The organism is Catellatospora sp. NPDC049609 (genome assembly GCF_040675365.1).
In the GTDB taxonomy this organism is placed as follows: Bacteria; Actinomycetota; Actinomycetes; order Mycobacteriales; family Micromonosporaceae; genus Catellatospora.
Genome location: NZ_JBFAOU010000044.1, coordinates 1 through 50273 on the forward strand (window position 1 = coordinate 1; position 50273 = coordinate 50273).

Annotated in this window: 48 protein-coding genes and 1 pseudogene; 22 read left to right on the plus strand and 27 right to left on the minus strand. The window is 73.5% G+C overall.

The window, feature by feature from the left end:
- The 4 genes and pseudogenes from AB0J67_RS14990 to AB0J67_RS15005 form a co-directional block, all read left to right on the plus strand.
- A pseudogene (locus AB0J67_RS14990) lies at positions 1 to 91 on the plus strand (metallophosphoesterase); the annotation flags it as partial.
- 291 nt (positions 92 to 382) lie between these two features.
- Positions 383 to 826 (plus strand): peptidoglycan-binding domain-containing protein, encoded by a 444-nt coding sequence (locus tag AB0J67_RS14995; protein ID WP_363481826.1) that lies wholly within the window; start codon positions 383 to 385, stop codon positions 824 to 826.
- 257 nt (positions 827 to 1083) lie between these two features.
- On the plus strand, positions 1084 to 1494 hold the full coding sequence (locus tag AB0J67_RS15000) for a hypothetical protein (protein ID WP_363481829.1): 411 nt from the start codon (positions 1084 to 1086) through the stop codon (positions 1492 to 1494).
- A 242-nt stretch (positions 1495 to 1736) separates the two neighbouring features.
- Positions 1737 to 2000 carry a hypothetical protein gene (locus tag AB0J67_RS15005; RefSeq protein WP_363481832.1) on the plus strand — a complete coding sequence of 88 codons (264 nt, stop codon included), beginning with the start codon at positions 1737 to 1739 and terminating at the stop codon, positions 1998 to 2000.
- A gap of 19 nt (positions 2001 to 2019) precedes the next feature.
- Here AB0J67_RS15005 and metH read toward each other — a convergent pair whose 3' ends face one another.
- Positions 2020 to 5565 (minus strand): methionine synthase, encoded by a 3546-nt coding sequence (gene metH / locus AB0J67_RS15010; protein ID WP_363481835.1) that lies wholly within the window; start codon positions 5563 to 5565, stop codon positions 2020 to 2022.
- 126 nt (positions 5566 to 5691) lie between these two features.
- Between metH and AB0J67_RS15015 the strand changes: the two genes are divergently transcribed.
- The 4 genes from AB0J67_RS15015 (at position 5692) to AB0J67_RS15030 (ending at position 8702) form a co-directional block, all read left to right on the plus strand.
- Complete coding sequence (locus AB0J67_RS15015; protein ID WP_363481838.1) at positions 5692 to 6564, plus strand: PAC2 family protein; 873 nt, start codon at positions 5692 to 5694, stop codon at positions 6562 to 6564.
- A 180-nt stretch (positions 6565 to 6744) separates the two neighbouring features.
- Positions 6745 to 7566, plus strand: coding sequence for a GntR family transcriptional regulator (locus AB0J67_RS15020; protein WP_363481841.1), 822 nt, complete (start codon positions 6745 to 6747; stop codon positions 7564 to 7566).
- 69 nt (positions 7567 to 7635) lie between these two features.
- Positions 7636 to 7950 carry a hypothetical protein gene (locus AB0J67_RS15025; protein WP_363481844.1) on the plus strand — a complete coding sequence of 105 codons (315 nt, stop codon included), beginning with the start codon at positions 7636 to 7638 and terminating at the stop codon, positions 7948 to 7950.
- Positions 7951 to 8192: 242 nt separating this feature from the next.
- Complete coding sequence (locus AB0J67_RS15030; protein WP_363481847.1) at positions 8193 to 8702, plus strand: hypothetical protein; 510 nt, start codon at positions 8193 to 8195, stop codon at positions 8700 to 8702.
- A 103-nt stretch (positions 8703 to 8805) separates the two neighbouring features.
- Here AB0J67_RS15030 and mshC read toward each other — a convergent pair whose 3' ends face one another.
- On the minus strand, positions 8806 to 10047 hold the full coding sequence (mshC, locus tag AB0J67_RS15035; RefSeq protein WP_363481850.1) for a cysteine--1-D-myo-inosityl 2-amino-2-deoxy-alpha-D-glucopyranoside ligase: 1242 nt from the start codon (positions 10045 to 10047) through the stop codon (positions 8806 to 8808).
- 88 nt (positions 10048 to 10135) lie between these two features.
- Between mshC and AB0J67_RS15040 the strand changes: the two genes are divergently transcribed.
- The gene (locus tag AB0J67_RS15040) at positions 10136 to 10726 is read left to right on the plus strand and encodes a DUF3090 family protein (protein ID WP_363481853.1); all 591 of its coding nucleotides are present in this window, start codon (positions 10136 to 10138) and stop codon (positions 10724 to 10726) included.
- A gap of 2 nt (positions 10727 to 10728) precedes the next feature.
- Positions 10729 to 11523 (plus strand): SCO1664 family protein, encoded by a 795-nt coding sequence (locus AB0J67_RS15045; protein WP_363481856.1) that lies wholly within the window; start codon positions 10729 to 10731, stop codon positions 11521 to 11523.
- A gap of 142 nt (positions 11524 to 11665) precedes the next feature.
- Here AB0J67_RS15045 and AB0J67_RS15050 read toward each other — a convergent pair whose 3' ends face one another.
- From AB0J67_RS15050 to AB0J67_RS15060, 3 genes are read right to left on the minus strand one after another with little or no spacing between them, the layout of a single operon-like run.
- Positions 11666 to 12487, minus strand: a complete 822-nt coding sequence (locus AB0J67_RS15050) for an ABC transporter permease (protein WP_363481859.1) — start codon at positions 12485 to 12487, stop codon at positions 11666 to 11668.
- A complete protein-coding gene (locus AB0J67_RS15055; protein WP_363481862.1) occupies positions 12484 to 13500 on the minus strand; it encodes an ABC transporter ATP-binding protein in 1017 nt (338 codons plus the stop codon). Before AB0J67_RS15055 ends, AB0J67_RS15050 begins: the two co-directional genes overlap by 4 nt.
- Positions 13497 to 14306, minus strand: coding sequence for an ABC transporter permease (locus AB0J67_RS15060; RefSeq protein ID WP_363481865.1), 810 nt, complete (start codon positions 14304 to 14306; stop codon positions 13497 to 13499). The genes AB0J67_RS15055 and AB0J67_RS15060 overlap by 4 nt, the downstream gene beginning before the upstream one ends.
- Before the next feature lie 92 nt (positions 14307 to 14398).
- Here AB0J67_RS15060 and AB0J67_RS15065 point away from each other — a divergent pair, with 92 nt between their 5' ends.
- A complete protein-coding gene (locus AB0J67_RS15065; RefSeq protein WP_363481868.1) occupies positions 14399 to 15256 on the plus strand; it encodes a winged helix-turn-helix transcriptional regulator in 858 nt (285 codons plus the stop codon).
- A 53-nt stretch (positions 15257 to 15309) separates the two neighbouring features.
- Here AB0J67_RS15065 and AB0J67_RS15070 read toward each other — a convergent pair whose 3' ends face one another.
- Positions 15310 to 15615 carry a GNAT family N-acetyltransferase gene (locus AB0J67_RS15070; protein ID WP_363481871.1) on the minus strand — a complete coding sequence of 102 codons (306 nt, stop codon included), beginning with the start codon at positions 15613 to 15615 and terminating at the stop codon, positions 15310 to 15312.
- Between the two features lie 206 nt (positions 15616 to 15821).
- On the opposite strand from AB0J67_RS15070, the gene AB0J67_RS15075 reads away from it, so the two are divergent.
- Both AB0J67_RS15075 and AB0J67_RS15080 read left to right on the plus strand, forming a co-directional pair.
- A complete protein-coding gene (locus tag AB0J67_RS15075; RefSeq protein WP_363481874.1) occupies positions 15822 to 18947 on the plus strand; it encodes a DEAD/DEAH box helicase in 3126 nt (1041 codons plus the stop codon).
- Positions 18948 to 18957: 10 nt separating this feature from the next.
- The gene (locus tag AB0J67_RS15080) at positions 18958 to 20085 is read left to right on the plus strand and encodes an SWIM zinc finger family protein (RefSeq protein ID WP_363481877.1); all 1128 of its coding nucleotides are present in this window, start codon (positions 18958 to 18960) and stop codon (positions 20083 to 20085) included.
- A 185-nt stretch (positions 20086 to 20270) separates the two neighbouring features.
- Here AB0J67_RS15080 and AB0J67_RS15085 read toward each other — a convergent pair whose 3' ends face one another.
- From AB0J67_RS15085 to uraD, 13 genes are all read right to left on the minus strand, one after another.
- Positions 20271 to 21410, minus strand: a complete 1140-nt coding sequence (locus AB0J67_RS15085; RefSeq protein ID WP_363481880.1) for an XdhC/CoxI family protein — start codon at positions 21408 to 21410, stop codon at positions 20271 to 20273.
- A complete protein-coding gene (locus tag AB0J67_RS15090; RefSeq protein WP_363481883.1) occupies positions 21403 to 21969 on the minus strand; it encodes a nucleotidyltransferase family protein in 567 nt (188 codons plus the stop codon). The genes AB0J67_RS15085 and AB0J67_RS15090 overlap by 8 nt, the downstream gene beginning before the upstream one ends.
- Before the next feature lie 2 nt (positions 21970 to 21971).
- Entirely contained in the window at positions 21972 to 22958 is a 987-nt protein-coding gene (gene alc / locus AB0J67_RS15095; RefSeq protein ID WP_363481886.1) for an allantoicase, read from the minus strand.
- On the minus strand, positions 22955 to 24253 hold the full coding sequence (allB, locus tag AB0J67_RS15100; protein ID WP_363481889.1) for an allantoinase AllB: 1299 nt from the start codon (positions 24251 to 24253) through the stop codon (positions 22955 to 22957). The genes alc and allB overlap by 4 nt, the downstream gene beginning before the upstream one ends.
- Positions 24250 to 25482, minus strand: coding sequence for a hypothetical protein (locus AB0J67_RS15105; RefSeq protein WP_363481892.1), 1233 nt, complete (start codon positions 25480 to 25482; stop codon positions 24250 to 24252). Before AB0J67_RS15105 ends, allB begins: the two co-directional genes overlap by 4 nt.
- Positions 25482 to 26999 (minus strand): malate synthase A, encoded by a 1518-nt coding sequence (aceB, locus tag AB0J67_RS15110; RefSeq protein ID WP_363481895.1) that lies wholly within the window; start codon positions 26997 to 26999, stop codon positions 25482 to 25484. The genes AB0J67_RS15105 and aceB overlap by 1 nt, the downstream gene beginning before the upstream one ends.
- Positions 27000 to 29312: a xanthine dehydrogenase subunit D gene (pucD, locus tag AB0J67_RS15115; protein WP_363481898.1), complete on the minus strand. Its 2313-nt coding sequence runs from the start codon at positions 29310 to 29312 to the stop codon at positions 27000 to 27002.
- Between the two features lie 121 nt (positions 29313 to 29433).
- Complete coding sequence (locus tag AB0J67_RS15120; RefSeq protein ID WP_363481901.1) at positions 29434 to 30786, minus strand: 8-oxoguanine deaminase; 1353 nt, start codon at positions 30784 to 30786, stop codon at positions 29434 to 29436.
- Positions 30783 to 31337: a (2Fe-2S)-binding protein gene (locus AB0J67_RS15125; protein ID WP_363481903.1), complete on the minus strand. Its 555-nt coding sequence runs from the start codon at positions 31335 to 31337 to the stop codon at positions 30783 to 30785. The genes AB0J67_RS15120 and AB0J67_RS15125 overlap by 4 nt, the downstream gene beginning before the upstream one ends.
- Positions 31328 to 32179: an FAD binding domain-containing protein gene (locus AB0J67_RS15130; RefSeq protein WP_363481906.1), complete on the minus strand. Its 852-nt coding sequence runs from the start codon at positions 32177 to 32179 to the stop codon at positions 31328 to 31330. The genes AB0J67_RS15125 and AB0J67_RS15130 overlap by 10 nt, the downstream gene beginning before the upstream one ends.
- Positions 32179 to 33045 carry a factor-independent urate hydroxylase gene (gene pucL, locus AB0J67_RS15135; RefSeq protein ID WP_363481909.1) on the minus strand — a complete coding sequence of 289 codons (867 nt, stop codon included), beginning with the start codon at positions 33043 to 33045 and terminating at the stop codon, positions 32179 to 32181. The genes AB0J67_RS15130 and pucL overlap by 1 nt, the downstream gene beginning before the upstream one ends.
- Complete coding sequence (gene uraH / locus AB0J67_RS15140; RefSeq protein WP_363481912.1) at positions 33045 to 33371, minus strand: hydroxyisourate hydrolase; 327 nt, start codon at positions 33369 to 33371, stop codon at positions 33045 to 33047. Before uraH ends, pucL begins: the two co-directional genes overlap by 1 nt.
- A 28-nt stretch (positions 33372 to 33399) precedes the next feature.
- The gene (gene uraD, locus AB0J67_RS15145; RefSeq protein WP_363481915.1) at positions 33400 to 33897 is read right to left on the minus strand and encodes a 2-oxo-4-hydroxy-4-carboxy-5-ureidoimidazoline decarboxylase; all 498 of its coding nucleotides are present in this window, start codon (positions 33895 to 33897) and stop codon (positions 33400 to 33402) included.
- Between the two features lie 105 nt (positions 33898 to 34002).
- Between uraD and AB0J67_RS15150 the strand changes: the two genes are divergently transcribed.
- Positions 34003 to 35694 carry a PucR family transcriptional regulator ligand-binding domain-containing protein gene (locus tag AB0J67_RS15150; RefSeq protein ID WP_363481918.1) on the plus strand — a complete coding sequence of 564 codons (1692 nt, stop codon included), beginning with the start codon at positions 34003 to 34005 and terminating at the stop codon, positions 35692 to 35694.
- 86 nt (positions 35695 to 35780) lie between these two features.
- Here AB0J67_RS15150 and AB0J67_RS15155 read toward each other — a convergent pair whose 3' ends face one another.
- The 4 genes from AB0J67_RS15155 to AB0J67_RS15170 all read right to left on the minus strand — a co-directional run bounded on the left by AB0J67_RS15155 (position 35781) and on the right by AB0J67_RS15170 (position 39640).
- The gene (locus tag AB0J67_RS15155; RefSeq protein WP_363481960.1) at positions 35781 to 36473 is read right to left on the minus strand and encodes an MSMEG_4193 family putative phosphomutase; all 693 of its coding nucleotides are present in this window, start codon (positions 36471 to 36473) and stop codon (positions 35781 to 35783) included.
- Between the two features lies 1 nt (position 36474).
- Positions 36475 to 37305, minus strand: coding sequence for an undecaprenyl-diphosphate phosphatase (locus AB0J67_RS15160; protein ID WP_363481963.1), 831 nt, complete (start codon positions 37303 to 37305; stop codon positions 36475 to 36477).
- Positions 37306 to 37315: 10 nt separating this feature from the next.
- Positions 37316 to 38368 (minus strand): LLM class F420-dependent oxidoreductase, encoded by a 1053-nt coding sequence (locus AB0J67_RS15165; protein WP_363481921.1) that lies wholly within the window; start codon positions 38366 to 38368, stop codon positions 37316 to 37318.
- Positions 38369 to 38575: 207 nt separating this feature from the next.
- Positions 38576 to 39640 carry an acyltransferase family protein gene (locus AB0J67_RS15170; protein WP_363481924.1) on the minus strand — a complete coding sequence of 355 codons (1065 nt, stop codon included), beginning with the start codon at positions 39638 to 39640 and terminating at the stop codon, positions 38576 to 38578.
- A gap of 158 nt (positions 39641 to 39798) precedes the next feature.
- On the opposite strand from AB0J67_RS15170, the gene AB0J67_RS15175 reads away from it, so the two are divergent.
- Together AB0J67_RS15175 and AB0J67_RS15180 are read left to right on the plus strand one after the other, a co-directional pair.
- Positions 39799 to 40767, plus strand: coding sequence for an aldo/keto reductase (locus AB0J67_RS15175; RefSeq protein ID WP_363481927.1), 969 nt, complete (start codon positions 39799 to 39801; stop codon positions 40765 to 40767).
- 129 nt (positions 40768 to 40896) lie between these two features.
- The gene (locus AB0J67_RS15180) at positions 40897 to 41088 is read left to right on the plus strand and encodes a DUF5703 family protein (protein WP_203746553.1); all 192 of its coding nucleotides are present in this window, start codon (positions 40897 to 40899) and stop codon (positions 41086 to 41088) included.
- A gap of 133 nt (positions 41089 to 41221) precedes the next feature.
- Here the strand turns inward: AB0J67_RS15180 and AB0J67_RS15185 are convergent, their stop codons facing one another.
- Entirely contained in the window at positions 41222 to 41872 is a 651-nt protein-coding gene (locus tag AB0J67_RS15185; protein ID WP_363481930.1) for a hypothetical protein, read from the minus strand.
- A gap of 60 nt (positions 41873 to 41932) precedes the next feature.
- Positions 41933 to 43255, minus strand: coding sequence for a M20/M25/M40 family metallo-hydrolase (locus AB0J67_RS15190; protein WP_363481933.1), 1323 nt, complete (start codon positions 43253 to 43255; stop codon positions 41933 to 41935).
- 114 nt (positions 43256 to 43369) lie between these two features.
- On the opposite strand from AB0J67_RS15190, the gene AB0J67_RS15195 reads away from it, so the two are divergent.
- The 5 genes from AB0J67_RS15195 (at position 43370) to AB0J67_RS15215 (ending at position 47885) form a co-directional block, all read left to right on the plus strand.
- Complete coding sequence (locus AB0J67_RS15195; RefSeq protein WP_363481936.1) at positions 43370 to 44035, plus strand: DUF3159 domain-containing protein; 666 nt, start codon at positions 43370 to 43372, stop codon at positions 44033 to 44035.
- 9 nt (positions 44036 to 44044) lie between these two features.
- Entirely contained in the window at positions 44045 to 44779 is a 735-nt protein-coding gene (locus tag AB0J67_RS15200; RefSeq protein WP_363481939.1) for a hypothetical protein, read from the plus strand.
- A 129-nt stretch (positions 44780 to 44908) separates the two neighbouring features.
- The gene (locus tag AB0J67_RS15205) at positions 44909 to 45865 is read left to right on the plus strand and encodes an aminoglycoside phosphotransferase family protein (protein WP_363481942.1); all 957 of its coding nucleotides are present in this window, start codon (positions 44909 to 44911) and stop codon (positions 45863 to 45865) included.
- Between the two features lie 113 nt (positions 45866 to 45978).
- Positions 45979 to 46599, plus strand: a complete 621-nt coding sequence (locus AB0J67_RS15210; protein WP_363481945.1) for a hypothetical protein — start codon at positions 45979 to 45981, stop codon at positions 46597 to 46599.
- A 47-nt stretch (positions 46600 to 46646) separates the two neighbouring features.
- A complete protein-coding gene (locus tag AB0J67_RS15215; protein ID WP_363481948.1) occupies positions 46647 to 47885 on the plus strand; it encodes an MFS transporter in 1239 nt (412 codons plus the stop codon).
- Positions 47886 to 47994: 109 nt separating this feature from the next.
- On the opposite strand, the gene AB0J67_RS15220 is transcribed toward AB0J67_RS15215, so the two are convergent.
- Both AB0J67_RS15220 and AB0J67_RS15225 read right to left on the minus strand, forming a co-directional pair.
- Positions 47995 to 48627 carry a hypothetical protein gene (locus AB0J67_RS15220; RefSeq protein ID WP_363481951.1) on the minus strand — a complete coding sequence of 211 codons (633 nt, stop codon included), beginning with the start codon at positions 48625 to 48627 and terminating at the stop codon, positions 47995 to 47997.
- A 110-nt stretch (positions 48628 to 48737) separates the two neighbouring features.
- Positions 48738 to 49058: a hypothetical protein gene (locus AB0J67_RS15225; protein ID WP_363481954.1), complete on the minus strand. Its 321-nt coding sequence runs from the start codon at positions 49056 to 49058 to the stop codon at positions 48738 to 48740.
- A 67-nt stretch (positions 49059 to 49125) separates the two neighbouring features.
- On the opposite strand from AB0J67_RS15225, the gene AB0J67_RS15230 reads away from it, so the two are divergent.
- On the plus strand, positions 49126 to 50151 hold the full coding sequence (locus AB0J67_RS15230; protein ID WP_363481957.1) for a DNA polymerase IV: 1026 nt from the start codon (positions 49126 to 49128) through the stop codon (positions 50149 to 50151).
- The last annotated feature ends 122 nt before the right edge of the window (positions 50152 to 50273 follow it).

The window sequence follows — 50273 nt, forward strand, 5'->3', positions numbered from 1 at the left end:
GCACGGCACCGTGGCGGAGGCCGAGTGCGTGGCGCGCGAGTTCGGCGACCTGCCCGTGCCGGTGGTCGCCGTGCTGGGCAACCACGACCACCACACACTTTCTGACCCGAAACAGCGATCCTGACCCGAGGTCACACGGAGCGCACCGTAGCCGCCCGCTGCGGCGCCGTCGTCTTCGCGGTGGACTACTCGCCCGAGGGCAACCCGCCACCGTGGAAGGTGGTCGTTGCCGACGGGCGCGGTGGAGTTCCCTGCCGTACATCCAGTGGCACTGGTCGGCTCTTTGCGCCTGAACGCAAACATGTTTCACGAGAACGTCGGTCCCATTAACGTCACCCAGCGTCCAAGTCGGACACGATGTCAACTCGAAAGGGGACTCACCATGTCCACCCGACTGGCGAGAATGGTTTCGGCCGTGTTCGCAGCGATGGTAGCCGCCACCGTCCTGAGTGTCGCAGCGCCCGCGCAGGCCGCCACCCCGACCTGCAATGCCAGTGGCACGGTGACAGCCGCAGACGGCTACACGCACATCAACATCCCCATGTACTACGTGGCCAGCACCAACACGAGGAACTACACCTGCCTGCTGAGTGTCGGCAACAGCAGCAATGCCGTCTACACCCTTGAAAGGACGCTCAAGGAGCAGTACGGCTACAACATCACCGTCAACACCGCTTTCACGACGGAAACCAAGAACGCGCTCCTGGATCTGCAGGCGGAGCTGTGCTGTGGTCTCGACGTCGACGGTGTCTACGGGCCGCAAACCCGTGACGCGCTCTGCTGGGTCCAGGTAGGCGGCGGCGGATGCATGTTCCGCGTCTGGTGAGGTGATCACCACCGCTGCGACTCCGCGCATGGGCACGAGCCCGTGCGCGGGGTTCTTCACGTGGTCATCGCCGATCTCAGCAGGCCGCTGTCGCTTGGCGTTCGCCTCACGCTGTCCACTCCAGGCCGCCCCGGCGGCAAGCGGATCAAGAGGGCTCCCTCCCGATCACGGTCGGGCACCCTGACCTCAGATCAGCCAGCCGGCTCCCACCAACGCCGAGGGCCATCGGATGTTGACCGTGGCAATATCGTGGCGCTATGACTCGCGGGCATTTGATCTACAGCATCGTGGCGACCGTGTGGGCTGTGGTGATCGGCGCGTGGAGCCTGCTGCCTGACATGATGGGCCTGCCCGAGGCCGTCCTCCTTCTCGCGCCCGTACCTGCGGTGCTCGCCCTGTTCTGGGATTGGCGATCATTGAGCTCGCTACCTCCGAGGTCTGTACCGGTGTGGGCGCGTCTTGTGTGGTGGGTCGGCCTGGTTGGTGCGGTGATGTTGGTGGTGACCGTCGGGGGGCATTACTCGTCGGGCGATACCCGTGCGGAGCTTGCTCGGTTCGCGCCCGGCTGGGCGTTCGTCGGCGTCTGGTTCGGGTACAACGCCTTGCTTTGCGCGTGGGCCAAGCTGCGCGAGGCACAGGGACTGGCCCCAGCCGCGCCGGCGAGCTGAGCGGTGATCTCCTTGCGGCGGCGGTCTCCGACCGAGCCGGCGGTTTCTCGAAGCGGGCAAGGGCTCGGCGGAGCGCAGCGGAGCCGACCGCGTAGCGGCTTGGCCCTTGATCGATTCGAGGTTCACTGGTACGCCCTTGTGGTGCCGCCGCAAGGAGATCACCACCCCGACCACCAGCAACTAGACCGGAACGTGGCCGCCTGGATCTCTGCAGCCGGGGATGCAAGCTTCTGCGGGCAGGCATGCCTGTCACACGCCAGAACGGCATGCACGTGCTGCGACACACGTATGCGTCCGTCCTGCTGGACGCTGGCGAGAGCGTCAAGGCGCTGTCGCTGTATCCGGGCCACGCTGACCCGGGCTTCACGCTGCGGGTCTACACGCATCTGCTGCCCAGCAGCGAAGACCGCACGCGCGCCGCGATCGATCGGGCGCTCGGAGACGGCCTGAGCGACCCTGACGGCCTGGCGACGGCCCAGGGTCCGGCTTCGGGAACGTCTCCCTAGGTCAGGGCACGTGCATGTCTCACTTGGCGTTGAAGTACGCCGCCTCCGGGTGGTGGACCACGATCGCGTCGGTGGCCTGCTCGGGGTGCAGCTGGAACTCCTCGCTCAGCTCGACCCCGATCCGCCCCGCGTCCAGCAGCCGCACGATCTTCGCCCGGTCCTCCAGGTCCGGGCAGGCCGGATACCCGAACGAGTACCGGCAGCCCCGGTAGTCCGTCCGCAGGATCCCCGCCAAATCGGCCGGGTCCTCGGCGGTCAGCGGCCGCCCGTCCGGCAGCACCAGCTCACCGCGTACCCGCCGGTGCCAGTGCTCGGCGAGCGCCTCGGTCAGCTGCACCGACAGCCCGTGCACCTCCAGGTAGTCGCGGTAGCTGTTGCCCGCGAACAGCTTCGCCGCGTACTCCCCGATCGCGTGCCCGACCGTCACCAGCTGCAGCGCCACCACGTCCAGCGGCTCGTCCGGCGTGGCCGGCTTCGGCCGGTAGAAGTCGGCCAGGCACAGCCGCCGCTCGGCCCGCTGCCGCGGGAACGTGAACCGCGCCTGCTCGCCCACCCCGTCCTCACCGAGCACGACCAGGTCGTTGCCCTCGGCGTACGCCGGGAAGTACCCGTACACCACCGACGCTTCCAGCAGCTGCTCGGTCGCGAACCGCTCCAGCCAGTACCGCAGCCGCGGCCGCCCCTCGGTCTCGACCAGCTCCTCGTACGACGGCCCGGACCCACCCCGCGCCCCGCGCAGCCCCCACTGCCCGAGGAACAGCGCCCGCTCGTCGAGCATCCCCGCGTAGTCGCCCAGCGGGATGCCCTTGACCACCCGCGTGCCGAGGAACGGCGGCGTGGGCACGGGAGCGTCGGCCGCCACATCGGAGCGCACCGAAGCGTCGTCCAGGCCGGGCAGGTCGTCGGCCACCTGCGAGCGGTGCTTCTGCCGCCGCGCCCGGCGGGCGGCCAGCGCCGCCTCCCGCTCGGCGTCCACCACCGCCGTGCCGGACCGCTTGGCGGTCATCACCCGGTCCATCAGCGACAGCCCCTCGAACGCGTCCCGCGCGTAGTGCACGTCCCCGCCGTCGAACAGGTCCCGCAGGTCGTCCTCGACGTACGCGCGGGTCAGCGCGGCGCCGCCGAGCAGCACCGGCCAGCGGCCGTGCAGCCCGCGCGCCATCAGCTCGGCCAGGTTCTCCTTCATGATGACCGTGCTCTTGACCAGCAGCCCGGACATGCCGATCACGTCGGCCCCGTGCTGCTCGGCGGCCTCGATGATCGCGTTGATCGGCTGCTTGATGCCGATGTTCACGACCGTGTAGCCGTTGTTGGACAGGATGATGTCGACCAGGTTCTTGCCGATGTCGTGCACGTCGCCGCGCACCGTGGCCAGCACGATGGTGCCCTTGCCGGCCGCGTCGGCCTTCTCCATGTGCGGTTCGAGGTACGCCACGGCGGTCTTCATGACCTCGGCGGACTGCAGCACGAACGGCAGCTGCATCTGCCCGGAGCCGAACAGGTCGCCGACCGTCTTCATGCCTTCGAGCAGCACGTCGTTGATGATGCTCAGCGCGGGGCGCTGCGCGAGCGCCGCGTCGAGGTCGGCCTCCAGGCCGGTGCGCTCGCCGTCGACGATGCGCCGCTGCAGCCGCTCGTCCAGCGGCAGCGCGGCCAGCTCCTCGGCCCGGCTGGCCCGCGCCCCGGCCACGTCGACGCCCTCGAACAGGTGCAGGAAGCGGGCGAGCGGGTCGTAGTCGACGGTCCCGTCGGCGTGGTACGTCCTGCGGTCGTACACCAGGTCAAGCGCGACCTGCCGCTGCTCCTGCGGGATGCGCGCCATCGGGATGATTTTGCTCGCGTGCACGATCGCGCTGGTCAGCCCGGCCTGCTGGCACTCGTGCAGGAACACCGAGTTGAGCACCTGCCGGGCCGCCGGGTTGACGCCGAACGAGATGTTCGAGATGCCCAGGGTGAAGTTGACCCCGGGGTACTTCGCGGCGATCCGCCGGATCGCCTCGATCGTCTCGATGCCGTCGCGGCGCGTCTCCTCCTGCCCCGTCGTCACCGGGAACGTCAGCGCGTCGATCAGGATGTCCTCGCGCCGCATCCCCCAGCGCCCGGTCAGGTCGTCGATCAGCCGCGAGGCGACCCGCACCTTCCACTCCGCGGTGCGCGCCTGGCCGTCCTCGTCGATGGTCAGCGCCACCACGGCCGCGCCGTGCTCGCGCACCAGCGGCATGATCCGCGCGTACCGCGAGTCCGGGCCGTCGCCGTCCTCGAAGTTCACCGAGTTGATGATCGACCGGCCGCCCAGCAGCTCCAGGCCCGCCCGCAGCACCTCGGGCTCGGTCGAGTCCAGCATGATCGGCAGCGTCGACGCGGTGGCGAACCGGCCCGCCAGCGCCTTCATGTCCGCCACGCCGTCCCGGCCGACGTAGTCCACGCACAGGTCCAGCAGGTGCGAGCCGTCGCGGGCCTGCTCCCGCGCGATCTCGATGCACTTCGTCCAGTCCCCGGCGAGCATCGCCTCGCGGAACGCCTTGGACCCGTTGGCGTTGGTCCGCTCGCCGATCATCAGCACGCTCGCGTCCTGCGCGAACGGCACGTGGTGGTAGATGCTGGCCACACCCGGCTCCACCTGCGGCTCGCGGGCCACCGGCGCGGTGCCGCGCAGCTCGCGCACCACCCGCGCGATGTGCTCCGGTGTGGTGCCGCAGCACCCGCCGACCAGGCTCACGCCGTACTCCCGGACGAAGCGCGCCAGGTCGACGGCCAGCTCGTCGGGGGTCAGCGGGTAGACGGCGCCGCCCGCGGTCAGCTCGGGCAGGCCCGCGTTCGGCATCACCGACAGCGGCACCCGCGCGTGCTGCGCCAGGTAGCGCAGGTGCTCGGCCATCTCGGCCGGGCCGGTCGCGCAGTTCAGGCCGACCAGGTCGACGCCCAGCGGCTCCAGCGCGGTCAGCGCCGCGCCGATCTCGCTGCCCAGCAGCAGCGTGCCCGTGGTCTCCACGGTCACCTGGCAGATCAGCGGCACGTCGGTGTTCAGCCGGCGCATGGCCCGCTTCGCGCCGATCACCGCGGCCTTCGTCTGCAACAGATCCTGGCTGGTCTCCACGATGACCGCGTCGGCCCCGCCGGAGATCAGCCCCGCGACGTTGTCGGCGTACGCGTCGCGCAGGTCGGCGAAGCCCAGGTGCCCCAGCGTCGGCAGCTTCGTGCCCGGTCCGACGCTGCCCAGCACCCAGCGCCGCTGCTCCGGCGTGCCGAACCGGTCGGCCGCCTCGCGCGCCAGCCGCGCCCCGGCCTCGGACAGCTCGCCGATCCGGTGCGCGATGTCGTACTCCCCCGCCGCAGACAGGTTCGCCCCGAAGGTGTTGGTCTCCACGCAGTCGCTGCCCGCCGCCAGATAGCGCTCGTGCACCCCGCGCACGATGTCCGGCCTGGTCAGGTTGAGGATCTCGGAGCAGCCTTCGAGCCCGGCGTAGTCGTCCAGCGACGGGTCGGCCGCCTGCAGCATGGTGCCCATCGCACCGTCGGCGATGAGGACCCGGTGTGCCAGCGCGTCGAGGAAGCTCTCAGTCACCCCACCAGGCTAGTGCGTGTCAGACGCCACATCCGGAGATGATCACGCCGCGTACCACCTGTTGCGACACGCCTTGCGCACCCGCTCCGCATGGACGATCCGGCGGCGCGCCGTAGGCTGGCAGACGTGACCGAGTTCGACGGCCTTCCTGTCCTGCGCTCCCCCGTCGCCATCGCCGCCTTCGAGGGGTGGAACGACGCCGCTGACGCGTCGACCGCCGTGGTGGAACACCTCGAGCAGGTATGGGATGCCCGCGAAGTCGCCTCGATCGACCCCGAGGACTTCTACGACTTCCAGGTGAACCGCCCGCTGATCACGCTGGTCGACGACACCCGCCGGATCGAGTGGCCGAGCACCAAGTTCATGGTCGCCTCGCCTCCCGGCGCCAAGCACGACGTGGTCCTGATCCGCGGCATCGAGCCGAGCCTGCGCTGGCGCACGTTCTGCAACGAGATCCTGGAGATCTGCCACAGCCTCGCCATCGAGAACCTGGTCCTGCTCGGCGCCCTGCTCGCCGACGTCCCCTACAGCCGCCCGCTGCCCATCAGCGGCACCATCACCGGCAAGCAGTCCGGCCAGGAGAAGGTCAAGCTGACCCCCACCAGGTACGAGGGCCCCACCGGCATCGTCGGCGTGCTGCAGGACACCGCCTCCCGAGCCGAGCTCGACGCCATGTCGTTCTGGGTCCACGTCCCCCACTACGCCAACAACCCGCCCTGCCCCAAGGCCACCCTCGCCCTCCTCCACCGCATCGAGGAGGTCCTGGACCTCCCCGTCCCCATGCTCGACCTGGCCCAGGAATCCGCCGAGTGGGAGGACCGCGTCCGCGCCGCCGCCGCCCAGGACGCCGAACTGGCCGAATACCTCCGCGACCTCGAAGAACGAGCCGGCGACGCCGCCAAGCCCCTCTCCGGCGACGAGATCGCCGTCGAGTTCGAGAAATATCTCCGCCGCCGCGGCGGCTCCCCCGGCCCCTCCCACGGCACTCCCCCGTGGTGACCGCCCCTGTCTAGTGCGTCGATCTTGCGTGAACTGTGGGTATGACACGCACTGATCGGTCATATCCCTAACACTTCGCGCAAGATCGTCGCGATCTTGTGTGCCCGTCCGGGGGCGACACGTCGGCTAAGGCTTCCTAGGTCGCTAGGTATTCGGACATTTGTGCGGCATGATCTCCCCATGACCGAGATGGGCATCGGCGGGGTGAATCCGGGCGCGGCCGAGCACCCGCACCGGCAGATCGCCGCGCAGCTGCGTGCCAAGATCCGGCGGGGGGACTGGGCGGCCGGTGAGCAACTGCCCTCGATCCCCGCGCTGGCGCAGATGTACGGCGTCGCCAAGCAGACCGTGCAGCGCACCATCGACCAGCTCCGGGTCGAGGGCCTGCTGATCACCAAGCCGGGATCGGGCACCTACGTCCGCGGCACGCGCCGCCGGCTCAACCGGCTCTCGCGCGGGCGGTACGGCACCCAGCGCGGCTACCACGCCGATCTCGCGGCGCGCTACCGGCAGCAGCTCATCGAGGTCACCCGCGCCACGCCCCCGGCCGAGGTCGCCGACGCGTTCGGCGTCCCGGACTCGACCCTGCTGGTGGTACGCCGCCACCTGGTGCGCACCCAGGACGCGGCGGTCGAGGTCGGCGCCTCGTGGCTGCGCCCGCAGGACACCGCGGGCACCTCACTGGAGCGCTACGAGTCCTTCGGCCGCCCGCTGTACCAGGAGGTCGAGGAGGTCACCGGCCGCCGCTACGCCACCGCGACCGACACCATCACCGCGCGGCTGCCCACCCGCGAGGAAGCCGAGGTGCTGCAGATCCGCCCGGACACCCCGGTGCTGCACCTGCTGCACGTCGCGTACGACGCCGACCACAAGGTGATCGAGGTGGCGCAGGCGACCTGGCCGGGACCGATGACGACGCTGACGGAGGAGTACCGGGTGCCCACGCCACGCCCGGACGCCGACCTGGACGGAGATCCCGATCCCGGGCTGGTGCTGGGCTAATCTGCGGTTTGTCGGGTGCCCGACACGTTTTCGCCTGCGCACCCGCGCCTTCGCCGCAAGGATGGTCCTATGACCCGTCGCCCGCACTCCCCACAGGCGCTCGTGGCCCTCCTCGGCGCGCTCGTCGTGCTCGTGATCGGACTCGCGCTGCTCGGCGTGCTCGTCATCGGCATCGCCGACGGCGTGCCCAGCACCGGCGTGCTGCTGCTCGGCGCGTTGACGCTGGGTGTGTTCGCGCTGGCCGGGCGGCTCGGACACGTGGCGCTGACACTGCGCCGGCAGGCGGACGCCCCCCAGCGCCCCGTGCGGATGCGGCAGGCGCCACCGCAGCGGCCGTCCCGGGTCGCGGTCCGCCCCCGCCCTCAGCCGCGCCCCCGCGCCTGATCAGAGAGCCGACGCCGACGCGGTCTGCCCGCCGGGCCAGGGCGCCTCGTGCGGCCGTGGTCCACAATCACGGCCATGCTGCTCGTGCTCCTCACACCCGAGGGCGGTCCTCGCCCCACCCCCGACCGGACGCTCCCGCTCTTGTCCGACGAGTGTCGACCGCGACGCCGCTCCGGTGCAGCCGATCCTGGCTACGCCGCCCACCTCCGCCGCGTTCGGAGTTCCCGCATGGGAACCACCACGTGAGCGGCGCCAGGGAGCCGACGGTGTCGCCGAGCGACGCGGTGGCGATGATCGGGACACCGGGTGACCAGCTGACGCCCGCGCCCACGGGTATGACCCTCCTGCTGGGACTGGCGGGCGGGTGCGCCGTGGCGGCGCTGGTGGGCGTCGGCGGAATGGTCGGCCAACGCCGGCTCGTGCTGATCCCGATCCTGCTCGGCCTGGTCCTGCTGTCGTTCCACTGCTACCGGCTGACCCGGTACGGCATCAGCGCCACGTACGCCTATGTCTACGTCCGGCGGGGACGGATCAGGCCGATCCATCTCAAGGATGTCGCGGCGTTCACCCTGCGCGCCGACCCCGACGGTGCTCCGGCGTTGTTCGTCGACCTGGCGGACGGGTCCACCGTGCCCACCCCGGTCACCCTCGACCAGCGCTTCGTCCTGGGCCGGGTCCGCATGACCGAACAGCAGGTCACCGCCATGATCGCCGAACTCGAACGCCGCCGCGGCCTGCCCTACCGCGCTTGATCGCGTCGATCTTGCGCGAACTGTTGCCCTTTTGCCCGGTACGCGCGTGTCGTACCCACAGTTCACGCAAGATCGACCCCCCGTGGCGGGGCAGGCCGCGGAGTTACAGCTTGAGGCCGAGGAGGGCGTCGAGGGTGTCGCGCATCAGGGCGGGGGCCTGGCGGTCGGCGCCGACGCCGGCGAGGGTGTCGTCGACCCACGCGTCGACGAGGGCGACGGCGCCGGGGGTGTCGAGGTCCTCGGCGAGCTTGGCGCGTACGCCGGCCAGCAGCTCGGCCCCGGACGGGCCGGACGCGGCGCGGGCGGCCTGGCGCCAGCGGCCCAGGCGGTGCTCGGCGGTCTTGAACACCTCTTCGGTCCACTGGCGGTCGGCCCGGTAGTGGTCGGCGAGCAGCGCCAGCCGGACGATCATCGGGTCGACGTTGTCGGCACGCAGGCGGGAGACGAAGACGAGGTTGCCGCGCGACTTGCTCATCTTCTCGCCGTCCAGGCCGATCATGCCGGCGTGCACGTAGTGCGTGGCGAACGGCGACTTGCCGCTGAGCACCTCGGCGTGGGCGGCGGAGCACTCGTGGTGCGGGAACAGCAGGTCGTTGCCGCCGCCCTGCACGTCGATGGTCTCGCCGAGCAGCTCTTGGGCGATGACGGTGCACTCGATGTGCCAGCCGGGGCGGCCCGCGCCGAGCACGCCGCCGGGCCAGGACGGCTCGCCGTCGCGGCGGCCGCGCCACAGCAGCGGGTCGAGGGCATCGCGCTTGCCGGCGCGCTCGGGGTCGCCGCCGCGCTCGGCGAAGAAGGCCAGCATCTGCTCGCGGGACAGGTTCGACTCGTACCCGAACCGGGGCGCGGCGGTGATGTCGAAGTAGACGTCGCCGGTGCCGTCCTCCAGCCGGTACGCCGCGCCGCGTTCGAGCAGCTCGGCGACCCGCTCGGCGATGACGGGGATGGACTCGACGGCGCCGACGTAGTGGCTCGGCGGGATGATCCGCAGGGCCTCCATGTCCTCGCGGAACAGGGCCGTCTCCCGCATGGCCAGGACCTTCCAGTCCTCGCCGTCGCGGGTGGCCCGCTCCAGCAGCGGGTCGTCGATGTCGGTGACGTTCTGGACGTACGCGACCTCGTGTCCGGCGTCGCGCCACAGCCGGTTCACCAGGTCGAAAGTGATCATGGTGGCGGCGTGGCCGAGATGCGTCGCGTCGTACGGGGTGATCCCGCAGACGTACATCGTCGCCCGCCCGCCCACGGGGCGGCTGGGGTGGGCGCCCTGGCGGGCGGAGTCGAACAGAGCCAGGGGCTGACCCGCGCCCGGAAGGCGCGGGACGTCAAGTCCGGACCACGTTTCCATGGCGCCAGCCTAACCAGCTTTATGCCGAGAGCGGATCTCACCTCGAGCGGTTACCCGATGGCACGGGCGTGACGCTAGGGTCGGAGGCATGACCCATCAGGTGTACGCATTCGAGCCGCCCGAGCGGTTCGTCGCCGGCACGGTGGGTCCGCCCGGCGAGCGCACGTTCTATCTGCAGGCTCGCGGCGGCGGCCGCCTGGTCAGCGTGGCACTGGAGAAGATGCAGGTCGCGCTGCTGGCGGAGAAGCTCGAGGAGCTGCTCGCCGAGGCGCACCAGCGGTTCGGGGCGGAGCTGCCGCCCGCGCCCGACGGCCCGGCCGACAACGAGCCGCTGGAGAGCCCGGTCGAGGAGGAGTTCCGCGTCGGCACGCTGGGGCTGGCCTTCGACGTGGAGTCGGCCACGGTCATCATCGAGGCGATCGCCGCCGAGGAGGTCGAGTTCGACCCCGAGACCGATGTGCCGCCGGCCGAGGGCGAGGCCGAGGTCGACGAGACGCCGGAGATCTCCGACGACCTGGACCGGCTGCGGGTGCGGCTGACCCCGACCGAGGTGCGGCAGTTCATCGAACGCGCCAAGCGGGTGGTCGCGGCGGGCCGCCCGCCGTGTCCGCTGTGCGGGCAGCCGCTGGACCCGGCGGGCCATCTCTGCCCTCGACACAACGGCTACCACCGCAGGTAGCGATGTCGTCCACCCCTCAACCCGGCGACGGCGACGGCAGGGCCGAGCTCGGCCGGCTGCTGCGCGACGCCGACATGGAGATCGAGGGCAGGCTGGTCGAGGCCTCCAACACCACGCTGCGGGTGATCCTGTCCGGTGGCGGGCAGACCGTCCGGGCTGTTTACAAACCCGTGCGCGGGGAGCGTCCGCTGTGGGACTTCCCACACGGCACGCTGGCCGCCCGCGAGGTCGCCGCGTACGCCGTGAGCGACGCGCTGGGCTGGGACATCGTGCCGCCGACGGTGATGCGCGACGGGCCGCTCGGACCCGGCTCGTGCCAGCTGTGGCTGGACGAGGTGACCGAGCCGCCGGTGGACTTCGTGCCCGCCGACGAGCTGCCGCAGGGCTGGCTGCCGATCGCCGCCGCCCAGGACGAGGCCGGCCGGCCGTACCTGCTGGCCCACGCCGACGACCCCCGGCTGGCGCGCCTCGCCGCCTTCGACACTGTGATCAACAACGCGGACCGCAAGGGCGGGCACGTGCTGGCCACCCCCGACCAGCGGGTGTACGGCGTCGACCACGGGGTCTGCTTCCACACCGACGACAAGCTGCGTACCGTGCTGTGGGGTTTCGCGGGCCGCGCGGTCGCCCCCGAGGTGGCCACCGCGCTGCGCAACTTCGACCCCGGCGTGCTGACCGACCTGCTCGCCCCCGCCGAGATCGACGCGGTCGGCACCCGCATCAAGCACCTGGTCACCGACGGCCGCCTCCCCCAGCCCCCCGACGACCGCCACGCCATCCCGTGGCCACCGATCTGACGGGACGCACCCCCGACCTTGATCCGTTCCTGACCCGTCGGCAAGATCCCGTCGATCTTGCGCGAACTGTTGCTCTTTTGACCGAATTACGCGTGTCGCACCCACAGCCCGCGCAAGATCGACCCAGCGCGCGCGGGGGGGGTCAGTAGAGCTGCATCGAGCCGGTGCGTTGGGCGCGGGTCTCGCCGAGGCGGAGCAGGGTTGCCGTTGCGGCGAGAAGCAGGGTGCAGAGGGCGGCGAGCAGGGCGAGCGGTTCGAGCAGGCTGGTGAGGGGTTGGGCGTCGAGCAGGGCGCCGCGGAGCACGGCAAGGCTGCTGGTGAGGGGGAACGCCAGGCCGATGGCCTTGATGGCCAGTGGCATGGCGAACAGGGGCAGGCGGACCCCGGACACGAACCACAGCGGGTCGTCGAGCAGGGTGTAGAGGAACGTGGAGTCCCGCGAGAACAGCATCAGGCTGTTGAGGAATGCGCCCCAGACGATCGCCGGGATGATCAGCGCGAGCGCCGCGACGGCGTACATGCCGGGGTGGGCGACGTGCAGCGCTCCGCCCGCGCCGGCGGCGGCGACCGCGAAGCACCCGGCCAGCCAGGTGTTCTGCACAAGGGCGCCGGTGCCGTTGGCGAAGACCAGCGCCAGCCGGCTCGCCGGGGACAGGAACAGCAGCTCCATGGTGCCGCTGATCCGCTCGAACGCGAAGTTCCAGGCGGACTGGACCAGCGAGAAGTAGAACAGGTACGCGAACGCGCCCGCGGCCAGGAACGCCAGCAGCCGCGACGGCTGCGCCGCGAGCGGCCAGCGCTCGGCGATCCCGGGGGTGTCCAGCACCGGCAGCATCGTGTAGTAGGTGATCGCGAGCTGCAGCACCGGCCAGATCAGCATGGAGAACACGACCAGCGGGCCGCCGAAGCTGCGCCGGTGCTGCTTGAGCGCCTCGGCGGCGACGACGCGCAGGGCATGCCTCATGCCGGCACCGCCTCGGGGCGGCGGGCGGCGTCGGCCAGCGCGAGCACGGCGTCCTCCAGGGTCGGCGGGGTGACCTCCAGCCGCACGATCGCGCCGCCCGCCGCGACGACGGCGGTGGCCAGCTCGCCCGCGAGGTCGTGCCGGTGGCGCACGGTGTACCGGGGACGCAGCTCGTCGTCGCGTGCGGCGGTGACCTGCGCTCCGGTGCGTACCGACAGGGCCTGCACGGCCTGGTCGGCGGCCGGGGCGGGCGCGGCGAGGGTGATCTCGACGGTGTGCCGGCGCTCGGTGAGCGCGGTCAGCTCGGCGGGGGTGCCCTGGGCGACGAGCCGGCCGGCCGCGATGACGTGGACCCGGGCGCACAGCTGCTCCACCTCGGCCAGGTAGTGCGAGGTCAGCAGGACGCCGACGCCGCCGCGGGCAAGCTCCGCGACGACCGCGCGCAGGTCCCGGGCGATCGGCGCGTCCAGCCCGAGGGTGGGTTCGTCGAGCAGCAGGTACGCCGGTTCGTTGATGAGGCCGCGGGCGATGGACAGCCGCTGGCGCATGCCCTTGGAGTACTGCTCGACGCGCTGGTCGGCGGCGTGCTCCAGCCCCACCAGCGCGAGCAGCTCGCCGATGCGCGCCTTGAGCCGGGCCCGGGGCACGTCGTAGAGCTGGCCGAAGTACCACAGGTTCTCCCGGCCGGTGAGCCTGGCGTAGGTCATGCGCTCGCCACCGGCGATCATGTTGATCCGGCGGCGGATCTCGCGGGCGTCCCGGACCAGGTCGAGCCCGTCCACGGTGGCACTGCCCGAGGTGGGCCGCAGCAGCGTGGACAGCATGCGGATGGTGGTGGTCTTGCCCGCGCCGTTGAGCCCGAGCAGGCCGGTGACCTGCCCGGCCGGGATGGTCAGGCGCAGCCCGGCGACGGCCGGTGCGGCGACCCGGCGCGGTCCGGCCGGTCGCCACCAGGGGCGGTCGCGCCGGGGGTAGATCTTGACCAGGTCGTGCGTGACGATCGCGCGGGTCATGCGCTCGCTCCTCGGGTGATGGCACGCCGCTCGGCGTACGGCAGGATCAGCAGGCCGACGGCGACGTAGGCGGCGCCGAGGCCGAGGCACAGCAGCAGGTCGACGGTGACCTGGCCGAGGGGTGCGGCGTGCAGGCTCGCCGCCCGCAGCACACGCAGGGCGGAGGTGACGGGCAGCAGCTCGCCGACCCAGGCCAGCGGATCGGGCAGCAGCGCGGGCGGGAAGGTGCAGCCGCAGACGAGCCCCACCAGGCAGAACAGCGTGTTCTGGGTGACGTGCGCCTCGCCAGCGGCGATCATGATGGCGCTGACCGGGATGGACAGTCCGACCACCGCCACGAACGCCGCGAGCACCCCCACGAGCAGGGTGTACGGGTCGGGCGCGGGCAGCCGTACGCCGAGCAGCAGCGCCGTGCCGAGCAGGCAGGCCAGTTCCAGCAGCGAGGTGAGGAACGCCTGGACCGCGACCCCGAACAGGTAGGGCAGCCGCCGGGCCGGGGTGAGCAGCTGGCTCTCCAGCGTGCCCTCCCGCTGCTCGGTGATCTGCGCCTTGGCGACCCACAGCACCATGCGGGTGGTGAACATCAGCGCCGCCGCGCCGACGGTGACGTAGCCCAGGTAGTCCGGCGTGCCGGACGAGTCGCGGAACCACGCCGAGACCCGCCCGCCCCCGATCGCCTCGTACGACAGCAGCGCCAGCACGACGGTGAAGACCCCGGGCGCGAGCGTGCCGATGAAGTACGACCACGGGTACGCCCGCTGCATGACCAGCCAGTTCCGTTTCAGCGTCGCCCATGCCACCGGCACGTGTCCCACCCCCGCCGTCCAGTGAGTTTCTTTTGGGAACTAACTAAGTTCCGTTCGGGAACGTACCATGGAGCACGTCGGAAGGAAAGTGGATGATCAAGTCACGGCTGGCGGACGAGCACTGCGGCATCGCGCAGTCCGCCGCGGTGCTCGGCGACTGGTGGAGCCTTCTGGTGCTGCGCGAGGTCGCCCGCGGCCACCGCCGCTTCGACGAGCTGGCCGGTGAGCTGGACATCTCCCGCAAGGTGCTCACCGAGCGCCTGTCCCACCTCGTCGCGCACGGGGTGCTGGCGCGCCGCCCCTACTCGGACCGGCCCCCGCGCCACGAGTACGTGCTGACCCCCGCCGGGCACGGCCTGCTGCCGGTGCTCGTCGCCATGCAGGACTGGGCCGACCGGTGGGTCCTCGGCGACGGCACGCTCACCGCGCTCACCCCGGACGGCGCCGAGCTGCCCCGCGCCCGGGACCTGCCCGGCAGCCGCGTACCCGCCGGGCTGGCCCTGCCCAGCACCCGCGGTGAACCGCTCGACGTGGTCGGCGACACCGCCTGGACCGTGCTGTTCACCTACCCGGCGACCGGCGGCGGCAAGGGCGCCGAGTGGCCCCGCATCCCCGGCACCGCCGGCTGCACGCTGGAGAACCGGCTGTTCCGCGACGCCTGGCCGGACTTCACCCGGGCCGGCGCCACCGTGCACGGCGTGAGCACCCAACTGCCCGACGAGCAGGCCGCGTTCGCCGCGGCCGAGGACATCCCGTTCCCGCTGCTGTCCGACGTGGACCTGGAACTGACCGCGGCGCTGCGCCTGCCGACCTTCCGCGGCGCGCAGCAGCTACGCCACAAGCGCACCATCCTGCTGATCGACGCCGACCGCGTGGTGCGGCACAGCATCTACCCCGTCGCCGACATCCCCGCCGCCGTCACCCAGGCCCTGTCCCTGGTACGCAGGTAAGGAAGGGCACCTTCTTATCGTTTTCCGTGGTGGAAGGTGCCCTTCCTAACGGCTCACCTGACGCGGCGGTGGTTGGGGGCCGTGATGTCGGCGTACTCCGGGTGCTTCTCCAGCCAGCCCGCGAGGAACGGGCAGATCGGCACGACGGTGCGGCTCTTGGCCCGCGCGTCGTCCATGACAGTGCGGGCCAGCGCGCTGCCGACGCCCTTGCCCTCGTACTCCGGCAGCACCTCGGTGTGCGTGAACACGATGATGTTGCCGCTGAGCTGGTAGGTCATGAACCCGGCCACCGCGCCGGCCTCGCTGTCGCGGGCCTCGAACCGCTCGCGCGCCGCCGCGTCCGTCACCTCGATCGTCACCGGCCCATCCTATCCACGCGAGGTCGACGCGCCCCTTACCCAGCGAGGTCAAAGAGGGCACCTTCCGCTACGGAAATCGATGGGAAGGTGCCCTTCCTTTCCTCCGTTCGAGGTGGGAGGCGGTGGCGCAGGGGTCGGGTGACACAGCCGCGTGAGAGGATCTGCGGCGGTCCGTTGACGCCGACGCCGCCGGGGAGGTTCGTGCTGTGCTGGTCGCGCACTGCCTGTTCAGCGGGGAGGGCAGCTGGGAGTGCTGGGTCGAGGACGCCTCGCGGCTGAGTGCGCTGCCCGCGCAGCGGGGACGGCGGTCGTCGCGGCCGCGGCCGCATCCGTTCGCGGTGCAGGCCGGTGACCTGTTCGGGGCGCTGGGCCTGACCGACGACGCGGACCTGGAGACGGCGGGCTGGTCGGTGCTGGCGCTGCCCGCGTACCGCGACCGGCCCGGTCCCTCGCCGGAGCTGCGGCAGGCCGCGCCGCACGCGCCGGAGCCCGATCACCTCGGCGCGTGGGTGGTGCCGACCGTGCGGCTCGACGCCGCCACCATGCTGCGGCTGCTGCCGCGGCTGGCGCCGACCGGCGGGGCCACGGTGCGGTACGCCGCCGCGCTCGCGCGGACCGCGGCACACGTCGTGGGCAGCGGTCTGGTGGTCCCGGCGCTGGACCGCGACGAGGACGCCGGCAGTTTCTTCGCCTCCTGGCGGCAGGTGCCGTCGTTGCAGGTCGCCGCGCTGCGCATCCCGCTGGTCGCGGCGATGCCGCCCGCGTTCCGGTGCTGGATGCCCGACGGCGAGGTGGCCCTCGGGCCGGCCGACCGGGTGCTCGACGCCGCGCTCGACTCCCTGGTCGACGTGCTGGCCGGGCAGGCCCTGGCCGAGGCCGAGCTGACCCTGCTGCCGCCGCAGCGCGGGCGCGCGCCGCGCCGGACACCGGTGGCCGAGCACTGGCTCACCGCACTGACCTCCGAGGACAACCTCCTCGACCCCGACGAGCTCGGCCCGCACCTCGTCGACGATCTCGCCCAGCGGCTGGAACGCTGGCAGCACGGCGGTCGCGGCACGGCCGGTGCCGGGCTGGTGCGCACCTGTCTGCGCCTGGTGGCCCCACCGGACGCGTCGTCACTCGGCGAGCCGGCCCCGCAGTCCCGCGACGCGGACGGCGCGGACGATGGCTGGCGGCTGGAGCTGCTGCTGCAGTCGCAGGAGGATCCGTCGCTGGTTGCGGACGCGGGCTCGGTCTGGCGGCTGGACGGCAACGCGCTGCTGTTCGCCGAGGCCGGCATCGACCCGCAGGTGGAGCTGCTGACCGGGCTGGGCCGGGCGGCCGAGGCGTATCCGGCGCTGCGGCAGGCGCTGCACGAGGCCGCGCCCGTCGAGGCGGCGCTGGACGCCGAGGGCGCTTTGGCGTTCCTGCGTACGCATGCCGCGGCGGTGGCCGCCGCGGGGGTGGGCGTGCTGCTCCCGGCCTGGTGGAGCGGCCCGCGGCCGCGGCTCGGGCTGCGGCTGACCGCGCAGACGCCCGCGCAGCCGGGGCGAGTGGCCAAGGAGTCCGCGCTCGGCATGGACTCCCTCGTCGAGTACGCCTGGCAGGTCGCCCTCGGCGACGACGTGCTCACCGAGGCGGAGCTGGCCGCGCTGGCCGCGGCGAAGACACCGCTGGTGCGGGTACGCGGCCAGTGGGTCGAGGTCGACCAGCGCCGTCTCGCCGACGGCCTCAAGCGGCTGGCCAAGACCCGGCAGCGCGCCCTGACCGCGCGCGACGTGCTGAAGGCGGGACTGCTCGGCGACGACGCCGACGCCGGGCTGCCGCTGGTCGGCGTCGAGGCCACCGGCTGGCTCGGCGGCCTGCTGCACGGCACCGACGGCGCCTTCACCGCACTGCCCACGCCGGACGGCTTCGGCGCGCGGCTGCGCCCGTACCAGGAGCGCGGCCTGGGCTGGCTGTCGTTCATGGACGCGCTGGGCGTCGGCGCGGTGCTCGCCGACGACATGGGCCTGGGCAAGACCATCCAGGTGCTCGCCCTGCTGGAGAACGAGCGCCGCCAGGGCACCGGCACCGGCCCGACCCTGCTGATCTGCCCGATGTCGCTGGTCGCGAACTGGCAGCGGGAGGCGGCGAAGTTCACCCCGAAGCTGGCCGTGCACGTGCACCACGGCGCGGAGCGGCTGACCGGCGAGCAGTTCCGCGACGCGGTCGCCGGGGTCGACCTCGTGCTGACGACGTACTCCCTGGCCCTGCGCGACCAGCACGAGCTGGCCGAGGTGGCCTGGCGGCGGATCGTGGTCGACGAGGCGCAGGCCATCAAGAACGCGGCGACCAAGCAGTCCCGGGCCATCCGCGCCCTGCCCGCGCCCCGGCGGATCGCGCTGACCGGCACCCCGGTCGAGAACCGGCTCGCCGACCTCCACTCGATCATGGAGTTCGCCAGCCCGGGACTGCTCGGCAGTGCCGAGACGTTCAAGCGCCGCTTCGCCGTGCCGATCGAGCGCGACGGTGACGCCGAAGCCGCCGCACGGCTGCGCCGCGTCACCGGCGCGTTCATGCTGCGCCGGGTCAAGACCGACCCGACGATCATCTACGACCTGCCCGAGAAGATCGAGATGACGGTCGCCTGCAACCTCACCCGCGAGCAGGCCGCCCTCTACCAGACCGTGCTCGACGACATGCTGGCCCAGATCGAGGCGGCCGAGGGCATCGACCGGCGCGGGCTGATCCTGGCCACGCTGACCAAGCTCAAGCAGGTCTGCAACCATCCCGCGCAGCTGCTCAAGGACGGGTCCCGCATCGCCGGGCGCTCCGGCAAGGTCGCCCGGGTCGAGGAGATCTGCGAGGAGGTCCTCGCCGCGGGCGAGAAGGTGCTGCTGTTCACGCAGTTCGCCGAGTTCGGCGGGATGCTGTCCGAGCACCTGGCGGCACGGTTCGCCCAGCCGGTGCCGTTCCTGCACGGCGGCGTGGACTCCAGGACCCGCGACCGCATGGTCGTGTCGTTCCAGGACCCGGGCGGGCCGGGCATGTTCGTGCTGTCGCTCAAGGCCGGCGGCGTCGGCCTGAACCTGACCGCCGCCAACCACGTCATCCACGTCGACCGCTGGTGGAACCCGGCCGTCGAGGACCAGGCCACCGACCGCGCGTTCCGCATCGGCCAGCGCAAGAACGTCCAGGTACGCAAGCTGCTGTGCGCGGGCACGCTGGAGGAGCGCATCGACGCCGTGCTGGAGCAGAAGAAGGCGCTCGCCGAGGCGACCGTCGGCACCGGCGAGGCCTGGCTGACCGAGCTGTCCACCCAGGCGCTGCGCGAGCTGGTCACGCTGTCGCGCGACGCGGTCGTGGAGTAGGAGGACGACGATGGCCCGCCGCCCCACCACCGCCGACGGCCCGCGGGGCCGCCGCTCCGTCGGCCCCGCCACGGACGAGGAGTGGCACGACCCCTTCGACGACGGGCACCCCACGAGCGACTTCGATCCCTTCGCCGACGAGCCCGTCCCCCACGACCCGGACCCCTTCCCCGACGAGCCCGCCACCCACGACGTGGACCCGTTCGACGGTGGGTCCGCTTCGCACCGCCTGGGCGTCTTCGGCGACGGGTCCGGTGCCGCCGGGCATCCGGACGACCTCGATGACATCGGCGGTCCGGCGCCGGAGCGTCGGGGCTGGTTCCCGGTGTCCAAGCCGCGACTGCCCGCCGACGGCATCCGGGCCCGCAGCCAGCGCGGCGCCATCGCCACCACCTGGTGGTCGCACCGGTTCCTCGCCGCGATCGAGACACCCGAGACCGCGAGCAGGCTCACCCGGGGCAAGTCGTACGCGCGCACCGGACAGGTCCTGTCGCTCAAGGTCGGGCCGGGCGAGGTGCACGCCGAGGTCCAGGGCTCGCGGGCCCGGCCCTACGACGTCACCGTCACGCTGCCGGTGTACACGGGCGCCGAGGCGGAGCGGATCGTGGCGGCGCTGGCCCGGCAGGCCGCGTTCAGCGCCGCGCTGCTGGCCGGGCGGATGCCCGAGGACATCGAGGAGGCGTTCCGGCCGCTCGGGCTGTCGCTCCTGCCCGCCATGCGGGATCTGGAGATCGAGTGCTCCTGCCCGGACTGGGGCAACCCGTGCAAGCACGCCGCCGCCGTGTGCTTCCTGCTCGCCGAGCGGTTCGACGAGGACCCGTTCGCCATCCTGCTGTGGCGCGGGCTGTCCCGCGAGGTGCTGCTGGACGGGCTGCGCGAGCACCGCGCGCAGCGGGTCGGCACCCTGCCGCCCGAGCCGGAGCCGGAGCCGGATGCCGAGCTGGGCCGGTTCTGGGACGCCGGCGAGCTGCCGCCGCTGCCGCCGGTCGCGGACCTGTCCGCCGACCACGTGCTGCGGCGGCTCGGCCCGGCCGGGATCACCGTGCGCGGCGTCGATCTGGCTGCGCTGCTGGTCCCGGCGTACGAGGCGATGGTCCGCGGTCACCGCCCGCCCACCGACGCCACCGACGGGCAGTAGACCGACCTCCCCCGCCGTTTCTGCCGACCCGGGGCCGGGATCGCCGCGAAGATCGCTGTTTCGGGTCAGAACCTGTGGTGGAACTGCACATTCTGACCGGAACCGGCGATCTTTCCTCGGAAGCGGGCCCGGCGCGGCACGGCGCCCGGCCCGTTGCGGCGGCCCGGCGCGGTGTGGTGGTGGGGTCAGAGGTCGGCCAGGGCGCCGTGGTGGTGGATCGGGCCGGCCAGGTCGGACAGGATCTCGCCGGTCCCGCCCCAGCGCACCGCGATGATCTCGGCGGCGATGCTGACGGCGGTCTCCTCCGGCGTGCGGGCGCCGAGGTCCAGCCCGATCGGCGAGCGCAGCCGGCCCAGCTCGGCCTCGGTCATGCCGTGCTCGCGCAGCCGCGCCAGCCGGTCCTCGTGGGTGCGGCGCGAGCCCATCGCGCCGACGTACGCCACGGGCAGCCGCAGCGCGAGCTCCAGCAGCGGCACGTCGAACTTCGGGTCGTGGGTGAGCACGCAGAGCACGGTGCGCTCGTCGACGCGGCGGGCGGCCACCTCACCCTCCAGATACCGGTGCGGCCACTGCACGACGACCTCGTCGGCGGCCGGGAACCGCTTCGCGGTCGCGAACACGGGCCGGGCGTCGCACACGGTGACGTGATACCCGAGGAACCCGCCCATCCGGGCCACGGCGGCGGCGAAGTCGATCGCCCCGAAAACGATCATGCGGGTGGGCGGCGCGTACGCGTTGACGAACACCGCGAGCTCGTCGCCGCGCCGCTGCCCGTCGGCGCCGTAGTGCAGCATCCCGGTGCGCCCGGCGACGAGCAGCCCGCGCGCGTCGTCGGCGACGGCCGCGTCCAGCCGGGCCGAGCCGAAGGAGCCGGAGGTGCCGTCCTCCCACAGCACCATGCGCCGGCCGAGGCGTGGCGAGTCCGCCGGTTCGACGCAGGTCGCCACGGCCACCGGGCGGCCCTCGCGGATCGCCGCCGCGACCTCGCCGAGCTGCGGGAACGTGTCGCGGGAGAGCTGCTCGACGAACACCTCGATGGTGCCGCCGCAGGTCAGCGCCACCGCGAAGGCGTCGGAGTCGCTGACGCCGTAGCGTTCCAGCACGGGCCGGGCGCCCGGCTCGGCGGCGACCTCCTTGGCGACCTCGTACACGGCGGCCTCGACGCAGCCGCCGGAGACGCTGCCCTCGACCTGCCCGTCCGGCCCGACGAGCAGCGCCGCGCCGGGGCGGCGGGGCGCGGACCGCCAGGTCCGCACCACCGTCGCCAGGCCCACCGTCTCGCCCACCTCCCACCAGCGCAGCAGGTCGTCGAGCACGTCACGCACGGGGCACTTCCGAGCCGGGCACGTCCACGTCCGCCCCGTCGGACACGTCGTCGCAGGGCACCGTCTCGACCTCGTGCCGGGCCAGGTACGGCCGGGCGCCGACGTCGCCGACGGCGAGCTTCGCCGCCCCGGCCCAGTGGTCGCGGCCGAGCAGCACCGGGTGCCCGCCGTCCCCGCCGTACGTGGCGACGCGCAGCGTGGCCGGACCGGCGCCCGCCCCGACCCGGCGCACCGCCTCGGCGGTGATCCCCGGCGTGTCCACCAGCAGCACCACTACAGCCTCCACCTGCGGCGGCAGTGCCGCCAACCCCGCGCGCAGGGACGAGCCCATCCCGCTGGGCCAGTCCTCGTTCACCACCACCAGCGCGCCGGGCAGCTGCGGCGCCCGCTCGGCGCCCGCCCCCAGCACCACCACGACCGGTTCGCAGTCGCCCTCGCGCAGCGTGCGCAGCCCGCGCTGCACCATCAACTCCCCGTCGCCCGGCACCGGCGCGTACGCCTTGGGGCCCCCGTAGCGCCGTCCCGCCCCCGCTGCCAGCAGCAATCCGCCGACCGCCATTCTTATCCTCCCCCTGCCTCCCGATCCGCCCACTGAGCGGCGAGCCTCTCCCGGGCGGAGGCCGTCAGGCTGCCGTACAGGCGCAGCCGGGCCATGCCGCCGTCGGGGTAGATGTCCAGGCGCACCTCGTCGACCGGCCCGCCGTGCGCCAGGCGGAACCGGTGGCGGGTGTCGGGCTGCAGCCGGGTGCGGGGCAGCAGCGGCTCGCCGCCCCCGCCGGTCAGCCGCGCCCAGCCCGGAGCGTTGCCCTTGAAGTGCGAGGTGTCCAGCTCGGCCAGGTGGATCACACCCGGTGCGGCGAGCCGGACCCGGACCCAGTCGTTGCCGTCGTCGCGGCGCCGCCGGGTCTCCCAGCCCTCGCCCATGCTCGCGGCCAGGCCCGGCAGCAGCAGGTTGCCGGGCGAGCCGTAGAAGCGGTCGCTGCAGTCGGCGACCCGCCCGCCGAGCTCGGCGGCGGCCAGGTCGAGCGTGTCGGGCAGCAGGTCCGGGTCGGGGGCGGGCTCGCCGTAGACACGCAGCCGGGCCACGCCCCCGTCGGGGTGGATGGTGAGCCGTACGTGGGTGACGACGCGTCCCGCGGTGACGGCGAACCGGTTGCGGGTGTCGCCGTGCAGCGCTGAGCGCTCGACCAGCGGGAACCAGTCGGCGCCGGCCAGCTCGGCGGGCGAGGGGTAGCCGGGCGCGCGGCAGCCCTCGACGGACGCCTCGGGCGGGTAGTTGCCGGTGAAGAACGCGGTGTCGACCACGACGCCGTGCACGAACCCGGGTGCGCCGAGCCGGATCACGGCGTGGTCGTGGCCGGGCTCGCGGCGGCGGCGGGTCTCCCAGCCGTCGTACACCTGGCCCTTGGCCCCGAAGGTGCGCGGGGCGAAGGTCGGCGCCCACGGGTTGATCAGGTTGTCGCGCTCGGCGAAGAACTCGTCGTTGGCGGCGACGACGCTGCCCCCGACGTTGCGCGACGCCAGATCCAGCAGCTCCTCGAACGTCATGCCCTACCCCGTTCCAGCAGGCGGCCCATCGGCTCGGCGCCCGCGAGGCGTCCGCGCAGCCAGGTGTCGCGGACGACGCCGCGCAGGCGACGGCCGTGGTATGGCGAGACGTGGTGGCGGTGCAGCAGCTTCGCGGCGTCGACGGTGAACCCGGCGTCGGCGTCGAAGGCGACCAGGTCGGCGTCGGCTCCCTCGGCGATGCGGCCCTTGCCGGGCAGCCCCACCAGGTCGGCGGGGTTGGCCGCCATCCAGCGCACCACGTCGGCCAGGGTGTGCCCGCGCGCGGCGGCGGCGGTCCAGATCAGCGGCAGGCCGAGCTGCACCGAGGCGATGCCGCCCCAGGCGCTGCCGAAGTCGCCCGCCTTGAGGTCGGGCGGGCACGGCGAGTGGTCGGACACGACGCAGTCGACCACCCCGTCGGCCAGCGCCTGCCACAGCGCGTCCTGATGGGACCGGTCCCGGATCGGCGGGCAGCACTTGTACTGCGTCGCGCCGTCGGGCACGTCGGCGGCGTCGAGGGTGAGGTAGTGCGGGCAGGTCTCGGCGGTGACCCGGACGCCTTCGCGGCGGGCGGCGGCGATCAGCGGCAGCGCGTCGGCGGCGGCCAGGTGCAGGATGTGCACCCGGGCGCCGGTGCGCCGGGCCGCCTCGATCGCGGCGGCGACGGCGCGGGCCTCGGCCTGCGGCGGCCGGGAGGCCACGAAGTCGGCGAAGTGCTCGCCGTGCGCCGCGGTGACCAGCGCCGGGTCCTCGGCGTGCACCACGAACAGCGCGTCGACCGCGCCCAGGGCCTCCTCCAGCCCGGCCGGGTCCAGCGGCGGGAACTCGGGCACCCCGGAGTCGATGAGGAACGCCTTGAACCCGAACACGCCCCGCTCGTGCAGCGCGGGCAGCGCCCCGGCGTTGCCGGGCACCGCGCCGCCCCAGAAGCCGACGTCCACATAACACTGCTCGGCGGCGGCGGCCCGCTTGACCCGCAGCGCCTCGGTGTCGACGGTCGGCGGGATCGAGTTCAGCGGCATGTCGACGATGGTGGTGACGCCCCCGGCCGCGGCGGCGCGGGTCGCGGTGTCGAAGCCCTCCCACTGGGTGCGGCCCGGTTCGTTGACGTGCACGTGGGTGTCGACGAGGCCGGGCAGCAGGGCGCACTCGCCCAGGTCGATCACGTCGTGGCCGGTCAGGGCCTGGTGCCCGGCGACCGCGGCGATGAGGCCGTCGCGGATGCCGACGTCGGCGGGCCGCTCGCCCTCCGGCAGCAGCGTCCGGTGCGAGCGCAGGATGAGGTCGTAGTTCACAGCGATCCCAGCATAGATCGATCGACGCCGAATTCGCCGGAATCCAGCGCACCGCATTCCAGGGCGCGTCGCAGGAATCCGGCCAGGGCCCGCGCGGTCGCGGGTTCGTCGAGGTAGCCGGTGCCGCGGGCGGCGCTGTCGCGCTGCGCGGCGCTGTCGCGGCCGGCCAGCCACGCCCGCAGCCGCTCCGCCGCCTGCGGCGCGCCCTCCCGGAAGAAGGTGTACGCCGCCGCGTAGCGCGTCGGCAGCTGCGCCGGGTGCAGGTCCCAGCCCTGGTAGAAGCCGCGTTCCAGGCTCCGGCGCACCAGCCGCCGGTGCAGCGCCCAGGCGGCGTGCACGGCGGCGGTATCGCCGACGGGCAGCACGTTGGTGGAGCCGTCGACCACGCGCACGCCCGTGCCCGCCGCCGCGACCTGCATGACCGCCTTGGCGTGGTCGGCCACCGGATGCTCCATCGACTGGTACGCCGCCGCGACGCCCAGCGCCGCCGAGTAGTCGTACGTGCCGTAGTGCAGGCCGACGCAGCGGCCCTGCGCGGCCTGGATCATCGCGGGCAGCGGGCACGTCCCGTCCGGCCCCATCACCGCCTGCGGCATCTCCACCTGCAGCTCGAACCGCAACTGCCCGGCCATCGGCTCCAGCTGCCGGCACAGCCACACCATCGCCTCGACCTGGGCCACCGAGCTGACCTTCGGCAGTGTGATCACGAAGTGCGGCGGGATCGGGCCCAGCGCGTCGAGGAAGCGTTCCAGCGTGCGCACCGCGCGGGCGCGGGTGTCGGCCTCCAGGCTCTTGATCCGGATGCCGCAGAACGGCGCCGGGCGGCCCGCGACGAACGCCCCCATGGCGCGGGCGTGCGCGTCCTCGGTGGCGTCCTCGCGCCGGCCGTAGCCGTCCTCGAAGTCGATGCGCAGATCCTCGATCGGCTCGGTGGCCAGCTTGCGGCCGATCCGCTCGTGCAGCTGGTCCGGGTACGGCAGCCCGTGCTCGGCCAGCGCGGCCAGGGCCTGCTCGCCCCAGCGCTGCGCCAGCCCGGTGCGCACCCGGTCGGCGGGCACGTACACGGTGTGCAGCGGCTGGCGGCCGGGCGCCTCGCCGGGCCACCGGTCGCGCAGCACGCCGTCGGCCGCGGCGAGCCTGCGGTCCAGCTCGGCGAGCGGCACCCGGCCCGTGCCGTCGCGGGGCTCGCGCGGCACCCCGAGGAACTCCCCGGCCGGCGGCGACGGCATCAGTCGATCAGCTCCCCGGCCGGCAGCGTCAGGAACTCGGTGAAGTCGTCGGACAACGCCACCTGCTCGAAGAGCTTGCGGGCGGTGGCGTACTCCGGGCCGAGCATCTCCATCTCCTCCGCGATCAGCCGCTCCAGCAGCTCGCGGGTGACCTCGGTGCCGTCGTCCAGCCGCGCCGCGTTGTGCAGCCACTGCCACAGCTGGGAGCGGGAGATCTCGGCGGTGGCGGCGTCCTCCATCAGGTTGTTGATCGCCGCCGCGCCGTTGCCGTGCAGCCACGAGTGGATGTAGCGGATGCCGACGTCGATGTTGGCGTGCAGGCCGGCCAGCGTGATCTCGCCCGGGGTGGTGCGCACGTCGAGCAGGTCGTGCGCGTTCACCGCCACGTCCGGCCGCTGCCGCGAGAGCTGGTGCGGCGCGCCGGCCAGGGCCTGCTCGAACACCTCCAGGCAGACCGGCACCAGGTCGGGGTGGGCCACCCAGGAGCCGTCGAAGCCGTCGGCGGCCTCGCGCTCCTTGTCCTGGCGCACCTTGCCCAGCGCGGTCGCGGTGACCCCGGGGTCGCGCCGGTTCGGGATGAACGCCGCCATGCCGCCCATCGCGTACGCGCCGCGCCGGTGGCAGGTCTTCACCAGCAGCTGGGCGTACGCCCGCAGGAACGGCGCAGCCATGGTCACCTGGCCGCGGTCGGGCAGCGTGTACGCCGGGTGCGCCCGGAACTTCTTGATCAGGCTGAACAGGTAGTCCCAGCGCCCGGCGTTCAGGCCGCTGGCGTGCTCGCGCAGCTCCCACAGGATCTCGTCCATCTCGAACGCGGCCGTGATCGTCTCGATGAGGACGGTGGCCCGGATGCTGCCGTGCGGGATGTCCAGCAGCTCCTGCGCGGCGCAGAACACGTCGTTCCACAGCCGCGCCTCCAGATGGCTCTCCATCTTGGGCAGGTAGTAATAGGGACCACTGCCCTGGGCCAGCAGCTCCGCCGCGTTGTGGTAGAAGTGCAGGCCGAAGTCGACCAGCGCCGCCACGCCCGGCGAGCCGTCCACCTCGAAGTGGCGCTCGTCCAGGTGCCAGCCGCGCGGGCGCACCACGATGGTGGGCAGCGGCCCCGGGTGCAGGGCGTAGAGCTTGTCGCCCTGCTGCAGCGAGATGGTGCGGCGGACCGCCTCGTAGAGGCTGCGCTGGCCGCCGACGACGTTGGCCCAGTGCGGGGTGTTCGCGTCCTCAAGGTCGGCCAGCCACACCTTCGCGCCCGAGTTCAGCGCGTTGATGGTCATCTTCCGGTCGGTCGGTCCGGTGATCTCGACCCGCCGGTCCACCAGGTCGGCCGGGGCGGCCGCGACCGTCCACTCGGCCTCGCGCAGGTACGCGGTCTCGGGCAGGAAGTCCAGCGTGCCGGTCCGGGTGATCTCCTCCTGGCGGCGGGCCCGCGCCGCCAGCAGCTCGTCGCGGCGCGGCCGGAAGCGGCGCTGCAGCTCGGTGACGAACTCCACCGCTCCCGGGCTCAGAATGTCGGTCACTCACACTCCCACGATGTGTTCGGGCCGCACCGGCACCCTGGTCAGTGCCGCGCCGGTAGCGGCGCGTATCGCCGCCACCACGGCCGGTGTGGACGAGATCGTAGGCGGTTCGCCGACGCCGCGCAGCCCGTACGGCGAGTGCGGGTCGGCCATTTCGAGGATGTCCAGCTGCATCGGCGGCATGTCCATGATCGTAGGGAGCAGGTAGTCGGTGAAGGACGGATTACGCACCTTCCCGTCGACGAGCTGGACCTCCTCCATCAGCGCCAGCCCGAGCCCCTGCGCCGTGCCACCCTGGATCTGCCCCGCCACCGCGCCCGGGTTGACCGCCTTGCCGACGTCCTGGGCGGTCACGATCTCGACCACCTTCACCAGCCCCAGCTCCACGTCCACGTCCACGGTGGCCCGGTGCGCCGCGAACGCGTACTGCACGTGCGCGTCCCCCTGCCCCGTCTGCGGATCCAGCGCAGACGTCGGCCGGTGCCGCCACTGCACCGTCTCCTCGATCGCCTCGTCGGCGAGCAGCTCCACGATCTCCGCGACCACGTTCCCGTCCGCGCCGACCACCCGCCCCCCTTCCAGCGAAAGGAAGGGCACCTTCTTATCGCTATCCGTAGAGGAAGGTGCCCTTGTTAACTCCGGTGCGGCGAGGCGGTCCAGCAGGCGGGTCCGGATCGCCTGGCAGGCCGCGCGGACGGCGCCGCCGGTCATGTACGTCTGCCGCGACGCCGACGACGACCCGGCGCTGCCCACGGCCGTGTCCGCCGGGGCGATGGTGACCTGCTCGACGCCCAGCTCGGTGCGCACGATCTGCGCCTGCACGGTGACCAGCCCCTGGCCGACCTCGGCGGCGGCGGTGTGCACCAGCACGGCGGGCCGCCCGCCGACCACCTCCAGCCGCACCCGGGCCGTGGCGAAGTCGTCGAAGCCCTCGGAGAAGCACACGTTCTTGATGCCGATGCCGTACCCGACGCCGCGCACCACACCCTCGCCCCGCGTCGTGTTGGCCGTGCCGCCGGGCGCGAAGTCGGCCTGCGCCGGGGCCGCCGGTCTGTCCTGCACCAGCCTGAGCAGCTCGGCGACCGGCGCCGGGCCCTCCACCACCTGCCCGGTCGGCATCAGGTCGCCGGTGTGCAGCGCGTTGCGCACCCGCAGCTCCACCGGGTCCAGCCCGAGCGCGGCGGCCAGCCGGTCCATCTGGGACTCGTACGCGAAGCAGGCCTGCACCGCGCCGAAGCCGCGCATCGCCCCGCACGGCGGGTTGTTGGTGTAGAGCCCGTAGGCGTCCATCACCACGTTCGGCACGTCGTACGGCCCGACGCCGAGCGTCGCCGCGTTGGCGACCACCGCGCCGGTGCTGGACGCGTACGCGCCGCCGTCGAGCAGGATGCGCGCCTTCACGTACACGAGCCTGCCGTGCTCGTCGGCTCCGTGCTCGTAGCGCAGCCGCGCCGGGTGCCGGTGCACGTGGCCGAAGAACGACTCCTCGCGGCCGTACACCATCTTGACCGGGCGGCCCGTGCGCAGCGCCAGCATGCTGGCATGGACCTGCATGGACAGGTCCTCCCGCGCGCCGAACGCGCCGCCGACCCCGGCCAGGGTGAGCCGCACCTTGTCCGCCGGCAGCCCCAGGCACGCCGCGACCTGCTTCTGGTCCACGTGCAGCCACTGGGTGGCGATGTAGAGGTCGATCCCGCCGTCCTCGGCGGGCACGGCCAGCCCCGACTCGGGGCCGAGGAAGGCCTGGTCCTGCATGCCGACCTCGTACTCCCCCGTCACCACGACCGCGGCCGTGGCGTGCGGGTCGCCGCGCCGGATCGGCACGTGGCGCAGCAGGTTCGGCCGGTCGACGTGCACCCGCGGACCGGCCGGGTCGAGGGCCGCCTCGGGATCGGTGACCGGGTCGAGGACCTCGTAGCCCACCTCCACCCGGGCGGCGGCGCGGCGCGCGGTCTCCGGATGGTCGGCGGCCACGATCACGATCGGCTCGCCCTGGTAGCGCACCACGCCCGCGGCCAGCACCGGCTGGTCGACGTGCTCCAGGCCGTAGAGCGGCTCGCCCGGCACGTCCTCGTGGGTGAGCACCGCGTACACGCCGGGCACGCGCAGCGCCGGGCCGATGTCGAGCGCGGTGATCCGCGCGCGCGGATGCGGGCTGCGCAGCGTCGCGCCCCACAGCATGTCGTCGGCCCACAGGTCGGACGAGAACGCGAACTCGCCGGTCACCTTCAGCCGCCCGTCCGGCCGCTGCGGCGACGCCCCCACCCCGCCGTCCACCACCGCCACCAGCCCCACGGGCGCCGTGGTCGTCATCGCGCCACCCCCTCTGCCCTGCCGCAACTCTTGACGAGCTGCGGCCTAGAAGTCCCGCTGAGCGCGCGACTCTTCAGCAGTCGCGCCGGGGGCGTGACGGCGCCGGTGGGCGGGCGGGTGGTCATCGGCCGGCCTTTCGCAGGAGGGTGCGGCTGACCCGGGTGAGGTCGCGGGCCAGGGAGTCCTCGTCGGCGTGGACCAGGCGGCCGGCGCGGACCACCGGCCGGCCGCCGACCAGCAGCGCCTCGACGCGGGCGGGCGGGCCGAAGACCAGGGCCGCGACCGGGTCGTCGATCCCGGCGTGGCCGATGCCGTCGATGCGCCACAGCGCCAGGTCGGCGAGCTTGCCCGGCTCCAGGCTGCCCAGCTCGCCGTCGCGGCCGAGGCACCGGGCCCCACCGGTGGTGCCCAGCGCGAGCGCCTCGCGGGCGGTCAGCGCGGCCGGGCCGCCGCGCAGCCGCGCGACCAGCATCGCCTGGCGCAGCTCCGGGCCCAGCTCACCGGCCTCCTGGGAGGCCGTGCCGTCGACGCCGAGGCCGACCGGCGCGCCCGCGTCGAGCAGGTCGCGCACCCGCGCGATCCCCGCGCCGAGCCGCGCGTTGGAGCTGGGGCAGTGCGCCACGCCGGTGCCGGTGGCGCCCAGCCGGGCCACCGCGCCGTCGTCGAGGTGCACGCCGTGCGCCAGCCACACGTCGTCGCCGAGCCAGCCGAGCTTCTCGGCGTACTCGACGGGCGTGCAGCCGAACCGGTCGCGGCAGAAGGCGTCCTCCTCGACCGTCTCGGCGAGGTGGGTGTGCAGCCGTACGCCGTGCGCGCGGGCCAGGGACGCGGCCTCGCGCATCAGGTCGGAGGTGACCGAGAACGGCGAGCACGGCGCGACGGCGACGCGCACCCGCGACGACGGCGACGGGTCGTGGTGCCGCTCGATCGCCTCGGCGGTCGCGGCGAGCGCGGCGTCGGTCGACTCGACGACGCTGTCCGGCGGCAGCCCGCCCTGCGAGACGCCGAGGTCCATCGAGCCCCGGCAGGCGTGCAGCCGTACGCCGACCGCCCCGGCCGCCTCGACCTGCGTGCCGATCAGGTCGCCGGAGCCGCGCGGGAACACGTAGTGGTGGTCGGCGGCGGTGGTGCAGCCGGACAGGGCCAGCGCGCCGAGCCCGGCGGCGGTGGTGACGTACACCAGCTCGTCGTCGATCCCGGCCCAGACCGGATAGAGCTCGACCAGCCAGTCGAACAGGTTGCTCTGCTGCGCCAGCCCGCGCGTGGCCCACTGGTAGAGGTGGTGGTGGGTGTTGACCAGGCCCGGCGTGGCCAGGCAGCCCCGGCCGTCGATCACCTGGTCGGCGGGCCCGTCGAAGTCGCCCGCGCCGACGGCCGTGATCCGGTCCCCGTCGATCACCACGTGCCCGTGCGGGTACTCGGTGCCCGCCCCGTCGACCGTGGCGATCGCGCATCCGTTGACGACGGTCCTCATGACGCCGCCCCGCCGAGACCGCCCCGACCCGGCGCACCGCCCGGACCGGCCGGGCCGCCGTGCCCGGATCGGACGGCCGGGTCGGCGGCGACACCGCCGGAGGCGGCGAGGCGTACCGCGTCCATGATCTTCTCGTAGCCGGTGCAGCGGCACAGGTTCCCGGCCAGGGCCTCGCGGATCTCCGGGTCGCTGGGGTGCGGGTTGCGGCCCAGCAGGTCGTGCACCGAGACGATCAGGCCCGGCGTGCAGAAGCCGCACTGCACGGCGCCGGTCTGCAGGAACGCCCGCTGCACGGGGTCGAGATCGCCCTCCGGCGCGAGTCCCTCGACGGTGCGGATCTCGCGCCCGGCGGCCTGTCCCGCGGCGACCAGGCAGGCGCAGACGGCGGTGCCGTCGAGGTACACCGTGCACGAGCCGCACTCGCCCTGCTCGCAGGCGTTCTTGCTGCCGGGCAGGGCGAACCGCTCGCGCAGCACGTAGAGCAGGCTCTCGCCCTCCCAGACGTCGTCGGCGGTCCGGGTCAGCCCGTTGACCGTGCAGGTCAGCCGCATAGTTCCCTCCAGGCCCAGGTCAGGGTGCGCCGGCCCAGCACGGCCAGCGCGTGGCGGCGGTACGCGGCCGTGCCGCGCACGTCGTCGATCGGGGCGGCGGCCGCCGCGACCAGCTCGCCGAACCGCCGTACGACGGCGGGGTCGAGCGTGCCGAGGGTGTCCCAGGGCAGCTCGCCCGCGGCGAACAGCTCCGCCTCGACCGCCCGGCGCGGCGTCGGGGCGGCCGAGCCGATGCCCGTGCCGACCGCGCGCCGGTCCGGGTGCAGGGCCAGCGCGAACGAGCTGACCGCGATCACCATCGCGTTGCGGGTGCCGATCTTCGAGAACTGCTCGGGCCCGGCGGCGGGGCGCACCAGCACCGCCGCGATCAGCTCGTCGGGCGCGAGCACGCTGCGCTTGGGGCCGGTGAAGAAGTCCGCGACCGGCACCAGCCGGGTGCCGCGTACCGACGCGAGCTCGATCTGCGCCCCGGCGGCCAGCAGCGGCGGATGGGCGTCACCGGCGGGAGAGGCCGAGCCGAGGTTGCCGCCGAGCGTGCCCCGGTTGCGGATCTGCGGCGAGCCCACCGTGCGCGCGGCCATGGCCAGGCCGGGCAGCCGGTCGCCCAGCTCCTCCATGATCCGGGTGTAGGACACCCCCGCGCCGACGCGCAGCAGCTCACCGTCCATCGACCAGGTGGTCAGCTCGCCCAGGCGGGTCAGGTCCAGCAGCGCCGGGGGCCGCCGCCGGTGGAAGTTCAGCTCGACCATCACGTCGGTGCCGCCCGCGATCGGCACCGCGTCCGGCCGGTCCGCCTTGATCTGCAGCGCGTCGTCCCAGGTCGACGGCGTCATGAAGTCCATCAGGCCGCTCCCAGCTCCCACGCTAGCCCCGCCGGCGGCGCGTCGTCGCGCAGCACCGTGCCCTCGATCAGCCCGTACGGCCGGTCGGCGGCGAAATAGACGCGGTCGGGGTTGTCGAGCCCGAACGGCGACAGGTCCACCAGGAAGTGGTGCCGGTTGGGCAGCGCCAGCCGCACCTCGGCCACCTCCGGCACGGTCTGCAGCACCCGCTCGCCCATCGCGTACAGCGTCTGCTGCAGCGAGCGGCTGTAGGTGTCGGCGAACGCGTCGATCAGGCCGCTGCGGACCTGCTCGAAGGCCGCGTCCCAGGCGACGTCGGCCGAGATGAAGCGCCAGCGGGCGTCCACCGCGGTGGCCAGGATGCGCTCGCTCGCCTCCGGCAGCGTCGTGTACCGGTCGCGGGCGAAGCCCCGGAACTCCGAGCCGGTCGTGTTCAGCAGGGTCAGCCCGTGCAGCCCGCCCACCACCCAGGCCTGCTCGGCCGTGGCGGTCAGCGTCGCGGTGCGCACCTCGTCCCCGGCGCGGGCGAACGAGTGGTCGCCCAGCCGCCGCCAGCCGTACGACTCGATGTGCACCTGCGCCCGCTCCACCGCGTCGGTGCCGGTGACGAAGTGCCGGGCCAGCTCCAGCCCGAACCGCTCGATCTCGCCGACGCCGCGCCGCGCGAACGCGTACACCGTGTTCTTCTGCGTGTCGGTCGGCAGCACGTCGCTGTTGTCGCCGGTCAGGTGCGTGGCGTCGAGGCGGCCCGCGAGCCGCGTGCTCACGTTCAGGTCGGTCAGCGCGTGCCGGTCGCCGTCACGGGCCACCGCGACCAGGCGGCACTCCGCCTTGCCGTACCGGTTGGGCCCCAGGTGGATCGCCATCAGGACCCCCGGTAGGTGGTGTAGCCGAACTTGCTCAGCAGCAGCGGCACGTGCAGGTGCCGCGCCGGATCGGTCACGTCGAACACCACGGTCACCTCGGGGAAGAAACTGCCCAGCCCCTGGTACGCGGCGACGTCGAAGCGCAGCCCGTAGCGGCCCACCAGCCACTGCTCGGCGGGCACCCAGTCCGACAGGCGCCCGTCGGCGTCCGTCGTGCCGGTCGCCACGGTCACCCAGCCGTACTGCCCGAGCCGCTGCAGGGTCACCTGCACGTCGGCCGCGGGCTCACCGCGGCAGGTGTCCAGCACGTGCGTCGACAGGGTCATCCGCCCGCCCCGCCGGTTCTACTCGTCCTCACGCTGTCACCAACCGTTCCAGGCGCAGCAGGGTGATCGCCGTCAGCTCGCGGCGTACCACCTCGCGCTCGGTCTGCTCGTCGTTGGCCAGCCGCTCCCGCGCCGCCGCCAGCATCTGCCCGGCCGACTTGCCCGTCGCGAAGATGAGGAAGACATGGCCGAACCGCTCCTCGTACGCCCGGTTCGCGTCGACCAGCGCGGCCGCGGTCTGCTCGTCGGCCGACGCGGCACCGGACTGCTCCCGCCGCGACCAGGCCGCCTCCCGGCCCGCGCCCGCGGCCCGCTCGCCGATGCGCGGGTGGGCCGCCAGCGCCTGCGCGACGTCCGGCCAGGACAGTGCCGCCACCGCCCCGGCGGCGACCTCGCGCAGCTCGGCGTGCCCCGGATAGGGCCGGGCGGCCGACACCGCGCGCGCCCACGCGTCGCAGGCGCAGCAGGCGCGCAGCTCCTCCTCCGCCTGCGCCTGCGGCAGGTCGTTGAACGCGGCCAGCGACATGGGATGAGTCAACTGCCCCGCCCCCTGGCGTAGAAGGGTGAGAAGGACCGAAACTGCAACAAAGCCTGGCTAGGCTCTTTGGAGGTTACGACAAAGGCGGTCCGCATGCGGCTACGTGACGTGCTGGAACACCCTGGTGTCCGGCTGCCCGTGCTCGCCGGGGAGGGCGAGCTCGACCGCCCGGCGGGCAACACGTACACCACCGACCTGCTCGACCCGGCGCGCTACCTCGCCGGCGGCGAGGTCGTGCTCACCGGCATGATGTGGCGGCGCGAGCCCGCCGACTCCGAGGCGTTCGTCGCCGCGCTGGCCGGTGCCGGGGCGGCGGCGCTCGGCGCGGGCGAGGCGCTGCTCGGGCCGGTCCCCGCCGACCTGGTCGAGGCCTGCCTGCGGCACCGGCTGCCGCTGTTCGCCGTGCCGGCCGAGGTGTCGTTCCGCGAGGTGACCGACCGGATCAACACGGTGCTGTGGGCCGAGCGCGAGGCCGGCGCGGTCGCCGCCCGCAACCGCCGCCGCGGCCTGGTCGCCCGGCTCGCCGCCGGCGCCGACCTGGCCGAGGTATGGCCGAGGACGGGCGCGTGGGTCCTCAGCTGCACCGGCCGCGTCATCGTCGGCGGCCCGCTCGCCACCCAGGTCCCGGCGACCCCGGGTGCCGTCGACGACATCGTCGCCGGCGGCGCCGGCGGCAGTGGCACCATCACGAGCGGCACAGTCGTCAGCGGGGCCGTCGGCAGTGGTCGGGCGGGCGCGCGGGATGCCGCGGCCGGGTCAGGCCTCGGCGCGAAGCTCGCCGCCGCGTTCCTGCGTGCGGACACGCTGCCGGTGCGGTGCCGGATCGGCGACCGGGAGTTCCACCTGGACGCGCCCGCGCTCACCCCGGCGCTGGGCGCCCGCTTCGTGGCCGCCACCGAGGGCGGGTCCCCGCTGGAGGAGCTGGTCGAGCTGGCCGCCCTGGACGCGGCCCGGCAGGAACGCGCCCGGCAGGTCGAGCAGCGGCTCGCCGCCACCCTCGTCGCCGCCCTCGCCACCACCACCGACCCCGCCGAGACCACCGCCGCTCTCCACTCCTGCGGCATGCCGACCACCGGCCCGTACACCGTCGTCGTCGCCTCCCTCGACCGCGCCGGCCGCGGCGGTTTCGCCGAAAGTGCACGAATTCCCGGCCGCGAACCCGCAGTTTCCCCGAAACCGCAGCACGACCCCCGGTGCGACGTGTGCGCGGTCGTGGAGGAGATGGCGGGGCGGGGCGGTGCGGCGACGGTGGTGGCGGCGGACGGGGCGAGGGTGGTGGCGGTGGTCGCCGGTGGGGACGTGCTCGCCGGGGTGCGGGAGGGTGCGCGGCAGCTCGCGGCCGCAGCGCGCGGGACGCGGATCACCGCCGGGGTCAGCGAGACCGCTGCGGGGGTCGCCGAGCTGCCCGCCGCGCTGGCGCAGGCCCGGCACGCGCACGACTTCGCGGGCGAGCGTGACGGGAGGGTGCGGGTCGTCGGGTGCGGCGAGCTGGCCTCGCACGACCTGCTGCTGGCGGGCGTGCCCCGGGCCGCCCGGCAGGCGTTCGCCGACCGGCTGCTCGCGCCGCTGCGGGCGTACGACAGCTCGCACAACGCCGATCTGCTGCGCACCCTGCAGATGTTCCTGGCCTGCGACGGCTCGTGGACCAGGTGCGCGAGCGCGATGCACCTGCACGTGAACACGCTGCGCTACCGGATCCGCCGCATCGCCGACCTCACCGGCCGCGACCTCGACAGCTTCGCCGACCGCGTCGACCTCTACCTCGCCCTACGCCTGACACCCTGACCCGCCCGAAGATCACTCGACTTGCCAGGCACATGGGCGTACGCGTGCCCAAGATACGCCCATGTGCCAGGCAAGTCGGATGATCTTCAGGCGCCGCCGCCGAGGACGGCGTCGCCCTCGGCGGTCTCCTCGGCGGGTGGGCGGTGCTTGTGCAGCAGGGCCGAGATGGGGGTGCCGGTGTCGTTGACGCGCAGCACGAACGGCCGCTGCGGGGTGTAGCGGATCGCCGTGATCGACGACGGCTCGACCGAGATGCGCTGGAACAGGTCCAGGTGCATGCCGAGCGCGTCGGCCACGATCGCCTTGATCACGTCGCCGTGGCTGCACGCCAGCCACACCGCGTCGGGCCCGTGGGACTCGGTGATGCGCGCGTCCCAGGCCCGTACGGCGGTGACGGCGCGGTTGGCCATCGCCGCCATCGCCTCACCGCCGGGGAAGATCACGGCCGCGGGATGGTGCTGCACGGTCGCCCAGAGCGGGTTGTCGGCCAGCTCCTTGAGTGAGCGGCCGGACCACTCGCCGTAGCCGCACTCGCGCATGCCCTCGTCGGGCACCGCCGCCACGCCGGGCAGGGCGAGCTCCAGGGTCTGCCGGCAGCGGCGCAGCGGGCTGGTCACCACCACGGCCAGCGGCAGCCCGGCCAGGCGTCCCCGGGCCTGCTCGGCCTGGGCGACGCCCAGCTCGTCGAGCTCGACGGGCAGGTCCCCGGCGAGGATGCCGTCGGCGTTGGCGGTGGTGCGTCCGTGTCGCAGCAGCAGTAGGGTGGCCACGCCCGCCAGCCTAGGTCGCGGAGATGGTGTTCGTCGCGAGCAATGCGATGATCGCGCCACCCAGGATCACGCGGTACCACACGAACGTCATCAGCGTGTGGTGCGCGACGAACTTGAGCAGCCAGGCGATCGAGGCGTACGCGACGATGAAGCTCACGACCGTGCCGACGATCAGCACGGTGCCGGTGACGGTGGGGCTGCCCAGCGCCTCGGGCAGCTCGTAGATGCCGGCGGCGACGAGCGCGGGCACGCCCAGGAAGAACGACAGCCGGGTGGCGGTGACCCGGTCGATGTCGCGCAGCAGGCCGGTGGTGATGGTGGCGCCGGAGCGGGACACGCCCGGGATGAGCGCGAGGCACTGCGCGAAGCCGATGACCAGGGTGTCGGCCAGGCGCAGCTGCTTCTCGCCGCGCACCTGGGTGGCGGCGTACTCCGCGAAGGCCATCACGGCGCTCCACACGATCAGCGAGCCGGCCACGAACCACATGCTGCGCAGCGGGCCGGTGATCAGGTCCCGGCCGAGGAAGCCGACGATGCCGATCGGGATCGAGCCGGCGATGACGTACCAGGCGAACTTGTAGTCGAAGTCCTGGCGGCCCTCGGCGGAGAACAGGCCCTTGAACCATGCCGCGGCCAGGCGCCGGATGTCCTTGGCGAAGTAGACCAGCACCGCCGCGATCGCTCCGATCTGGATCACGGCGGTGAAGGCGGTGACGGCGGGATCGTCGATCGGCAGGCCCATCAGCTTCTCGGTGATGGTCAGGTGTCCCGTCGACGAGATCGGGAGGAACTCGGTGATCCCCTCCACGATGCCCAGGACGATCGCCTGCCAGATCTCGATCTCCACTTGTCTACTCTCCCAGTCCGCTCTCCGCGTAGGCATCGGCCACCGTACGCAAGGTCTCCTTGCCGGAGTCGGCGTCTGCGACGAACAGCGCCAGCGACAGAGTAGTCACGCCCGCGTCGGCGAACTCACGCAGGCGTCGCGCGATGCGGTCCTTGGGACCGAGCAATGAGGTGCGGTCGATGAACTCCATCGGTACGGCCGCGGCGGCGTCCCGGTGCTTACCGGCCAGGTACAGGTCCTGGACCTGCGCGGCGGCCTCGCCGTAGCCCATGCGGGTGGCGAGCTGGTTGTAGAAGTTCTGCTGTCGGCTGCCCATGCCGCCGACGTACAGCGCGGCATAGTTGCGCACCAGCTCGGCGCACATCTCGACGTTGTCGCCGACCACGACGGGCACGCTGGGCACGATGTCGAAGCCGTCGAGGGTCTTGCCCGCCTTGGCCCGGCCCGCGGCGATCTGGGCGAGCTGCTCGTCGGCGAACTCCGGCGCGAAGAACACGGCCAGCCAGCCGTCGGCGATCTCGCCCGCCAGCTCCAGGTTCTTCGGGCCGACCGCGGCGAGGTAGATCGGGATCTCGGTGCGCAGCGGGTGGAAGTTGAGCCGCAGCGCCTTACCCGGCCCGTCGGGCAGCGGCAGGGTGTGGAACTCGCCGTCGTAGCTGACCTGCTTGCGGCTCAGCGCGAGCTTGACGACGTCGACGTACTCGCGGGTGCGGGCCAGCGGCTTGGCGAAGCGCACGCCGTGCCAGCCCTCGGAGACCTGCGGGCCGGACACGCCCAGCCCGAGCCGGAAGCGCCCGCCGGACAGGGTGTCGAGGGTGGCGGCGGTCATCGCCGTGGCGGCCGGGGTGCGGCCGGGGATCTGCATCACGGCGCTGCCGACGTCGATGCGCTCGGTCTGCGCGGCGATCCACGACAGCAGCGAGGGCGAGTCGGACCCGTACGCCTCAGCCGCCCACACCACCGAAAAACCGAGCCGGTCGGCCTCGCGGGCCAGCGTCAGCAGCACTTCGGGCGTGGACCACGGCGTCAGGTAGCCGATGTTGAGACCGAGTCGCATGAAGACCTCCGTTGGCCGAGCCGCTTCTTCGGTGCGCCCACGTTACCCACTAGTAGCAATCATGGGAAGGATGACCCCCGTCTGTGGCCCGGCCCACACCACCCCCGGCCGATCTTGCGCGAACTGTGGGTATGACACGCCCATTCCGGGCAAATCCCTAACACTTCGCGCAAGATCGACGCGATCTTGGCGCGGGTCAGCCGAAGCCTATGCCGGGGCTGGGGCCAGGGACGGGACGCGGGGCGAGGTGGGGGGCAGCAGGGCTGGGCGGCGGCGAGCGGCCAGGTCCTCGACCCAGCCGAAGCAGAGCGTCGCCGCGGCGGTCAGCGCCCCGCCCACCAGCACGGTGAGCAGCGGCGGGCCGGCGGCGTGGCCGAGCAGCCACAGCCCGAGGGCGACCATCGGCATCTGCCACACGTACACGGTCACCGCGCGGGCGTTGAGCACCGCGATCACCCGGCGCAGCGGGCGTACCCCGTGCACCCAGGCCAGCTCCGGGCGTGCCCGCAGCGCCACCAGCACCACGCCGGTGCCCCACAGCGCCTGGGTGAGCTGATCGTGCAGCCCGGTGGCCGCGCCGCCCGCCCGCAGCAGGGCCAGCCCGCCCAGTGCCGCCGCGGCGGCCAGCAGGTGCGGCCAGGGCAGCCGGTCCAGCAGGCCGGTGTGGCGCGCGTACCCGAGCAGCCAGGCGGTGCCGTAGGCGGCCGTGGTCCACACCACGTCGGTGACCGACGAGGCGGGCAGCGTGATCACCGTGGACAGCAGCGCGGCCGCGCCGAGCGGGGCGAGCAGCGTCAGCACCGGCGCCCGGTCGAACAGCCACCACAGCAGCGGCGACAGCAGCACGAACCACAGGTAGGCGCGCAGGTACCACAGCGCCACGACCAGCGGCGCGCCCCACTCGCTGGCCGGTGGGTTGACCAGCGGGAAAGCCCAGCCGAGCAGGTCGCTCCAGCCGAACCCGGACCAGCCGTCGACCAGCATCAACGGCACCACGACCGCACCGAGCGCCCACAGCGGCGGCAGCAGCCGGCGCACCCGCGAGCGCACCGTACGCACCGCGCCCCCGCGCGCCAGCGAGCCGGCGGTGAGGTAGCCGGCCAGCCCGAACATCACCCACATGGACGGCAGCAGCGTGGTCAGCACGCCGAGCGGCATCGTGTGCTGGAGGAAGACGCGCACGATCGCGGCCGCGCGCAGGGAGTCGATGTACGGGCTACGTGGGCGGACGGGTGTCGCGGCCACGGCTGCGGGCGCCGTGACCGTACTCATCAACGTCATGCTTCGGTGCTCCCGGGGCTGGTCGACCGTTGCGTCAACCACAGCCCACTTCCCTCAACGCAGGCTCGGCAAACCGCCCCGGGCCTGTGTATCCGCTGACGGCACCCGCCGATCACCGGGACGGCGGGAAGCCGAATACAGTTCATCCCATGCAGCAACGACCGCTCGGCCGCAGCGGGCTGGTGGTCTCCCGCCTCGCCCTGGGCACCATGAGCTGGGGCCTGGACACGGATCCGGACGATGCCGGGGCGCAGCTCAAGGCGTATGTGGACGCCGGCGGGACGCTGATCGACACCGCCGACGTGTACGCCGACGGCGAGGCCGAGGCGCTGCTGGGGACCCTGCTCGACGCCATGGTGTCCCGCGACGACGTGCTGATCGTCGCCAAGGCCGGGCTGCGCGCCTGGGAGGGCCGCCGCCACGACGGCTCCCGGGGCCACCTGCTGCGCACGCTCGACAACACGCTGCGCCGCCTCGGTGTGTCGTATGTGGACCTGTGGCAGGTGCACGGGCACGACCCGGACACCCCGTGGGAGGAGACGCTGTCCGCGCTCGACCACGCGGTCAGCTCCGGCCGGGCCCGCTACGCGGGGGTGTCGAACTTCTCCGGCTGGCAGACCGCCCGCGCCGCGACCTGGCAGCACGCCTGGCCCGGCCGCGCCCCGATCACCGCCACGCAGGTGGAGTACTCCCTGCTCCAGCGCGGCATCGAGCGGGAGGTGCTGCCCGCCTGCGAGACCATGGGCATCGGGGTGCTGCCGTGGTCGCCGCTGGGCCGCGGGGTGCTGACCGGCAAGTACCGCCACGGCCGCCCCGCCGACTCGCGGGGGGCGTCACCGCACTTCGAGCGCTTCGTCCTGCCGTACCTGCAGCCCCGCTGCTCGGCGATCGTGGAGGCGGTGGCGACCGCCGCGGACGGGCTGGGCGTCTCCGCCGCCGAGGTGGCGCTGGCCTGGGTGCGCGACCGGCCGGGGGTGACCGCGCCGATCCTCGGCGCCCGCAACGTCGGGCAGCTGGTGGCGGCGCTGCAGGTGGAGGAGATCGAGCTGCCGCCGGAGATCTCCCGGGCGCTGGACGACGTCTCGGCCATCCCGCTCGGCTACCCCGAGCTGGACTGACCGGGCCGTGCGCCGGGCCGGCGCCGAATCGGGCGAGTGGGGCGCAGCGGCACCCGAACGGACGTTTCCCCAGCGGAAGGCAGGCGCGCTGCGCTTGCCGGACCCGCAGGCAGCGGGCACGATCTCTTTATGGACTACGAATACGCACCGCTGCGGTTACCTCCGGACATCGATCGGTTGACCGCCGCGGTGCGGCTGGCCATTCAGGCGGAGTACGGCGGGTGGGAGCTGGCCCGGGTGCGGCTGATGAAGGACGGCACCCGGCAGGTGCTGCTCCGCCGCCCGCTGCGGCTGGCACCGCTGCCCGGCCCGTCGGCCTGAGGCACAATCCCCCCACGCTCGACCGGCCACGGCGGCCGGTGGAGCAGGTCCTGCCGCCCGGTGTCCCGCCGCCCACAGCACGAACGGCGCGCACCCCGGGTGGGATGCACGCCGTCCCTCGTAGGGCAGGACGTCAGTCCTGGTCCTCCATGATGTCGCCGTTCAGGTGCTCGTCCAGGCGGGCCACCAGCTTGTCGTTGGTGCCCAGCGTGAACGGGCCGTTGGCGTCGGACTCCTCGAAGTCGTCGGGCTCCAGGGACTTGTCGACCTCGGCGACGGTGACGATGCCGTCCAGCGGCTCCAGCTCCGGGATGTCCAGCGCGGCCAGCGAGCCGTCCGAGCTCTGCAGCAGCTCCAGCACGGCGTCGGCGACCGAGCCGACCGGCTCGCTGTCGCCGTCGCTCAGCCCGGCCTCGCGGCGGGCCAGCTCGGCGGCGCTGATCAGCGCGGAGACGCTTGGGATCAGGTAGTCGCGGCGCTGGCGCACCGAGATCACCTTCGGGTGCGGGTCGGTCGGGGCCTGCTCGGCGGCGACCAGGTCGGCCATGAACCGGTCGGCCTTCTCCAGGTCGATCGGCTCCACCTCCCAGGGCAGCGGCTCGCCGTACGTCTCCGAGAGGGCGTCGTCGTAGGCGACAGCGGCGTTGTTGAACGCGACGTAGGCGCGCCAGACGTCATCGCTGTCGACCTCGCCCTTGGCCTCACGTACGGCGGCCAGGTGCGCACGGGCAGCGGTGATCATCTCTTCCAGCGCGGCCTCGACGGCGGCGTGGTTGTCGCTCATTACTCGGTTACTCCTTCATACGACGAGACAGGCCGGTTCCCGGCCGCACTCCGGCCGGGCCTAACTCTGCCGCAGGAACCTGTCCAGTACCCGCACGCCGAACTGTAGTCCCTCCACCGGCACCCGCTCGTCGATGCCATGGAACAACGCGGAGAAGTTCAACTCCGGGGGCAGCCGCAGGGGTGCGAACCCGAAGCAGCGGATGCCGAGCCGGGAGAAGGCCTTGGCGTCGGTGCCACCGGAAAGCATGTACGGCACCGCGTGCGCGCCCGGATCTTCGGCCCGCAGGGCCAGCGCCATGGCATCCACCAGCGCCCCGTCGAACTCCGTCTCCAGGGCGGGCTGCCGGTGCACCGACTCCAGCTCCAGGTCCGGCCCGAGCACCTCGGCGAGCTGCTCGCGGAACAGCTCGAACTGGCCCGGCAGGGTCCGGCAGTCGATGGTGGCGCTGGCCCGGCCCGGGATCACGTTGTCCTTGTAGCCGGCGGCCAGCCGGGTCGGGTTCGCGGTGTTGCGGATGGTCGCGCCGATCATGGTGGCGATCGGGCCGAGCTTCGCGATCGCGGCCTCCGGGTCGTCCGGGTCGATCTCGATCCCCAGCGCCTCGCCGACCTCCTCCAGGAAGGCCCGCACGGTCGGGGTGACCACCACCGGGAAGCGGTGCCGGCCCACCCGGGCCACCGCCTCGCACAGCGCGGTCACCGCGTTGTCGTCGTGCACGAACGAGCCGTGCCCGGGGCGCCCCGTGGCGTGCACGCGCAGCCAGTCGATGCCCTTCTCGGCCGTCTGGATCATGTACAGGCGCAGGTCGTTGCTGACCGTGTACGAGAAGCCGCCGACCTCGCCGATCGCCTCGGTGCACCCGTCCAGCAGGTCCCGGTGCTCGTTGACCAGGAACGTGGCGCCCCAGTCGCTGCCCGCCTCCTCATCGGCGGTGTAGCACAGCACGATGTCGCGCGGGGGCGTGTAGCCGGTGCGCTGCCACTCGCGTACCACCGCCAGCGACATCGCGTCGAAGTCCTTCATGTCGACCGCGCCCCGGCCCCAGATGCAGGGCCCACTGGAACCGTCGTCCTTGATCTCGCCGGCGAACGGGTCGACGGACCACTCGCTCGCGTCGGCGGGCACCACGTCCAGGTGGCCGTGGACCAGCAGCGCGCCGCGGGACGGGTCGGCGCCCGGGATGCGGGTGATGACGTTGGCCCGGCCGGGGCGGCTCTCGATCAGCTGCGGCTGCAGGCCGGCCTCGCTGAGCTTGGTCGCGACGTACTCCGCGGCGCCGCGTTCCCCGGCGCTGGTGGCCAGATCACCCGTGTTCGTGGTGTCGATGCGGATCAGGTCGCGGCAGAGGTCGATAACCTCGTCGGTGGCGGGCGTACGCATAAGGATCTTCCTACCAGGTCGGGCCGGAACATCCCAGCGCAGTGCGCACCCGCTTCCCGCACACCACGAAGCAGGCTAGGCTCACCTAACCTCGACGACCGCCCTGGAGAGCCCGTGACCGCCACCCGGCCCGACCCCGCCGGTGAGAGCTTCGCCGACCTGCTCGGCGGGCGCCGCGCCGCCATCGACGCCACGCTCGGCCCGCTGGCCTTCGGCATCGGGTTCGCGGCGGCCGGGCAGTCGCTGGAGTGGGGTGTGGCCGCGGCCATCGCGGTCAGCGTGCTGGTCGGCATCTGGCGGCTGACCCGGGGCGACAAGTTCGGCGCGGTGCTGCTCGGCCTGCTCGGCGTCATCGTCGCCGCGCTGATCGCGCTCTACACCGGCCGTCCCGAGGACTTCTTCTTCATCCGCGTGGCCACCAACGCCGCCAGTGCCCTGTGCTGGGCCATCAGCATCGCGCTGCGCTGGCCGCTGCTGGGCCTGGTCGTCGGCGGCGTGCTCGGCCAGCGCACCGCCTGGCGCCGCGACCCGGCGCTGCTGCGCGCCTACAGCCGGGCGAGCTGGGTCTGGGTCGGCCAGTACGCGGTGCGCCTGGCCGTCTGGCTGCCGCTCTACTGGACCGGCCAGATCGAGGCGCTGTCGGTGACCAGCGCCGCGCTGACCTGGCCCCTGGTCGCCGCCTGCCTCGCCGTCAGCTGGTACGTCATGCGCCGCTCGCTGCCCGCGGGCCACCCCGGCCTGCGCCATCCGCGGACCACGGACGAGCCCGCGAAGGTCTAGTCTGCCCCGGTGACGATCATCGCGGAACCGATGCACGCCCGGCCCCGATCCCCGGAGCACCTCGCCGGCCTGTTCGCCGGTGGCTGGCCGGAGTTCATCTTCCACGACCAGCAGACCAAGCGGCACATCGGCCGGATCCGGGACCTGTTCGGCGACCTGGAGCTGGTGCTGCTCGACGACGGTGTCCCCGTGGCCGCCGGCTGGGCGGTGCCGCTGTGCTGGAACGGCGAGACCGACGACCTCCCGGCGGGCTACAACGACAGCCTGGCCCGCGCGCTGGCCGACCACGACGCCGGGCGTACGCCAGACACCCACGCCGTGCTCGCCGCGCAGGTGCACCCCGGGCGCCAGGGCGAGGGACTGGCCGCGCGCCTGCTCACGGCCCTGTGCGACGACGCCGCCTCCCGCGGGCGCGGCCGGGTGATCTGCCCCGTCCGCCCCACCCACAAGTCCCGCTACCCGCTCACCCCCATCGAGCGCTACCAGCACTGGACCCGCCCCGACGGCCTCCCCTTCGACCCGTGGCTGCGCACGCACGTCCGCATGGGCGCCCGAATCCTCGCCGCCGCACCCCGCTCCCAGGTCATCACCGGCACCGTCGCCCAGTGGCAGACCTGGACCGGCCTCACCTTCCCCGACTCCGGCGACTACGTCATCCCCGACGGCCTCAGTCCCCTGCACATCGACCACCGCACCGACACCGGCACCTACGCCGAGCCCAACACCTGGCTGCGCCACCGCTGACCCGGGTTTGCTCCCGTCGATCATGAACTTGTGGCACGGCTCGGCGGCGTGTCGGCGGCACGACCTCCTGATCGACGAGCAGGGCGGCACCGGCGCGGGCGGCCGGGCGGTGCGTGGCAGGATCGGGCGGTGCGCAGCCCCACGCAGCCTGAGCTGACCCCCGAGGACGTCGTCGGGAAGGTGCGGGAGGCGTTCGGGCCGGACGTCACCGTGGCGGAGTGCGCCGAGCTGGCCGGGGGCGGTTTCGCGGCCGTGTGGCGGGTGCGCCTGTCCGGCGGGCGCGACATGGTGCTCAAGGTCGGCCCGGGCCCCGAGGTGCCGCTGCTCGGCTACGAGCAGGGCATGATCGCGTGCGAGGCCGCGTACTTCCGGCTGGTCGGCGAGCGCCTGCCGCAGGTGCCGGTGCCGCGGGTGCTGCACCACGGCGACGGCTGGCTGTTCACCACGTACCTGCCCGGACGGCCGCTGAGCGCCGACCGGGGCGCCGGCCACGACGGCGTACGCGAGCAGCTCGGCGCCGCCCTGGCCGCCGTGCACACGGTCACCGGCGGCCGGTTCGGCTACACCGGGCCGCGACCGAGCGCGGCGAACTGGGCCGACGCGTTCGCGGCGATGGTGGACGGGCTGCTGGCCGACGCGGTGGCCTGGCACGTGGCGCTGCCGGTGCCCGCCGACGCGTTGCGCGCCGTGGTCGCCCGCAACGCCGCCGCGCTCGCCGCGGTCGAGCGGCCCGCGCTGGTCCACTTCGACCTGTGGGACGGCAACGTCCTGGCCGCGGGCGGCAGGCTCACCGGCCTGGTCGACGGCGAGCGCCACCTCTACGGCGATCCGCTGGTGGACTTCGTGTCGCCGCTGCTGCGACGCCGGGTCGAGGACGAGCCGGACCATCCCTTCGTACGCGGCTACGCCGCCGCGACCGGCGCCCCCGTGGTGTTCGACCGCTCCGTGCGCCGCCGGCTGGCCCTCTATCGCATGTACCTCTACCTGTTGATGACGGTCGAGGTGCCGAGCCGCGGGATCACCGACGAGTGGCGGCGCACCGGCCTGGCCCGGCTGCTGGCCGAAGAGGTGGCGCTCGCGAGCTGACCAGATGCGTTGGGAAGGGCACCTTCTACAACGGAATCCGTTAAGAAGGTGCCCTTCCTTACTCTGTCAACGCGATGTTGACAATGGTGGGGCGGGGCGCAGAGCATGGCGACGTGACCGCTGCCGCCGACGCCCACCGCCGCCACCTCGCCGCCGCCGCGCTGGACCTGCACCGGCAGGTGACGCAGGCGCGGGACGGCGACGCGGACGAGGTCGTCGGTGCGCTGGAACTCCTGCGCGAGCTGCGGGCCGCGGTCGACCGGGCCGAGCTCGACCTGCTGGTCGCGGCGCGCGGCCGCCGGGTGAGCTGGGGCCGGGTCGCGACGGCGCTGGGCCTGCGCTCGCGGCAGGCCGCCGAGCAGCGCGCGGCCCGGCTGGCCGAGCAGGTCGCCGGCGCGGACACCGGCAAGTGTCAACTCTGTGTTGACACATCAGCCGTGGCGGAACTGCGGGAGTGCGCCCGGCAGGCGGCCGCACAGCTCGCCGCCGACCCCTCCTGGGACGGCGCGCACCCCCGCGCGGCGCTGGCCAGAGCCGGGCTCGCCGGCGCCGTCGAGGCGCCGCCGGGAGCACTGTACGCGCTGGTGGAGCACGCTCTCGCCGATCTGTCCGCAGTGGACCTGCGCGCCCGGCCGGTGCTGCTGCGGGTCGCCGTGACCCGGCTGCGGGAGGCATTCGCCGCCGCCGCTCCGGCCTCCGCCGCCGCCCCTGCGGCTCGTCCCCGTCCACATTGACAGGGCGCCGGTCCGTACCCATGATGTGAGCCTCTTCGACTCAAGTCATGGACGGGGGACGCGTGATGGGTGCCGGCACGGGACTGATCGGCGACCGCAACGCCCGGCTCTTCCTCGGCGTCAGCCTCACCGCCGGGTTCGGCAACACCGCGATGTCGCTGGCCGCGTCGGTCTGGGTGCTGACCCTCACCGGCTCGGCCGGGCTGGCCGCGCTGTGCGGGCTGTGCGTCTACCTGCCCACGCTGGCCGGGCCGGTGCTCGGCGCCGTGGTCGACCGGCTGCCCCGGCAGCGGCTGCTCGTGGCGACCAGCGCCGCGATGGCCGCACTGCTGCCGGTGCTGCTGCTCGTGGACGGGCCCGGCCAGGTCTGGTTGATCTTCGCGGTGATGCTCGCGTACGGCGTCAGCTACGTGCTGCTCGACGCGGGCGAGGCGGCGGTGCTGCAGGCGGCGGTGCCCGCCGACCGGCTCGGCGGCCTGAACGGCCTGCGGATGAGCATGCAGGAGGGCGTGAAGCTGGTCGCCCCGCCCGCCGGGGCGGCGCTGTTCGCCGGGTGGGGCGGCGCCTCGGTCACGCTGCTGGCCGCGTCCACGCTGGCCGTCGCGGCCGCCTGCTACGCCGCGCTGCGGCCCGGCCCGATGCCGCCGCCCGGCGCCGAGCCCGGCACGCTGCTCACGCGGACCCGCGCCGGGCTGCGCTTCCTGTGGCGGCATGCACCGCTGCGCCGCCTGACCGTCGCGGGCTCGGCGGCCGTGGCGATGTCGGGGCTGGCCACCGCCGCGTCGTACGTCGTCATCGTGGCCGACCTGGGCCGCGCGCCGGAGTTCGCGGGGGTGCTGACCGGCGCGCAGGGCGCGGGGTCGATCGTGGGCGGGCTGCTGTGCGCGCGGGTGCTGGACCGCCGCGGCGAGCCGGCCACGGCCTGGTGGGGCGCCGTGCTGTCCGCGCTGGGCACGCTGCTGCTGTGCGTACCCGTGACGCCGGTGGTCGCCACGGGCCGGGTGCTGGTCGGCGTGGGCCTGCCCTGGACGGTGATCGCCGTGATGACGGCCGTGCAGCGGCACACCCCGGCCGACCTGATCGGGCGGGTGTCGGCGGCCGCCACCACGGCGGTGTTCGCGCCGACCGCGCTGACCATCGCACTCGGCGCGGGCGCGGTCGAGCTGGCCGACCACCGCGTCGTGCTGCTCGCCGCAGCGCTCGGCCCGCTCCTCGCGGCGCTGCCCTGCCGGGCGGCGACGGGCCCGGCGCAGGCCGGTGAGCTGCCCGCGGACCGTCCCTCCTGACCTGCCGCCGCAGCCAGGTCGTGAGAGTGCCCCGACCTCGCCCAGCCGCGCCGCGGCCAGACGCCTACCGGCCGAGCCGGTGACCGAAGGCGGCGGCCGGTCAGCCGCCTCAGCCGAGGCGCGGGCGGCGGCGGGCGAGGTGCAGCAGCGAGCGGGCCAGCTTCTCCCGGTCGGCCGCCACGATCAGCCGCCGGGCCTCGGCCCCGAACGGCTGCCAGAACCCGGTCTCGGCCGCCGCGCGCAACCGCGCGTCCCGCGCGTCGTCGGGCTCCGGCTCGGCCGGGTCCGCCTCGGCGCGCTGCAGGTGGTCCTGGACGGTCAGCACGGTCGCCCCGATCGCGCCGAGCGCCGCCGCGCCGTACCCGCGCATCGGCGCCGTGACCGCGCGATGGGTCAAGGCGATGTCGAGCGGACGCTGCACCGACAGCGACTGGATGCGCAGCGGGCCCGCCCAGACGATCTCGTTGGCGGACCGCTCGTAGCGCCGCCGCGCGACCTCCAGGCGCTGGGCCTGGCCGGTGCCGACCGGCGAGCCGGCCGCCGCGTCGTCGGTGCGCACCCGCTCGCCGATGCGCAGCAGGGTGAGCGCGTCGTCGCGGAAGCGGGAGTCGGCGGCGGCCGCGCTCGCCAGCAGGCCGATCTCGTAGAGATGGGTCAGCGCCCGGACCGTGCCGACCAGCTCGTGCGCGGGCGGTGCTTCCCCCAGGTCGATGACGAGGCGCAGCACGGAGACACCGGTCACGGGAACCTTGGGTCGGGTGGGCATGTCGCGCCTGCCATCAGAGATCATCAGCGGTGCACGCAGTATCCAACATGGACGTCGCGGCCACCAGAGGATGTTTCCCGTGAGTTTCAGGCGGGGACGGTCCCTGCCGGGCGCGGCGGCGGCCAGGGGCGCTCGGCCTCCGCAGCAGGACGCGGCGGCGGCCACGGGCGCTCGGCCTCCGCCGCGGGACGCGGAGGCGGCCACGGCCGATCCACCGGCGCGGGCATCACGACACCCGGCGAGGCCGCCGACATCGCGCCCGGCCGCGGCGGCGGCCACGGCCGGTCGGGCACGCCGCCCGGGGCAGCGGCCGTCGGGGCACCGGCGAGCGCTGCCAGCAGCAGCGCGGCGACCCACAGCAGCAGCGCCGACGAGCGGCGCCCGAACCGGGACAACGCGACCCCCATCCGACGGTCTTCCCCCATTATCAGCCGGTACGCCGCACCCCGGGGCCATCCCGGCGACGATGAGACCGTGACCGGCTGGGTGCTGCACGTCGACCTCGACCAGTTCGTCGCCGCCGTCGAAGTGCTGCGCCGCCCCGAGCTGGCGGGGCGGCCGGTGGTCGTGGGCGGCGACGGCGACCCGACCAAGCGCGGCGTGGTCAGCACCGCCTCCTACCCCGCCCGCGCCTACGGGGTGCACTCCGGGCAGCCGCTGCGCGTCGCCGCCCGCAAGTGCCCCGAGGCGGTGTTCCTGCCGGTCGACCGGGAGGCGTACGAGGCCGCGTCCGCGCAGGTCATGGCGGCGCTGCGGGACAGCGGGGCGACGGTCGAGGTGCTGGGCTGGGACGAGGCGTTGCTGGCCGTCGACACCGACGACCCGGAGGCGTTCGCCCGCGACGTCCAGCGCCGGGTCCACGACGCCACCGGCCTGGCCTGCACGGTCGGCGTCGGCGACAACCGGCTGCGCGCCAAGCTCGCCACCGAGCGCGGCAAACCCGCCGGGGTGTTCCGGCTGACCGCCGCCGACTGGTACGCGGTGATGGGCGCGCTGCCCACCGACGCGCTGTGGGGCGTCGGCGCGAAGACCGCCCGGCGGCTGCGCGAACTGGGCCTGTCCACGGTCGCCGAGCTGGCCGCCGCCGACGCCCAGGACCTGGCCGCCCGGCTCGGCCCGGCCACCGGCCCGTGGCTGGTCCGGCTCGCCCGCGGCGAGGACGACACCCCCGTCAGCGCGGCGCCGTACCTGGCGCGTTCGCTGGGCAAGGAGGTCACCTTCCAGACCGACCTCGACGACTGGGACGCCGTCCGCCGCGAGCTGCTGGCGCTGGCGGCGCAGGTGGCCGACGCGGTCGCCGGGCAGGACCGGCCGGCGGCGCGGGTGGTGGTGAAGGTGCGCTACGTCCCGTTCACCACCCGCACCCACGGCCACACCCTCGGGGAGCCCACCACCGACCCGGCCGCCATAGAGCACGGCGCACTGGCCGCCCTCGCCCTGTTCAGCGAGGACCGCGCGGTGCGCCTGCTGGGCGTACGCGCCGAGTTCGCCGACCCCTGACCCGGCCGCTCTCCCACCCGTTTTTAATAGACGTTGGCCTATCTGGATGAAAAGTTGTTGATCCAACTCATCCATGCCGCCGCCGGCCACGACGCCGTGCCGGCCGACACCGTCGACCCGGC

What these genes read in the sequence shown, in the direction of transcription:
- AB0J67_RS14995 (WP_363481826.1), top strand. Translation starts at nt 383, where the DNA reads ATGTCCACCCGACTGGCGAGAATGGTTTCGGCCGTGTTCGCAGCGATG.
- AB0J67_RS15000 (WP_363481829.1), top strand. Translation starts at nt 1,084, where the DNA reads ATGACTCGCGGGCATTTGATCTACAGCATCGTGGCGACCGTGTGGGCT.
- AB0J67_RS15005 (WP_363481832.1), top strand. Translation starts at nt 1,737, where the DNA reads ATGCCTGTCACACGCCAGAACGGCATGCACGTGCTGCGACACACGTAT.
- AB0J67_RS15020 (WP_363481841.1), top strand. Translation starts at nt 6,745, where the DNA reads ATGACCGAGATGGGCATCGGCGGGGTGAATCCGGGCGCGGCCGAGCAC.
- AB0J67_RS15025 (WP_363481844.1), top strand. Translation starts at nt 7,636, where the DNA reads ATGACCCGTCGCCCGCACTCCCCACAGGCGCTCGTGGCCCTCCTCGGC.
- mshC (WP_363481850.1), bottom strand. Translation starts at nt 10,047, where the DNA reads ATGGAAACGTGGTCCGGACTTGACGTCCCGCGCCTTCCGGGCGCGGGT.
- AB0J67_RS15040 (WP_363481853.1), top strand. Translation starts at nt 10,136, where the DNA reads ATGACCCATCAGGTGTACGCATTCGAGCCGCCCGAGCGGTTCGTCGCC.
- AB0J67_RS15045 (WP_363481856.1), top strand. Translation starts at nt 10,729, where the DNA reads ATGTCGTCCACCCCTCAACCCGGCGACGGCGACGGCAGGGCCGAGCTC.
- AB0J67_RS15050 (WP_363481859.1), bottom strand. Translation starts at nt 12,487, where the DNA reads ATGAGGCATGCCCTGCGCGTCGTCGCCGCCGAGGCGCTCAAGCAGCAC.
- AB0J67_RS15055 (WP_363481862.1), bottom strand. Translation starts at nt 13,500, where the DNA reads ATGACCCGCGCGATCGTCACGCACGACCTGGTCAAGATCTACCCCCGG.
- AB0J67_RS15065 (WP_363481868.1), top strand. Translation starts at nt 14,399, where the DNA reads ATGATCAAGTCACGGCTGGCGGACGAGCACTGCGGCATCGCGCAGTCC.
- AB0J67_RS15080 (WP_363481877.1), top strand. Translation starts at nt 18,958, where the DNA reads ATGGCCCGCCGCCCCACCACCGCCGACGGCCCGCGGGGCCGCCGCTCC.
- AB0J67_RS15090 (WP_363481883.1), bottom strand. Translation starts at nt 21,969, where the DNA reads ATGGCGGTCGGCGGATTGCTGCTGGCAGCGGGGGCGGGACGGCGCTAC.
- alc (WP_363481886.1), bottom strand. Translation starts at nt 22,958, where the DNA reads ATGACGTTCGAGGAGCTGCTGGATCTGGCGTCGCGCAACGTCGGGGGC.
- AB0J67_RS15105 (WP_363481892.1), bottom strand. Translation starts at nt 25,482, where the DNA reads ATGCCGTCGCCGCCGGCCGGGGAGTTCCTCGGGGTGCCGCGCGAGCCC.
- pucD (WP_363481898.1), bottom strand. Translation starts at nt 29,312, where the DNA reads ATGACGACCACGGCGCCCGTGGGGCTGGTGGCGGTGGTGGACGGCGGG.
- AB0J67_RS15120 (WP_363481901.1), bottom strand. Translation starts at nt 30,786, where the DNA reads ATGAGGACCGTCGTCAACGGATGCGCGATCGCCACGGTCGACGGGGCG.
- AB0J67_RS15125 (WP_363481903.1), bottom strand. Translation starts at nt 31,337, where the DNA reads ATGCGGCTGACCTGCACGGTCAACGGGCTGACCCGGACCGCCGACGAC.
- AB0J67_RS15130 (WP_363481906.1), bottom strand. Translation starts at nt 32,179, where the DNA reads ATGGACTTCATGACGCCGTCGACCTGGGACGACGCGCTGCAGATCAAG.
- pucL (WP_363481909.1), bottom strand. Translation starts at nt 33,045, where the DNA reads ATGGCGATCCACCTGGGGCCCAACCGGTACGGCAAGGCGGAGTGCCGC.
- uraH (WP_363481912.1), bottom strand. Translation starts at nt 33,371, where the DNA reads ATGACCCTGTCGACGCACGTGCTGGACACCTGCCGCGGTGAGCCCGCG.
- uraD (WP_363481915.1), bottom strand. Translation starts at nt 33,897, where the DNA reads ATGTCGCTGGCCGCGTTCAACGACCTGCCGCAGGCGCAGGCGGAGGAG.
- AB0J67_RS15150 (WP_363481918.1), top strand. Translation starts at nt 34,003, where the DNA reads ATGCGGCTACGTGACGTGCTGGAACACCCTGGTGTCCGGCTGCCCGTG.
- AB0J67_RS15165 (WP_363481921.1), bottom strand. Translation starts at nt 38,368, where the DNA reads ATGCGACTCGGTCTCAACATCGGCTACCTGACGCCGTGGTCCACGCCC.
- AB0J67_RS15170 (WP_363481924.1), bottom strand. Translation starts at nt 39,640, where the DNA reads ATGAGTACGGTCACGGCGCCCGCAGCCGTGGCCGCGACACCCGTCCGC.
- AB0J67_RS15175 (WP_363481927.1), top strand. Translation starts at nt 39,799, where the DNA reads ATGCAGCAACGACCGCTCGGCCGCAGCGGGCTGGTGGTCTCCCGCCTC.
- AB0J67_RS15180 (WP_203746553.1), top strand. Translation starts at nt 40,897, where the DNA reads ATGGACTACGAATACGCACCGCTGCGGTTACCTCCGGACATCGATCGG.
- AB0J67_RS15185 (WP_363481930.1), bottom strand. Translation starts at nt 41,872, where the DNA reads ATGAGCGACAACCACGCCGCCGTCGAGGCCGCGCTGGAAGAGATGATC.
- AB0J67_RS15190 (WP_363481933.1), bottom strand. Translation starts at nt 43,255, where the DNA reads ATGCGTACGCCCGCCACCGACGAGGTTATCGACCTCTGCCGCGACCTG.
- AB0J67_RS15215 (WP_363481948.1), top strand. Translation starts at nt 46,647, where the DNA reads ATGGACGGGGGACGCGTGATGGGTGCCGGCACGGGACTGATCGGCGAC.
- AB0J67_RS15225 (WP_363481954.1), bottom strand. Translation starts at nt 49,058, where the DNA reads ATGGGGGTCGCGTTGTCCCGGTTCGGGCGCCGCTCGTCGGCGCTGCTG.